This is a genomic window from Streptomyces tagetis (assembly GCF_018069565.1).
In the GTDB taxonomy this organism is placed as follows: domain Bacteria; phylum Actinomycetota; class Actinomycetes; order Streptomycetales; family Streptomycetaceae; genus Streptomyces; species Streptomyces tagetis.
The window spans coordinates 1-57,431 of the sequence record NZ_JAGPNL010000001.1; the positions used below are offsets into that span (position 1 = coordinate 1).

Annotated in this window: 47 protein-coding genes, 1 tRNA gene and 2 rRNA genes (1 of these 50 running past the window's edge); 33 read left to right on the forward strand and 17 right to left on the reverse strand. The window is 73.0% G+C overall.

Annotation, left to right across the window (positions count from 1 at the left end; all coding sequences use genetic code 11):
- The 4 genes from J5Y05_RS00005 to J5Y05_RS00020 form a co-directional block, all read left to right on the forward strand.
- A 23S ribosomal RNA gene (locus tag J5Y05_RS00005) occupies positions 1-101 on the forward strand; the annotation flags it as partial.
- A gap of 67 nt (positions 102-168) precedes the next feature.
- Positions 169-285: ribosomal RNA gene (gene rrf, locus J5Y05_RS00010) — 5S ribosomal RNA — on the forward strand.
- 99 nt (positions 286-384) lie between these two features.
- Positions 385-1,065: a DegT/DnrJ/EryC1/StrS family aminotransferase gene (locus J5Y05_RS00015; RefSeq protein WP_210867630.1), complete on the forward strand. Its 681-nt coding sequence runs from the start codon at positions 385-387 to the stop codon at positions 1,063-1,065.
- Between the two features lie 78 nt (positions 1,066-1,143).
- Positions 1,144-1,216: transfer RNA gene (locus J5Y05_RS00020), tRNA-Thr, on the forward strand.
- Positions 1,217-1,278: 62 nt separating this feature from the next.
- Here J5Y05_RS00020 and J5Y05_RS00025 read toward each other — a convergent pair.
- Positions 1,279-4,032 (reverse strand): SpoIIE family protein phosphatase, encoded by a 2,754-nt coding sequence (locus J5Y05_RS00025; protein WP_210867631.1) that lies wholly within the window; start codon positions 4,030-4,032, stop codon positions 1,279-1,281.
- A 398-nt stretch (positions 4,033-4,430) separates the two neighbouring features.
- Here J5Y05_RS00025 and J5Y05_RS00030 point away from each other — a divergent pair, with 398 nt between their 5' ends.
- The 9 genes from J5Y05_RS00030 (at position 4,431) to J5Y05_RS00070 (ending at position 19,468) form a co-directional block, all read left to right on the forward strand.
- Positions 4,431-9,911, forward strand: a complete 5,481-nt coding sequence (locus tag J5Y05_RS00030; RefSeq protein ID WP_210867632.1) for a HAMP domain-containing protein — start codon at positions 4,431-4,433, stop codon at positions 9,909-9,911.
- A gap of 455 nt (positions 9,912-10,366) precedes the next feature.
- Positions 10,367-11,041 carry a response regulator gene (locus J5Y05_RS00035; protein WP_210867633.1) on the forward strand — a complete coding sequence of 225 codons (675 nt, stop codon included), beginning with the start codon at positions 10,367-10,369 and terminating at the stop codon, positions 11,039-11,041.
- A 163-nt stretch (positions 11,042-11,204) separates the two neighbouring features.
- Complete coding sequence (locus J5Y05_RS00040) at positions 11,205-13,943, forward strand: DNA translocase FtsK (RefSeq protein WP_210867634.1); 2,739 nt, start codon at positions 11,205-11,207, stop codon at positions 13,941-13,943.
- Between the two features lie 261 nt (positions 13,944-14,204).
- Positions 14,205-15,038, forward strand: a complete 834-nt coding sequence (locus J5Y05_RS00045) for a helix-turn-helix domain-containing protein (RefSeq protein WP_210867635.1) — start codon at positions 14,205-14,207, stop codon at positions 15,036-15,038.
- Between the two features lie 227 nt (positions 15,039-15,265).
- Complete coding sequence (gene rimO, locus J5Y05_RS00050; protein WP_210867636.1) at positions 15,266-16,738, forward strand: 30S ribosomal protein S12 methylthiotransferase RimO; 1,473 nt, start codon at positions 15,266-15,268, stop codon at positions 16,736-16,738.
- Positions 16,735-17,703, forward strand: coding sequence for a CDP-diacylglycerol--glycerol-3-phosphate 3-phosphatidyltransferase (gene pgsA, locus J5Y05_RS00055; protein WP_210867637.1), 969 nt, complete (start codon positions 16,735-16,737; stop codon positions 17,701-17,703). Before rimO ends, pgsA begins: the two co-directional genes overlap by 4 nt.
- On the forward strand, positions 17,700-18,269 hold the full coding sequence (locus tag J5Y05_RS00060; RefSeq protein WP_210867638.1) for a CinA family protein: 570 nt from the start codon (positions 17,700-17,702) through the stop codon (positions 18,267-18,269). The genes pgsA and J5Y05_RS00060 overlap by 4 nt, the downstream gene beginning before the upstream one ends.
- Positions 18,270-18,378: 109 nt before the next feature.
- Complete coding sequence (locus J5Y05_RS00065; RefSeq protein ID WP_210867639.1) at positions 18,379-18,759, forward strand: helix-turn-helix domain-containing protein; 381 nt, start codon at positions 18,379-18,381, stop codon at positions 18,757-18,759.
- A gap of 238 nt (positions 18,760-18,997) precedes the next feature.
- Entirely contained in the window at positions 18,998-19,468 is a 471-nt protein-coding gene (locus tag J5Y05_RS00070) for a Dps family protein (protein ID WP_210867640.1), read from the forward strand.
- 443 nt (positions 19,469-19,911) lie between these two features.
- On the opposite strand, the gene J5Y05_RS00075 is transcribed toward J5Y05_RS00070, so the two are convergent.
- Both J5Y05_RS00075 and J5Y05_RS00080 read right to left on the reverse strand, forming a co-directional pair.
- Positions 19,912-20,808: a DNA-formamidopyrimidine glycosylase family protein gene (locus J5Y05_RS00075; RefSeq protein WP_210867641.1), complete on the reverse strand. Its 897-nt coding sequence runs from the start codon at positions 20,806-20,808 to the stop codon at positions 19,912-19,914.
- Positions 20,809-20,826: 18 nt separating this feature from the next.
- A complete protein-coding gene (locus J5Y05_RS00080) occupies positions 20,827-25,689 on the reverse strand; it encodes an ATP-dependent helicase (protein ID WP_210867642.1) in 4,863 nt (1,620 codons plus the stop codon).
- Between the two features lie 190 nt (positions 25,690-25,879).
- Here J5Y05_RS00080 and J5Y05_RS00085 point away from each other — a divergent pair, with 190 nt between their 5' ends.
- Genes J5Y05_RS00085 through J5Y05_RS00095 form a run of 3 tightly spaced genes read left to right on the forward strand, consistent with a single transcriptional unit; the run spans position 25,880 to position 27,788 of the window.
- Positions 25,880-26,746: an AraC family transcriptional regulator gene (locus tag J5Y05_RS00085; RefSeq protein WP_210867643.1), complete on the forward strand. Its 867-nt coding sequence runs from the start codon at positions 25,880-25,882 to the stop codon at positions 26,744-26,746.
- On the forward strand, positions 26,743-27,483 hold the full coding sequence (locus J5Y05_RS00090; protein ID WP_210867644.1) for an AzlC family ABC transporter permease: 741 nt from the start codon (positions 26,743-26,745) through the stop codon (positions 27,481-27,483). Before J5Y05_RS00085 ends, J5Y05_RS00090 begins: the two co-directional genes overlap by 4 nt.
- Positions 27,480-27,788 carry an AzlD domain-containing protein gene (locus J5Y05_RS00095; protein WP_210867645.1) on the forward strand — a complete coding sequence of 103 codons (309 nt, stop codon included), beginning with the start codon at positions 27,480-27,482 and terminating at the stop codon, positions 27,786-27,788. The genes J5Y05_RS00090 and J5Y05_RS00095 overlap by 4 nt, the downstream gene beginning before the upstream one ends.
- A 12-nt stretch (positions 27,789-27,800) precedes the next feature.
- Here J5Y05_RS00095 and J5Y05_RS00100 read toward each other — a convergent pair whose 3' ends face one another.
- Entirely contained in the window at positions 27,801-28,718 is a 918-nt protein-coding gene (locus J5Y05_RS00100) for a hypothetical protein (protein WP_210867646.1), read from the reverse strand.
- 82 nt (positions 28,719-28,800) lie between these two features.
- On the opposite strand from J5Y05_RS00100, the gene J5Y05_RS00105 reads away from it, so the two are divergent.
- The 5 genes from J5Y05_RS00105 (at position 28,801) to J5Y05_RS00125 (ending at position 34,032) form a co-directional block, all read left to right on the forward strand.
- A complete protein-coding gene (locus tag J5Y05_RS00105) occupies positions 28,801-28,995 on the forward strand; it encodes a DUF3046 domain-containing protein (protein ID WP_210867647.1) in 195 nt (64 codons plus the stop codon).
- Positions 28,996-29,160: 165 nt separating this feature from the next.
- Positions 29,161-30,324: an AI-2E family transporter gene (locus J5Y05_RS00110; RefSeq protein WP_247613974.1), complete on the forward strand. Its 1,164-nt coding sequence runs from the start codon at positions 29,161-29,163 to the stop codon at positions 30,322-30,324.
- A gap of 285 nt (positions 30,325-30,609) precedes the next feature.
- Positions 30,610-31,728 carry a recombinase RecA gene (gene recA / locus J5Y05_RS00115; protein ID WP_210867649.1) on the forward strand — a complete coding sequence of 373 codons (1,119 nt, stop codon included), beginning with the start codon at positions 30,610-30,612 and terminating at the stop codon, positions 31,726-31,728.
- A 3-nt stretch (positions 31,729-31,731) separates the two neighbouring features.
- On the forward strand, positions 31,732-32,592 hold the full coding sequence (gene recX, locus J5Y05_RS00120; protein ID WP_210867650.1) for a recombination regulator RecX: 861 nt from the start codon (positions 31,732-31,734) through the stop codon (positions 32,590-32,592).
- 477 nt (positions 32,593-33,069) lie between these two features.
- Positions 33,070-34,032 carry a sugar ABC transporter substrate-binding protein gene (locus J5Y05_RS00125; RefSeq protein ID WP_210867651.1) on the forward strand — a complete coding sequence of 321 codons (963 nt, stop codon included), beginning with the start codon at positions 33,070-33,072 and terminating at the stop codon, positions 34,030-34,032.
- A 99-nt stretch (positions 34,033-34,131) separates the two neighbouring features.
- Here the strand turns inward: J5Y05_RS00125 and J5Y05_RS00130 are convergent, their stop codons facing one another.
- From J5Y05_RS00130 to J5Y05_RS00160, 8 genes are all read right to left on the reverse strand, one after another.
- Positions 34,132-34,524, reverse strand: coding sequence for a rhodanese-like domain-containing protein (locus J5Y05_RS00130; RefSeq protein ID WP_210867652.1), 393 nt, complete (start codon positions 34,522-34,524; stop codon positions 34,132-34,134).
- A complete protein-coding gene (locus tag J5Y05_RS00135) occupies positions 34,521-35,069 on the reverse strand; it encodes a cupin domain-containing protein (protein WP_307853610.1) in 549 nt (182 codons plus the stop codon). The genes J5Y05_RS00130 and J5Y05_RS00135 overlap by 4 nt, the downstream gene beginning before the upstream one ends.
- A 76-nt stretch (positions 35,070-35,145) precedes the next feature.
- Entirely contained in the window at positions 35,146-35,232 is an 87-nt protein-coding gene (locus tag J5Y05_RS32525) for a putative leader peptide (RefSeq protein WP_311605579.1), read from the reverse strand.
- Between the two features lie 256 nt (positions 35,233-35,488).
- Positions 35,489-37,114: an FAD-dependent monooxygenase gene (locus J5Y05_RS00140; protein ID WP_210867654.1), complete on the reverse strand. Its 1,626-nt coding sequence runs from the start codon at positions 37,112-37,114 to the stop codon at positions 35,489-35,491.
- A 175-nt stretch (positions 37,115-37,289) separates the two neighbouring features.
- A complete protein-coding gene (locus tag J5Y05_RS00145) occupies positions 37,290-38,186 on the reverse strand; it encodes an amino acid ABC transporter permease (protein WP_210867655.1) in 897 nt (298 codons plus the stop codon).
- Positions 38,183-38,848 (reverse strand): amino acid ABC transporter permease, encoded by a 666-nt coding sequence (locus J5Y05_RS00150; protein WP_210867656.1) that lies wholly within the window; start codon positions 38,846-38,848, stop codon positions 38,183-38,185. The genes J5Y05_RS00145 and J5Y05_RS00150 overlap by 4 nt, the downstream gene beginning before the upstream one ends.
- Before the next feature lie 84 nt (positions 38,849-38,932).
- Positions 38,933-39,769, reverse strand: coding sequence for a glutamate ABC transporter substrate-binding protein (locus J5Y05_RS00155; protein ID WP_210867657.1), 837 nt, complete (start codon positions 39,767-39,769; stop codon positions 38,933-38,935).
- Between the two features lie 144 nt (positions 39,770-39,913).
- Entirely contained in the window at positions 39,914-40,690 is a 777-nt protein-coding gene (locus tag J5Y05_RS00160; RefSeq protein WP_210867658.1) for an amino acid ABC transporter ATP-binding protein, read from the reverse strand.
- Positions 40,691-40,978: 288 nt separating this feature from the next.
- On the opposite strand from J5Y05_RS00160, the gene J5Y05_RS00165 reads away from it, so the two are divergent.
- Both J5Y05_RS00165 and J5Y05_RS00170 read left to right on the forward strand, forming a co-directional pair.
- A complete protein-coding gene (locus tag J5Y05_RS00165) occupies positions 40,979-41,665 on the forward strand; it encodes a response regulator transcription factor (protein ID WP_210867659.1) in 687 nt (228 codons plus the stop codon).
- A gap of 10 nt (positions 41,666-41,675) precedes the next feature.
- The gene (locus J5Y05_RS00170; protein ID WP_210867660.1) at positions 41,676-43,124 is read left to right on the forward strand and encodes a sensor histidine kinase; all 1,449 of its coding nucleotides are present in this window, start codon (positions 41,676-41,678) and stop codon (positions 43,122-43,124) included.
- Here the strand turns inward: J5Y05_RS00170 and J5Y05_RS00175 are convergent.
- Positions 43,103-44,098, reverse strand: coding sequence for a TAXI family TRAP transporter solute-binding subunit (locus J5Y05_RS00175; RefSeq protein WP_210867661.1), 996 nt, complete (start codon positions 44,096-44,098; stop codon positions 43,103-43,105). The genes J5Y05_RS00170 and J5Y05_RS00175 overlap by 22 nt on opposite strands.
- 97 nt (positions 44,099-44,195) lie before the next feature.
- Between J5Y05_RS00175 and J5Y05_RS00180 the strand changes: the two genes are divergently transcribed.
- The gene (locus J5Y05_RS00180; RefSeq protein WP_210867662.1) at positions 44,196-44,615 is read left to right on the forward strand and encodes a pyrophosphohydrolase domain-containing protein; all 420 of its coding nucleotides are present in this window, start codon (positions 44,196-44,198) and stop codon (positions 44,613-44,615) included.
- A gap of 142 nt (positions 44,616-44,757) precedes the next feature.
- Here J5Y05_RS00180 and J5Y05_RS00185 read toward each other — a convergent pair whose 3' ends face one another.
- Together J5Y05_RS00185 and J5Y05_RS00190 are read right to left on the reverse strand one after the other, a co-directional pair.
- Entirely contained in the window at positions 44,758-45,996 is a 1,239-nt protein-coding gene (locus J5Y05_RS00185) for a cation:proton antiporter (protein WP_210867663.1), read from the reverse strand.
- A gap of 4 nt (positions 45,997-46,000) precedes the next feature.
- On the reverse strand, positions 46,001-46,486 hold the full coding sequence (locus J5Y05_RS00190; protein ID WP_210867664.1) for a cation:proton antiporter regulatory subunit: 486 nt from the start codon (positions 46,484-46,486) through the stop codon (positions 46,001-46,003).
- 123 nt (positions 46,487-46,609) lie between these two features.
- Here J5Y05_RS00190 and J5Y05_RS00195 point away from each other — a divergent pair, with 123 nt between their 5' ends.
- From J5Y05_RS00195 to J5Y05_RS00210, 4 genes are all read left to right on the forward strand, one after another.
- On the forward strand, positions 46,610-47,656 hold the full coding sequence (locus J5Y05_RS00195; RefSeq protein ID WP_210867665.1) for a HAMP domain-containing sensor histidine kinase: 1,047 nt from the start codon (positions 46,610-46,612) through the stop codon (positions 47,654-47,656).
- Positions 47,656-48,315, forward strand: a complete 660-nt coding sequence (locus J5Y05_RS00200) for a response regulator (RefSeq protein WP_210867666.1) — start codon at positions 47,656-47,658, stop codon at positions 48,313-48,315. Before J5Y05_RS00195 ends, J5Y05_RS00200 begins: the two co-directional genes overlap by 1 nt.
- Before the next feature lie 56 nt (positions 48,316-48,371).
- Positions 48,372-49,889, forward strand: a complete 1,518-nt coding sequence (gene miaB, locus J5Y05_RS00205) for a tRNA (N6-isopentenyl adenosine(37)-C2)-methylthiotransferase MiaB (protein ID WP_210867667.1) — start codon at positions 48,372-48,374, stop codon at positions 49,887-49,889.
- A 98-nt stretch (positions 49,890-49,987) separates the two neighbouring features.
- Entirely contained in the window at positions 49,988-50,701 is a 714-nt protein-coding gene (locus tag J5Y05_RS00210) for a class III extradiol dioxygenase subunit B-like domain-containing protein (protein WP_210867668.1), read from the forward strand.
- A 115-nt stretch (positions 50,702-50,816) separates the two neighbouring features.
- Here J5Y05_RS00210 and J5Y05_RS00215 read toward each other — a convergent pair whose 3' ends face one another.
- Both J5Y05_RS00215 and J5Y05_RS00220 read right to left on the reverse strand, forming a co-directional pair.
- Positions 50,817-51,098 carry an antitoxin gene (locus J5Y05_RS00215; RefSeq protein ID WP_210867669.1) on the reverse strand — a complete coding sequence of 94 codons (282 nt, stop codon included), beginning with the start codon at positions 51,096-51,098 and terminating at the stop codon, positions 50,817-50,819.
- Positions 51,099-51,122: 24 nt separating this feature from the next.
- The gene (locus J5Y05_RS00220) at positions 51,123-51,419 is read right to left on the reverse strand and encodes a hypothetical protein (RefSeq protein ID WP_210867670.1); all 297 of its coding nucleotides are present in this window, start codon (positions 51,417-51,419) and stop codon (positions 51,123-51,125) included.
- A 183-nt stretch (positions 51,420-51,602) separates the two neighbouring features.
- Here J5Y05_RS00220 and miaA point away from each other — a divergent pair, with 183 nt between their 5' ends.
- The 5 genes from miaA to J5Y05_RS00245 all read left to right on the forward strand — a co-directional run.
- On the forward strand, positions 51,603-52,541 hold the full coding sequence (gene miaA / locus J5Y05_RS00225; protein ID WP_210867671.1) for a tRNA (adenosine(37)-N6)-dimethylallyltransferase MiaA: 939 nt from the start codon (positions 51,603-51,605) through the stop codon (positions 52,539-52,541).
- A gap of 106 nt (positions 52,542-52,647) precedes the next feature.
- On the forward strand, positions 52,648-53,148 hold the full coding sequence (locus J5Y05_RS00230; protein ID WP_210869569.1) for a hypothetical protein: 501 nt from the start codon (positions 52,648-52,650) through the stop codon (positions 53,146-53,148).
- Positions 53,149-53,234: 86 nt separating this feature from the next.
- The gene (gene dapF / locus J5Y05_RS00235; protein WP_210867672.1) at positions 53,235-54,104 is read left to right on the forward strand and encodes a diaminopimelate epimerase; all 870 of its coding nucleotides are present in this window, start codon (positions 53,235-53,237) and stop codon (positions 54,102-54,104) included.
- A gap of 264 nt (positions 54,105-54,368) precedes the next feature.
- Positions 54,369-56,540: a RelA/SpoT family protein gene (locus tag J5Y05_RS00240; RefSeq protein WP_210869571.1), complete on the forward strand. Its 2,172-nt coding sequence runs from the start codon at positions 54,369-54,371 to the stop codon at positions 56,538-56,540.
- Between the two features lie 113 nt (positions 56,541-56,653).
- A protein-coding gene (locus J5Y05_RS00245; RefSeq protein ID WP_210867673.1) for a M1 family metallopeptidase crosses the window boundary here: on the forward strand, positions 56,654-57,431 show its 5' portion. Its footprint extends 755 nt past the window's final position; the window shows 778 of its 1,533 coding nt (coding positions 1-778); its start codon is at positions 56,654-56,656; the stop codon falls past the right edge of the window.

Consider the following 57,431-nt stretch of genomic DNA (forward strand, 5'->3'; position numbering starts at 1 on the left):
TGGGGTAAGGCTCCCAGTAGACGACTGGGTTGATAGGCCAGATATGGAAGCACCGTAAGGTGTGGAGTTGACTGGTACTAATAGGCCGAGGGCTTGTCCTCAGTTGCTCGCGTCCACTGTGTTGGTTCTGAAACCACGAACAGCCTTTGTCGGCTGGTTTCATAGTGTTTCGGTGGTTATAGCGTAGGGGAAACGCCCGGTTACATTCCGAACCCGGAAGCTAAGCTCTACAGCGCCGATGGTACTGCAGGGGGGACCCTGTGGGAGAGTAGGACGCCGCCGAACAATCATTGAAAAGGGTTGGGCCCCGAACTTCGGTTCCGGGTCCAACCCTTTTTCTTTTTACGTCACTTGACGTTCACATCGCGCGGACACCCTCCCAGCATGGGTACTGCTGCACTCCTCAGGGCCGCCGGCATAGGCACCGGCGACGAGGTCGTCGTCCCCGCCTTCGGCAACGTCGAGACGGCCGCCGCCGTGCGCGACACCGGCGCACGGCCCGTGTTCGCCGACATAGACCCCGACACGTACTGCATAGACGGCTCCGCCGTGGCGGCCGTGCTGACGGAGCGGACCGCGGCCGTCGTCGCCGTACACCGCTTCGGACGGCCCGCCGACATGGCCGGGCTGCACGCCCTCGGGCAGCGGCACGGCCTGCTCGTACTGGAACGGGCCGAACCCGCCATGCCGCCCCGCGACGAAGTCGCCCAGCGCCGGCAGCGAGCCGCGTACCTCGACGGCAAGTTGAAGGGCGTCCGCACCCCCGACGGCGCCGGCGGGCACACGTACCAGCAGTACGTGGTGCGCGTCCCCGGCAACGGGCGGCCCGACCGCGACGCCTTCGCACGGGCCGTACGCGAGCGGGGCGTCGCCTGCCACGTGCCCGTCAAGACACCCGTGCACCGCATGCCCGGCTTCCGCCACCACGTCTCCCTGCCCGAGACCGAGCGCGCCGCTGACGAGACCCTGGCACTGCCCGTGGACGCCTGGCTGACCAAGCGGGACATGCAGCGGATCGTCTCCGCGTGCAACACGCTCGGCGGGCTTCTCCAGGCCGCCCACTGACGCCCGTGGTTGGGAGCATCCGCCGGATCGGGGTATGATCTATTCCGTTGCCGCAGGGGGAAACCTCCCAGGTGACAGGCCCCCATAGCTCAGTCGGCAGAGCGTCTCCATGGTAAGGAGAAGGTCAACGGTTCGATTCCGTTTGGGGGCTCCGGCCCGAAGGCCCCACCCGATCGGGTGGGGCCTTTCGCATGCCCCGACATGCCCCGCGCGTCAGTCCGCGTGGGGCTCCGGCACCCGCATCGCCAGGATCGCCATGTCGTCCGACGGGGCGTCCGACGCGAAGCGCTCCACCGCGCGCATGATCCGCGCCGCCACCGCGCCCGCCGTCAGCCCCGTACACGTCGTCAGCACGTCCGCCAGGCCGTCGTCGCCCAACATGCGCGTGCCCTCCCGGCGTTCGGTGACGCCGTCCGTGACGCACAGCAGCACGTCGCCCGGGTCCAGGGTGACCGTCTGCTCGTACAGCTCCAGGTCCTCCAGGACGCCGAGGAGCGGCTGCGGCTCGGCGGCCGGCTCCACCGTGCCGTCCTGACGCAGCCGCAGCGGCAGCGGATGGCCCGCGCAGACCACCTTCAGCTCCGCGCTGCCGTCCTCCTGCGGGCGCATCTCCCCGTAGAGCAGCGTCAGGAAGCGGCTGCGGGCGCCCTCGTCCAGGATCGCCGAGTTGAGGCGCTCCAGGACCGCCGGGCCGCTCAGCCCCTCCCGTGCCAGCAGGCGCAGGGCGTGCCGGGCCAGGCCGGTCACGGCCGCCGCGTTCGGGCCGGTGCCGCACACGTCGCCGATGGCGAAGCCGTACGCGCCGTCGCTGATCGGGAAGAGGTCGTAGAAGTCGCCGCCGACCTCGTTGCCCTCACCGGCGGCGCGGTAGATGACCTCGACCTCGACGCCGTCGACGACGGGGAGTTCGGGCGGGAGCAGGCTGCGCTGGAGCGACTGGCTGATGGCCGTGCGCTCCGAGTACAGGCGGGCGTTGTCCAGGGCCAGGGCGGCGCGGCGGGAGAGGTCCTCGGCCAGCTCCAGGATCTCCTGGCGGAAGTGCTCGTCGGCCGGCTTGCCCAGCGTCAGCATGCCGATGACGCGGTTGCGGGCCACCAGCGGGAGCACCACCGTCTCCCCGCCGACCGCGGACGCCGTGGCCAGCGTCGGGCCGATCGCCGAACCGATCCGCTGCGTGGGGCCGCCGCTCAGGCCCAGCGAGCGCATGGAGGTGCGCAGCGCCGCCTGGTGGGCCACCTCGCCGGGCGCCGTCCACACCCGGGCGCCGGGCGTCGGCACGGGGTCGGGCGGGGCCACCTTCGACAGCAGCGACTTGATGCCGTCGATCAGTTCCTCGTCCTCGTGCAGCACGTACGACAGGTACGGGTCCGACGCCTGGTCGGCGATGGTGTACACGGCGCACCAGGTGGCCAGCGTCGGCACCGTCATCTGGGCCATCAGCGCGAGCGTCTGGTCGCGGTCCAGGGTGCCGGCGAGGAGGTCGGACGCCTCGACGAGGAAGCTGAGCGAGCCGCGGCGCAGGCGCTCCAGTTCGCCGAGCCGGGCGGACTCGACGGCGAGGGCGATGCGGTCCGCGGCGAACTGGAGGCGCAGCGCCTCCTCGTTGGAGTAGCGGCCCGGTCCCTCCGCGGCGACGCCGAGGGAGCCGGTGAGGCGGCCCTCGACCTTGAGCGGGACGGTGACGACGGAGCGCATGCCGGTGGCGTCGAGCAGCGGCACGGCGCCCGGGGCGGAGGTCAGGTCGTCGTGGACGGCGGGCATGCGGGCAGAGCCGTAGCGCCCCGGGCCGGCTTCGACGGGGACCCGGGCGAAGCGCTGGCGGGCGGAGGGCAGGCCGGTCGAGGCGCGCACCTCCAGCTCGGTCTCGTCGTCGGTGGCGAGGAGCAGGAAGGCGGCGTCGCCGTCGAGCATGTCGCGGGCCCGTTCGACGGTGCGCTGGAGCAGGCCGTCGAGGTCGTCCGGGGCGGGGGAGCCGATGAAGACCTCGAAGGGATCGGCGCTCTGGCCCTCGGAGGTGGCGGAGGTGTCCGCGGCCGGGCCGCGCGGCGGGGTCTGGAGGACGGCCCGCTCGTGGTCGCGCACCAGCAGGCACACGGTGGACGGCTCGCCGCCGGTGTCGCGGACCCGCAGGTGGGAGGCGTAGACGGGGGTGACGCGGCCGTCGGCGGCGCGGATGCCGTAGCTGCCCTCCCAGCGGGAGAGCCGCAGGGCCTCGGCGATGCCGGTGCCGGTGCCCGGGGTGTGCGGCCAGGCGGCGAGGTCGGTGAGCGGCTTGCCGGTGACCTGGTCGGCCGGGTAGCCGAAGAGGTCCTCGGCGTCCTCGTTCCAGGAGGCGATGGCGCCGGTGCGGTCGATCTGGACCACGGCGACGCGGACGCGTCCGTCCGCGAGCGGCAGCAGTTCGGTGGGGAGGCAGGGGCCGGCGGCGCGGGTGCCGACCGAGCGTTCGGGGAGGTCGAGCTGGAACCAGACGTTCTTGTGGGTGGGCGTGTACTCGACGCCCCAGCGGGTGGCGAGCGCGGCGCAGAGCTGGAGGCCGCGTCCGCCCTCGCGGTCGGGGCTGCCCATGGTGGCGGGCGAGCCCTGGACCGGGACCTCCCGTTCCGGATACCGGTCGGCCACCTCGATCCGTACGCCCTCGTCGCTGCGCAGGCACACCACGTCGGCGGCGGTGCCCGCGTGTACGACGGCGTTGGTGACCAGCTCGCTGGTGAGCACCACCGCGTCGTCGACGACGTCGGCGTGGCCCCAGCCCTGGAGGGTGTCCCGTACGAAGGAACGGGCGCTCGCCACCGATCGTCCGACCGGTTCGAAGCCGGCGGCCGCGCGCGCGGTGATCACAGAATTCCTCGACCCTCTCTCCCCGTTGCCGGGCTCGTCGACGGCCGTCTCGCGGCGCTGCCGCGGCAGGCCGTCCGTGGGCCCGGGGTCCGGGGGCTGCTCCCCCGGGATCAGTCCGGTGGTCATCTCTCCGGCCGCCCCTCCGCTGCCCGCTCGTCGTCCGTGGCGCCGCCCAGGCCGGACGGACCCCCGCACGGCTGGACAGCCGGATGCAAGGTTACTTACCTTCGCCGTCCGACCGGATGCCGGTCCGCGGTGTTTCCGCTCCGAGGGTGTGCGGACGGTGTGCGAAGCTGCCGAACTGTTATGGCCTGGTTCGGCCGGGGTGAAACACTGGGCAGGCTCCATGTGATGGTGGGGGCAGGCCGTACGACCGCCGAGCGCGCCGGGCAGCAGTCCGGGAGTGGCTCCGGCGGGGCCGGCCGGAGCATACGGAAACACACAGCACGTGGCGGAAACCGGTCCACCGAGCGCGGTGGTACCGGATACGGCAGTGACGGTCGAACACCTGCGGGAGGGACACAGTGGAGTCTGGCGCGGCGACGCGGACCACGAAGACGCGCGCGAAGGGCGGACAGTCCCCGAGCAAGCAGGGAAAGCCCCGAGGGGGCAGCACCACGACGGTGGACACCGCCTCGCTGAACCGGCTCCTGGCGGCGCTCGTGTCGATGCGGGAGGGGAACTTCCGCAAGCGCCTCACGGTCTCCGGCGACGGCGTGATGGCGGAGATCGCGGCGGTCTTCAACGAGGTGGCCGACCGCAATCTGCACCTGACCGGCGAGTTGTCGCGGGTGCGGCGTGTCGTCGGCCGGGAGGGCAAGCTCACCGAGCGGCTGGAGACGGGGTCCTGCGAGGGCTCCTGGGCCGCGGCGATCGACCACTCCAACGCGCTCGTCGACGACCTGGTGCGGCCGGTGTCCGAGGTGAGCCGGGTGCTGTCGGCGGTGGCGGACGGTGACCTCTCGCCCCGTATGGAGCTGCGGACGCAGCCGGCGGAGGGGACGGGGCACCCGCTGCGCGGGGAGTTCCTGAAGGTCGGGCGGACCGTGAACAACCTCGTCGACCAGTTGTCGACGTTCACGGACGAGGTCACGCGGGTGGCCAGCGAGGTCGGCACCGAGGGCAAGCTCGGCGGTCAGGCCCAGGTGCGCGGCATGTCGGGGTCCTGGAAGGACCTCACGGACTCCGTCAACACGATGGCCTACCGGCTGACGGCGCAGGTGCGGGACATCGCGCTGGTCACCACGGCGGTGGCCAAGGGTGATCTGTCCCGGAAGGTCACGGTGCACGTGGCCGGCGAGATGCTGGAGCTGAAGAACACCGTCAACACGATGGTCGACCAGCTCCTCGCCTTCTCCTCCGAGGTGACGCGCGTCGCCCGGGAGGTCGGCACCGAGGGCGAGCTGGGCGGACAGGCCCAGGTGTCCGGGGTGGCCGGGGTGTGGAAGGAGCTGACCGACTCCGTCAACACGATGGCGGGGAACCTCACCGCCCAGGTACGCGGGATCTCCGAGGTGACCACGGCGGTCGCCAACGGCGACCTGTCCCGGAAGGTGACCGTGCCCGCCCGGGGCGAGGTCGCGCAGCTCGCCGAGACCGTCAACCAGATGACGGAGACTCTGCGGATCTTCGCGGACGAGGTCACGCGCGTGGCCAACGAGGTCGGCGGCGAGGGGCAGCTCGGCGGGCAGGCGAACGTGCCGGGCGCGGCGGGGATCTGGAAGGACCTGACGGACTCGGTCAACACGGTCTTCCGCAACCTGACGACGCAGGTCAGGGACATCGCCGCGGTGACGACGGCGGTGGCCAACGGTGACCTGTCGCAGAAGGTCACGGTGGACGTGGCCGGGGAGATGCTGGAGCTGAAGAACACCGTCAACACGATGGTGGACCAGTTGTCCGCCTTCGGTGCCGAGGTCACGCGGGTGGCCCGGGAGGTCGGTGTCGAGGGTGAGCTGGGCGGGCAGGCGCAGGTGCCGGGCGCGGCGGGCACCTGGAAGGACCTGACCGATTCGGTCAACACGGCGTTCCGCAACCTCACCGGTCAGGTGCGCAACATCGCCCAGGTGACGACGGCGGTGGCCAACGGTGACCTGTCGCAGAAGGTCACGGTGGACGTCTCCGGCGAGATGCTCCAGCTCAAGAACACCGTGAACACCATGGTGGACCAGCTCTCCAGCTTCGCCGACCAGGTGACGCGGATGGCCCGGGACGTGGGCACGGAGGGCCGCCTCGGCGGTCAGGCCCGCGTGGACGGCGTGTCGGGCACCTGGAAGGAGCTGACGGACTCCGTCAACTTCATGGCGGGCAATCTCACCTCGCAGGTGCGGCAGATCGCCCAGGTGACGACGGCGGTGGCGCGCGGCGACCTGTCGCAGAAGATCGACGTGGACGCGCGCGGGGAGATCCTGGAGCTGAAGAACACCATCAACACGATGGTCGACCAGCTCTCCGCCTTCGCCGACCAGGTGACCCGGGTCGCCCGCGAGGTGGGTACGGAGGGCCGGCTCGGCGGTCAGGCGCAGGTGCCCGGGGTCGCCGGGGTGTGGCGGGACCTGACCGACTCGGTGAACGGCATGGCCGGCAATCTGACGGCGCAGGTGCGCAACATCGCGCAGGTCGCCACGGCGGTGGCGCGCGGTGACCTGTCCCAGAAGATCACCGTGGACGCGCGCGGGGAGATCCTGGAACTCAAGAACACGCTGAACACGATGGTGGACCAGCTCTCGTCGTTCGCCCAGGAGGTCACGCGGGTGGCGCGCGAGGTGGGCACCGAGGGCATCCTCGGCGGCCAGGCGGAGGTGCAGGGCGTCTCCGGCACCTGGAAGGACCTCACGCAGTCCGTGAACGGCATGGCCAACAACCTGACCATGCAGGTCCGCAACATCGCCGAGGTCACGACCGCCGTGGCCAAGGGCGACCTCTCGAAGAAGATCACGGTCGACGCCAAGGGCGAGATCCTCGAACTGGTCACCACGGTCAACACCATGGTCGACCAGCTCTCCTCGTTCGCCGAGCAGGTCACGCGGGTGGCGCGCGAGGTGGGCACGGAAGGCATCCTGGGCGGCCAGGCGCATGTGCCCGGCGTGGTCGGCATCTGGAAGGACCTGAGCGACAACGTCAACCTGATGGCGAAGAACCTCACCGTTCAGGTGCGGAACATCTCCCAGGTCGCCGCCGCGGTGGCCAACGGCGACCTGACGCGGACGGTGACGATCGAGGCGCGCGGCGAGGTGGCGCAGCTCGCGGAGACGTTCAACACCATGGTCAAGACGCTCAGCTCCTTCGCCGACCAGGTGACCAAGGTGGCCCGCGAGGTGGGCACGGACGGCATCCTGGGCGGGCAGGCGCACGTGCCGGGCGTGTCGGGCACCTGGAAGGACCTCACCGAGTCGGTGAACCAGATGGCGTCCAACCTGACCGGTCAGGTCCGCAACATCGCCATGGTCACGACGGCGATCGCCAAGGGCGACCTGACCAAGAAGATCGACATCGACGCGCGCGGCGAGATCCTGGAGCTGAAGACCACGATCAACACGATGGTCGACCAGCTCTCCTCGTTCGCGGAGGAGGTCACCCGGGTCGCCCGCGAGGTGGGCACGGAGGGCCAGCTCGGCGGCCAGGCCCGGGTGCGGGACGTGGACGGGACCTGGCGGGACCTGACCGAGTCGGTGAACGAGATGGCCGGGAACCTGACCCGGCAGGTGCGCGCCATCGCGCGGGTGGCGACCGCGGTGACCCGCGGCGACCTGAACCTCAAGATCGACGTGGATGCCTCCGGGGAGATCCAGGAGCTCCAGGACTACATCAACAAGATGATCGCCAACCTGCGCGACACCACGATCGCCAACGAGGAGCAGGACTGGCTCAAGGGCAATCTGGCCCGGATCTCCGCGCTGATGCAGGGCCGCCGCGACCTCCAGGACGTCGCCTCGCTGATCATGAGCGAGCTGACGCCGGTGGTGGCCGCGCAGCACGGGGCGTTCTTCCTGGCCATGCCGCCGGCGGAGGGCCCGGAGCCGGCCGGTGGGCACGAGGACGCGTACGAGCTGCGGATGCTCGGGTCGTACGGCTACTCGATGGGGTCGATGCCGACGTCCTTCCGGCCGGGGGAGGCGCTGGTGGGGACGGCGGCCCAGGAGAAGCGCACGATCCTGGTGGAGGACGCGCCGAGCGGCTACCTGAAGATCTCCTCGGGGCTGGGGGAGGCCCCGCCCGCCCAGGTGATCGTCCTTCCGGTGCTCTTCGAGGGGAAGGTGCTCGGCGTGATCGAGCTGGCCTCCTTCACGGAGTTCACGCAGATCCGCAAGGACTTCCTCAACCAGATCGCCGAGATGATCGCCACCAGCGTCAACACGATCTCCGTCAACACCAAGACGGAGCTGCTGCTGAAGCAGTCGCAGGAGCTGACCGAGCAACTGCGGGACCGCTCGGAGGAGTTGGAGCAGCGGCAGAAGGCGTTGCAGTCGTCCAACGCCGAACTGGAGGAGAAGGCCGAGCTGCTGGCGCGGCAGAACCGCGACATCGAGGTCAAGAACACCGAGATCGAGGAGGCGCGGCAGGTGCTGGAGGAGCGGGCCGAGCAACTCGCGGTCTCCATGCGCTACAAGAGCGAGTTCCTCGCCAACATGTCGCACGAGCTGCGTACGCCGCTCAACTCGCTGCTGATCCTGGCGAAGCTGCTCGCCGACAACGCGGACGCCAACCTCACCCCGAAGCAGGTCGAGTTCGCGGAGACGATCCACGGGGCCGGTTCCGACCTGCTCCAGCTCATCAACGACATCCTCGACCTGTCGAAGGTCGAGGCGGGCAAGATGGACGTGTCGCCGACGCGGATCGCGCTGGTCCAGCTCGTGGACTACGTGGAGGCCACCTTCCGCCCGCTGACGGCGGAGAAGGGGCTCGACCTGTCGGTGCGGGTCTCGCCGGAGCTGCCGGCCACGCTCCACACCGACGAGCAGCGGCTGCTCCAGGTGCTGCGCAACCTGCTGTCCAACGCGGTGAAGTTCACCGATTCGGGCGCGGTCGAGCTGGTGATCCGCCCGGCCCGCGACGATGTGCCGCAGGCGATCCGGGAGCAGTTGCTGGAGGCCGGTTCGATGACCGACCCGGACACCGAGCTGATCGCGTTCTCCGTGAGCGACACCGGCATCGGGATCGCGGCGAGCAAGATGCGGGTGATCTTCGAGGCGTTCAAGCAGGCCGACGGCACGACCAGCCGCAAGTACGGTGGTACGGGCCTCGGGCTCTCCATCTCGCGGGAGATCGCGCAGCTTCTGGGCGGCGAGATCCACGCGCAGAGCGAGCCGGGCCGCGGTTCGACGTTCACCCTGTACCTGCCGCTGCACCCCGGTGAGCTGCCGGCCCACGGCTACCAGTCGCCCATGCCGCCGTCGGTGACGGGCGAGCTGGTGGCGTCCGCGGGCGCCGTGGCGGAGTTGCCCGAGGCGGACGCCGGGTCCGGCACGCCGGTCGAGACGCTCTCGTACCGCGAACCGCAGCCCGGGGCGGCGCTGTTCCGGCACCGCCGGACGCTGCGCGAGGAGGCGGCGGAGCGGTCGGCGGCGCCGGAGTCGTGGCCGGCCGGCGACCCGGAGGCGGAGCCGCGTCCGCGGCGGTCCATCCGGTTCGGCGGCGAGAAGGTGCTGATCGTCGACGACGACATCCGCAATGTGTTCGCGCTCACCAGCGTCCTGGAACAGCACGGGCTGACCGTGCTCTACGCGGAGAACGGCCGCGAGGGCATCGAGGTGCTGGAGCAGTACGAGGACGTGGCCGTGGTGCTGATGGACATCATGATGCCGGAGATGGACGGGTACGCGACGACCACGGCGATCCGGCGGATGCCGCAGTTCGCCGGGCTGCCGATCGTGGCGCTGACCGCCAAGGCGATGAAGGGCGACCGGGAGAAGGCCCTTGAGTCGGGAGCCTCCGACTACGTGACCAAACCGGTCGACCCGGATCACCTGCTGACGGTGATGGAGCAGTGGATGCGCCGGGGCTGAGCCGGGAGCCGGGAGCCGGGAGCCGGGAACGAGACAGGGCTGAGCCACGGGTGAGCGAGGGGTGAGCGAGGACTGAGCCAGGAGTGAGCCCGGGGCTGAGCCGGGGGCGGACGGGCGGCGCGCGGGTGCCGCCCGTCCGCTCGTGGGAAGGGTGTGCGACGGTGGTGGCGGGAGCGTGACGGGAACCGGCGGGACGTGTGCGGGTCGGCGCGCGGATGTGCGCGAAGCCGTGTAATGACACGGGTTCCGGGGAACCTTCTCGTCTCCGGCCGCGTTCTGGCTGTGTGCACGGTGACATCGCGGTGACAGGGTGTGGCGACGGGCGGGGTGCGGCTACGATGACCGGCACGAGGACGGGCGGCGCAAGGGAGCCGTCCCCCGGGGCGGCACCCGCAGGTGCTGCCCCGAGTCCTGCGGACTGGGGAGGCCCCACGCCGGGGCGAGGAGGGCGGGCCATGGTGCAGAAGGCCAAGATCCTCCTGGTCGATGACCGGCCGGAGAATCTGCTGGCGCTGGAGGCGATCCTCTCGGCGCTCGATCAGACGCTGGTGCGGGCATCGTCCGGGGAGGAAGCGCTCAAAGCGCTGCTCACGGACGACTTCGCGGTGATCCTGCTGGATGTGCAGATGCCGGGCATGGACGGTTTCGAGACCGCCGCCCACATCAAGCGCCGGGAGCGGACCCGGGACATCCCGATCATCTTCCTCACCGCGATCAACCACGGACCCCACCACACCTTCCGCGGGTACGCGGCGGGCGCGGTGGACTACATCTCCAAGCCGTTCGACCCGTGGGTGCTGCGCGCGAAGGTCTCCGTCTTCGTCGAGCTGTACATGAAGAACTGCCAGTTGCGGGAGCAGGCGGCCCTGCTCCGCCTCCAGTTGGAGGGCAGCGGCAGGTCCGCGGGCGGCGAGTCCAAGGAGCCGGCGGGTCTGATCGCCGAGCTGTCGGCGCGGCTGGCGGCCGTCGAGGAGCAGGCCGAGGCGCTGTCCAAGCAGCTCGGTGACGAGTCGACGGACGCGGCGGCGGTGGCGACCGCGGCCCATCTGGAGCGCAAGCTCACCGGGTTGCGGCGGGCCCTGGACGCCCTGGAGCCGGGTTCCTCCGACGGCCACAACGGGATGAACTGACCCCGGTCCGAGGGTGCGCCGGACCGCCCGGCGTGGCGGCCCGTGAGCCCCTGTCAACCCCCGTACCGGAGCTGTCACTTCCGCGGCTCTGGCGGGACGACACGATCGGGTGAAGCGGTAGGCACACGTGTCGACCGCCGTCTCCCCCGGTAACCTCACACCCATGGCCTCACGTCCCTCCGCAGCCAAGAAGCAGCCCGCCAGGAAGGCGGCGGCTCCCTCGAAGGCTCCGGCGAAGAAGGCCGCCGCGAAGAAGGCTCCCGCCAAGAAGGCACCGGCCAGGCGGGCGCCCGCGAAGAAGGCCGCGCCCAAGCCGGCGCCCAGCCCGACCGGGGGCGTCTACAGGCTGGTGCGCGCCCTCTGGCTGGGTCTCGCGCACGCCGTCGGCGCCGTCTTCCGTGGCATAGGACAGGGCGCCCGCAACCTCGACCCGGCCCACCGCAAGGACGGCGTCGCCCTGCTGCTGCTCGGCCTCACCCTCATCGTCGCGGCCGGCACCTGGGCCGACCTCAAGGGCCCGGTCGGCGATCTCGTCGAGATCCTCGTGACCGGCGCCTTCGGCCGGCTCGACCTGCTGGTGCCGCTGCTGCTGGGCGGCATGGCCGTGCGCCTCATCCGCCATCCCGAGCGGCCCGAGGCCAACGGCCGGATCGTGATCGGCCTGTCCGCGCTGGTCGTCGGCGTGCTCGGCCAGGTGCACATCGCCTGCGGCTCGCCGGCCCGCGGCGCCGGGATGCAGGCGATAAGGGACGCCGGCGGCCTCATCGGCTGGGGCGCGGCGACCCCGCTGTCGTTCATGATGACCGACGTCCTCGCGGTGCCGCTGCTCGTGCTGCTCACCGTCTTCGGCCTGCTCGTCGTCACCGCCACCCCGGTCAACGCCGTCCCGCAGCGGTTGCGGGCGCTCGGCGTGCGCCTCGGTCTGCTCCACGACCCGGAGGCGGAGGCCGGCGCGTTCACCGACGACGACGAACGGTACGAGGAGCAGTGGCGCGAGGCGCTGCCCGAGCGGCCCCGCCGGCGCGGTCCGGGCGCCGGGCCGCGCGACCCCGACTCCGCCGAGCAGGAGGCCCTCGACCGTCGCCGGGGCCGGTCCCGGCGGTCCGCCGCGCCGCAGCCCGACCCCGCCCGGCCGCTGGACGCCGTGGACGTCGCCGCCGCCGCTGCCGCCGCGCTGGACGGCGCCGTCCTGCACGGGATGCCGCCCTCGCCGCTCGTCGCCGACCTCACCCAGGGCGTCAGCCCCGGCGACCGCGAGCCGACCACGCCGACCCCGGTGCCGGCCGCCCGCCCCCAGCCGGGCAAGCTCCGGCAGGACCCGTCCCGCCAGGAGTCGGGCCGGACCCCCGTCCCCGACCTCACCAAGAGCCCGCGTCCGCAGGAGCGGGAGCTTCCGCCGCGCGCCGAGCAACTCCAGCTCTCCGGCGACATCACCTACGCGCTGCCCTCCCTCGACCTGCTCACGCGCGGCGGGCCCGGCAAGGCGCGCAGTGCCGCCAACGACGCCGTCGTCGACTCGCTCACCACCGTCTTCACCGAGTTCAAGGTCGACGCCCGGGTCACCGGCTTCACCCGAGGCCCGACCGTCACGCGCTACGAGGTCGAACTCGGCCCCGCTGTGAAGGTCGAGCGGATCACCGCCCTGACCAAGAACATCGCGTACGCGGTCGCCAGCCCGGACGTGCGGATCATCAGCCCGATCCCGGGCAAGTCCGCGGTCGGCATCGAGATCCCCAACACCGACCGGGAGATGGTCAACCTCGGCGACGTGCTGCGGCTCGCCGAGTCCGCCGAGGACGACGACCCGATGCTGGTCGCCTTCGGCAAGGACGTCGAGGGCGGCTACGTCATGCACTCGCTGGCGAAGATGCCGCACATGCTGGTCGCCGGCGCCACCGGCTCCGGCAAGTCGTCCTGCATCAACTGCCTGATCACGTCGGTGATGATGCGGGCGACCCCCGAGGACGTCCGGATGATCCTCGTCGACCCCAAGCGCGTCGAGCTGACCGCGTACGAGGGCATCCCGCACCTGATCACGCCGATCATCACCAACCCCAAGCGGGCCGCCGAGGCCCTCCAGTGGGTCGTGCGCGAGATGGACCTGCGCTACGACGACCTCGCCGCCTACGGCTACCGGCACATCGACGACTTCAACCGCGCCGTGCGCGAGGGCAAGGTCACGCCGCCCGAGGGCAGCGAGCGCGAACTCCAGCCGTACCCGTACCTGCTGGTGATCGTGGACGAGCTGGCCGACCTGATGATGGTCGCCCCCCGGGACGTCGAGGACGCCATCGTGCGCATCACGCAGCTCGCGCGCGCCGCCGGCATCCACCTGGTGCTCGCCACCCAGCGGCCCTCCGTCGACGTCGTCACCGGCCTGATCAAGGCGAACGTGCCCTCCCGGCTCGCGTTCGCCACCTCCTCCCTCGCCGACTCGCGGGTCATCCTCGACCAGGCCGGCGCCGAGAAACTGATCGGCAAGGGCGACGGGCTCTTCCTGCCGATGGGCGCGAACAAGCCGACCCGCATGCAGGGCGCCTTCGTGACCGAGGAGGAGGTCGCGGCCGTCGTCCAGCACTGCAAGGACCAGATGACGCCCGTCTTCCGGGACGACGTGGTGGTCGGCACCAAGCAGAAGAAGGAGATCGACGAGGACATCGGCGACGACCTCGACCTGCTCTGCCAGGCCGCCGAACTGGTCGTCTCCACCCAGTTCGGCTCGACCTCCATGCTCCAGCGCAAGCTGCGCGTCGGCTTCGCCAAGGCGGGGCGGCTGATGGACCTCATGGAGTCGCGGAGCATCGTGGGACCGAGCGAGGGGTCCAAGGCCCGTGACGTTCTGGTGAAGCCCGACGAACTGGAGGGCGTGCTCGCCGTGATCCGGGGGGAGTCTGAAGGGTAGGCACGGTACGTCAGGGTCCGCCGTCCGGCGGCCCCGGGCGGCCGTCCGGCCGATCGTGACTCACCCGTTAGCGATCATTGAGCAACCGTTTCCCCATGACATACGTCAACGTGAGGGAAGCCACAAGGAGACAAGCGACCATCGGGGTGCGGGGCCCATTCCGATGGCGTACGCAGTGCACCGCCCGGTTGCCCCACCCGTTTGCACCCCCCCTAGACTGAATCCCCAGCACAGGCGGCTATACGCTCGAAAGGCGCCCCCGTGTCCAACGGCAACTCCCCTGAAAACGAGCGTCCCTTCGAAGACGTTTCCGGCGAAGACCGCCCCTCCGTCGGCAGTGCCCTGCGACGGGCGCGCATCGACGCCGGGATGACCGTCGACGACGTCAGCACCGCCACCCGTGTCCGCATCGCCATCGTGCACGCCATCGAGGCCGACGACTTCGCGCCCTGCGGCGGGGACGTCTACGCACGCGGCCACATCAGGACGCTGGCCAAGGCCGTCGGGCTGGACCCGGCCGGTCTGGTCGCGCGGTTCGACGCCGACCACGGCGGACGCCCGGCCCCGACCCCCGCCGCGCCCCTCTTCGAGGCGGAACGCATCCGTCCCGAGCGGCGCGGCCCCAACTGGACCGCGGCCATGGTCGCCGCCATCGTCGCCGTGGTCGGCTTCGTCGGCTTCACCGTCGTCAAGGGCGGCGACGACGGCGGCTCCGAGGCGAGCGTCGCCGAGGGCGCCCAGCCGAGCGCCGAGTCCGCCTCGCCCTCCCCGACGGCCAAGCCCGCCGAACCCCGCCCCGAGCCGAGCGACAGCGCCATCGCCGCGGCCCCCCACGACAAGGTGACCGTCCAGGTCAGCGCCGCCGAGGGCCGTAGCTGGATCTCGGCCAAGGACCACAACGGCCGGCTGCTCTTCGACGGGCTCCTCCAGAAGGGCGACTCCAAGACCTTCCAGGACAACGAGAAGGTCGACCTCGTCCTCGGCGACGCCGGCGCGATCCAGCTCTACGTCAACGGCAAGAAGATCGACGACGACTTCCAGCCGGGCGCCGTGGAGCGGCTGACGTACACCAAGGGCGACCCGCAGGTCGGCTGAGTCCCCTTCACGACCCGGCCACGCCGGCCGGCGGACTCCGCCGGCCGGCGTGGCGGGGGCGCGTGCCCCGGGCGTCCGCGCGGGCGGGGCACGAGCGGGGCCCGCGTGAGCCGCGAACGGTGCGGGGGCCGGGACGGCGTGAGCCGCGGAGGGCGCACGGGTGGGCCACGGGTGGGCCACGCCCCCGTCGACATGGGGCGTCGGCCGGACGAAGTAGTCTTGAGCCCATGCCTGAAAGCCGTACCGTCGCACTCGTCACCCTTGGCTGCGCCCGTAACGAGGTGGACTCGGAGGAGCTGGCAGGCCGTCTGGAGGCGGACGGCTGGAAGCTCGTCGAGGACGCCGAGGAAGCGGACGTCGCCGTCGTGAACACGTGCGGCTTCGTCGAGGCCGCCAAGAAGGACTCCGTCGACGCCCTCCTGGAGGCCAACGACCTCAAGAGCCACGGCAGGACCCAGGCCGTGGTGGCCGTGGGCTGCATGGCCGAGCGCTACGGCAAGGAACTGGCCGAGGCCCTCCCCGAAGCGGACGGCGTGCTCGGCTTCGACGACTACGCCGACATCTCCGACCGGCTGCGGACCATCCTGGGCGGCGGCATCCACGCCGCCCACACCCCGCGCGACCGCCGCAAGCTGCTCCCCATCAGCCCCGCCGAACGGCAGGAGGCCGGTGCCGCGGTCGCCCTGCCCGGCCACGCCCCCACCGACCTCCCCGACGGCCTCGCCCCCGCCTCCGGTCCCCGCGCGCCCCTGCGCCGCCGGCTCGACGGTGCCCCGGTCGCCTCGGTGAAGCTCGCCTCCGGCTGCGACCGGCGCTGCTCCTTCTGCGCCATCCCGTCCTTCCGCGGCTCCTTCATCTCCCGCCGCCCCAGCGACGTGCTCAACGAGACCCGCTGGCTGGCCGAAGGGGGCGTCAGGGAGATCATGCTGGTCTCCGAGAACAACACCTCCTACGGCAAGGACCTCGGCGACATCCGCCTGCTGGAGTCCCTGCTGCCCGAACTGGCCGAGGTCGACGGCATCGAGCGGGTGCGCGTCAGCTACCTCCAGCCCGCCGAGATGCGCCCCGGCCTCATCGACGTGCTGACCTCCACCCCCAAGGTCGCGCCCTACTTCGACCTGTCCTTCCAGCACTCCGCGCCCGGAGTGCTGCGGGCGATGCGCCGCTTCGGCGACACCGACCGCTTCCTGGAACTGCTCGACACCATCCGGAGCAAGGCCCCCGAGGCCGGCGTGCGCTCCAACTTCATCGTCGGCTTCCCCGGCGAGTCCGCCGACGACCTCGCCGAGCTGGAGCGGTTCCTCGACCACGCGCGGCTCGACGCCATCGGCGTCTTCGGCTACTCCGACGAGGAGGGCACGGAGGCGGCCACCTACGACGACAAGCTCGACGCCGACGTCGTCGCCGAACGGCTCGACCGGGTCTCCCGGCTGGCCGAGGAACTCGTCTCGCAGCGCGCCGAGGAGCGCGTCGGGGAGACCGTCCGCGTACTCGTGGAATCCGTCGACGAGGAGGAGGGTGTGTACGGCCGCGCCGCCCACCAGGCCCCCGAGACGGACGGCCAGGTGCTCCTCACGAGCGGCGAGGGCCTGCGGGCCGGCCGTATGGTCGACGCGAAGGTGGTCGGCACGGAGGGTGTCGACCTGGTGGCCGAGCCGCTGCACGGTTCATCCGGGCGGAGCGAGGAGGCGGGCAGATGACCGGAGTGCCGGCGTCCGCGGCGGGGGGTTCCCCCGGGGCGCGCGGGACCGGTCCGCGCGCGGTGGCGGGCGCGGCCGAGGGTACTGCCGCGGCGCACACCCCTGGCGGCGGCCCGGGGCGCGGCTCGCCCGAGCACGGGCCCGTGGAACGTGGTCCCGTCGAACGCGGGGCGGTGGAACGCGGCGCGGTGGAACGGGGTGCGAGCGAGGGCGGTGCGGCCGGGCGTGGCGCGAGCCGGCGTCGTACGGCTGGGCGCGGTGCGACCGAGGGCGGTGTCGCGGGGCCCGGCGTGTCCGAGGACGGCGGGGCCGGGCGGGGGTCGACCGAGGGCGGTGCCGCCGGGCGCGGTGCGAAGATCACGGCCGCCGCGGTCAACCAGGCCAGCGTCTGGAACATCGCCAACTTCCTGACCATGCTCCGGCTGGTCCTCGTACCGGCCTTCGTCGCGCTCATGCTCGGCAACGGCGGCTTCGACCCGGCCTGGCGCTCGTTCGCCTGGGCGGCCTTCGCCGTCGCCATGATCACCGACCTGTTCGACGGGCACCTGGCGCGCACCTACAACCTCGTCACCGACTTCGGGAAGATCGCCGACCCCATCGCCGACAAGGCGATCATGGGCGCGGCGCTGATCTGCCTCTCCGCCCTCGGCGATCTGCCGTGGTGGGTGACGGCGGTCATCCTCGGCCGGGAACTCGGGATCACGCTCCTGCGTTTCCTCGTCATCCGGTACGGCGTCATCCCGGCGAGCCGGGGCGGCAAGCTGAAGACCCTCACCCAGGGCGTGGCCGTCGGCATGTACGTGCTGGCGCTCACGGGGCCGTTGGCCACCCTGCGGTTCTGGGTGATGGCCGCGGCCGTGGTGCTCACGGTGGCGACCGGACTGGACTACGTGCGGCAGGCAGTCCTGCTGCGCCGACGGGGAATCGCCGAGCGGAGGGCGGCGTTGAGGGAGACGGACGGGTGACTTCACCGGCCGCGGAGGTGGTGCGGCTGCTCACGGCGCAGGGCCGGACCCTCGCGGTCGCGGAGTCGCTCACGGGCGGTCTGGTGGCGGCACGGATCACGGACGTGCCGGGCGCCTCCCGGGTCTTCCGGGGGTCGGTCACCCCTTACGCGACGGAGCTGAAGCGGGACCTGCTCGGCGTCGACGCCGCACTCCTCGCCGAGCGGGGAGCCGTGGACCCGCGGGTCGCCGCCCAGATGGCGGCAGGCGTCCGCCGGGTGCTCGGTGCCGACTGGGGTATCGCCACGACCGGCGTCGCCGGCCCGGACCCCCAGGACGGACAACCGGTCGGGACGGTCTACGTGGCCGTCGAAGGACCGGCACAGGGACCGGGACAGGGACCATTCGGGACGAATGAGGGTTCCGCCTCTGGCGGAAAAGTTGAGGAGCTGCGGTTGAACGGCAACCGCGCGGAAATTCGTATGGAGAGCGTACGGAGCGTGCTCGCCCTCCTTCTCGCGGAGCTGGCGAGCGAACATCCCGGGAACGAGCGGGCACAGGATACGGAACGGAACGGGGGGTTTTGATGTTTGCAGCCCAGAGTGAACACGACATCGCTCCCCGCACGGCCGCAGCGCGAGGCGGTACGGTGGGGCGAGAAGGATGCGGTTACGCGGCCCGAGGAGGGAGCCACCGATGATTCTGCTCCGTCGCCTGCTGGGTGACGTGCTGCGTCGGCAGCGCCAGCGTCAGGGCCGTACCCTGCGTGAAGTCTCCTCGTCCGCCCGGGTCTCGCTCGGCTACCTCTCCGAGGTGGAGCGGGGGCAGAAGGAGGCTTCCTCCGAACTGCTCTCCGCCATCTGCGACGCGCTGGACGTGCGGATGTCCGAGCTGATGCGCGAGGTGAGCGACGAACTCGCCCTCGCCGAGCTGGCCCAGTCCGCCGCCGCCACGTCCAGTGACACCGTGCCCGCCCCGGTGCGTCCGATGCTGGGCCCCGTGTCGGTGACCGGCGTGCCACCGGAACGGGTGACCATCAAGGCGCCCGCCGAGGCCGTGGACGTCGTCGCCGCCTGATCGTCGAGCGCGTGTACGTGCGCGCGGGACGGCCCCGCCGTCCGTCCAGCACGTGTGAGGCCCCGGCCGGGGTTCTCCGGGAGGACCGGAGAGGTGCGGTCGGGGTTTTTGCGTACCCGCGCCCTCTCGGCCCTCTCGGCGCCCTCTCCCCGCTCCGGGCGCCGGTTGCCGGTCCCCGGCGCTGCGGTCATCGTGGAGGGACAAGGTGGTCGGGGGGCGAACCGGCGGAGGTGCACGCATGTACGTCGTGAAGAGCCCGTTGTCCGACGCGAACCTGAAGACCGTGTCCGAGGCCCTGCAAGGGGCCCTCGTCGACCTGGTGGACCTGGCCCTGGTGGCGAAGCAGATCCACTGGAACGTGGTCGGGCAGCGGTTCCGCTCCGTACACCTCCAGCTCGACGAGGTCGTCGCCACCGCCCGTACCTACTCCGACACCGTCGCGGAACGCGCCTCCGCCCTCGGCGTCTCGCCCGACGGCCGGGCCGCCACCGTGGCCGTCGGCAGCGGTATCGGGGTCACCCCGGAGGGCTGGGTCGACGACACCGCCGCGGTCGGGACCATCGTGGAGGCGCTGGGCGCGGTCATCGACCGGATGCGCGAGCGGATCGCCGCGACCGGGGAGCCCGACCCGGTGAGCCAGGACATCTTCATCCAGGTCACGGCGGATCTCGAGAAGCAGCATTGGATGTTCCAAGCCGCGAACGGATGACCCTCACGCGGGGCCTGCGCGGTGCCGCCGCGCTGACCGGCGGCGCCCTGTGGTGGTGGGCGGTGCTGCGCCTGACGTTCGCCTCCGACGCGGGGGTGCTGGAAGGGGCGGTCGCGGCCGGCGGATGGGGGCTGAGCGTGCTGCCCGTCCACTGCGTGCCGAAGGCGCAGGCGGTGGGCGCGCTCGCCACGGGGCGGTGGCGGCAGGCTCTGCGGTCGGGGTCGGGGTCGGGGCCGGGGCCGGGAGCGGGTACGGCGTTGGGCTCGGGGTCGGTGGCAGGTTCGGGATCGGCTTCGGCTTCGGGCTGGGGCCGTGGGGGCGGTGGGGCAGTGCCGGGAGGTGGTGCGGTGCCTGGGGAGGGTGAGGTGGAGGGATGAGACGTGTGAGGCGGGTGGGGTGGGGCCGGGGGCTGAGGCGGGGGTTCGGGGGTTGTGTGCGGCGGGTCAGGTGCCTCGTGGGGTGCCGGGGCCCGTGCCGGTGCTGCGGGTGCCGGTGCCGGTGCCCGTTCCGGTGCGGGTGCCGTGGCGGGGGTGGCGGGCGCGGGGTGGCGGGGCGGGGCCCTTCTGGCAGACCGGGCACCAGTACGTGGGGCGCTCCCGGGAGCCGTCGCCCTGGTCGGCCACCCGGACGGACGTGCCACAGCGCGCGCAGGGCCGGGGTGCGCGGCCGTAGACGAACAGGTCCTGGCCGCGCAGCGGCGTGGTGCGGCGTACCGGGCGGTCGCGGTTGGCCTCCAGCAGCCGGTGCGCGATCAGGGGCAGCTTCCCGGCGAGGCCGGCGGGCAGGTCGCCGACGGGCAGCCAGGGCGTGACGCCGAGCAGGAAGCACAGCTCGCTCTTGTAGACGTTGCCGACGCCCGCCAGATTGCGCTGGTCGAGCAGGGCCTCCCCGAGGGCGCGGGCCGGCTCGGCGCGCAGGTTGGCGAGGGCCTGCTCGGGGTCCCAGTCGGGGCCGAGCAGGTCGGGGCCGAGGTGGCCGACGACCCGGTCCTCGTCGGCGGTGCGCAGCAGCTCCAGCACGGGCAGGCGGTAGCCGACGGCGGTGTGGTCCCGGGTGCCGAGGATGGCGCGGATCTGGTGCGCCGGGCCACCGCTCCAGCGCCGTCCGGGCGCGTACACCTTCCAGGCGCCGTCCATCCCGAGGTGCGAGTGCAGGGTCAGGCCGCCCTCGATCCGGGTGAGCAGGTGCTTGCCGCGCGGGGTGACGTCCAGGACCCGGCGCCCGGTGAGGTCGGCCGTGGCGTACCGGGGCACGCGCAGGTCGCCGTGGATCAGTACGCCGCCCGCCAGTGCCTCGTGCAGGCGCCGGGCGGCTTGCCAGACCGTGTCTCCTTCGGGCATGTCCCCAGGGTGGCAGGCTCACGCCCGGATGCGCAGACCGCGCGGGGTGGCGATGAAACCGGCCTCCTCCAGCAGGGTGCCGAAGGGCGAGGTCAGGGACGCGGCGCCGTTGATCCGCTCGACGGTGACCGTGCCGAGGGAGCCCGCACGGGCGGCCTCGGACAGGGCCTCCGTGGCCGCCCACAGCCGGGCGTCACCGGCCGGTGGGGCCTCCGGGTCGGTGGGCCAGAGCAGCAGGGTCTTGCCGCCCCGCTCCATGTAGAGGGTCAGCTCGCCGTCGACGAGCACCACCAGTGAGCCCGCCTTGCGGCCCGGCTTGTGCGTGGCGCCGGGCGGGGGATCGGGCCAGGTGAGGGCGGCGCCGTAGGCGTTGGCGGGATCGGCGGCGGCCAGGACGACGGCCCGGGGGCCGGGGCTGGAGCGGCCCCGGCGGCGGAAGCCGTCGCCGCGGCCGGTGTCGTACCCGGTCTCGTGACCGCCGGTGTCGCCGTACCCGTAGCCGCCGCGGGGGCCGCCCGCGCCCGGTTCGGCGTAGCCGTGGGCCGAGGCGAAGTCGCCGGGCGGGAACGCGTCGAGGGACCACGCCTCGGCGCCGAGGCCGTCCGTGCCGGCCGACGGCGCAGCGGGCGGGCCGTCGCCACGCTCGCGGGCGTTGGCGACCGCGCGCAGCCGGTCCACGGCGCCCTCCATGGCGAACTGGGCCGCGCCCAGCCCCTCCACGACATAGCCGCGCCGGGCCTGACCGCTCTCCTCGAAGACGGCCAGCACCCGGTACACCGCCGAGAAGCCGCCCTCGACGCCCTCCGCGCCGACCGCGCCCCGCGTCACCACACCGTGCCGGTCCAGCAGCGTGCGGGCCAGGGCGTGCGCGCGCACGGTCGTGTCGCCCTCCCGCTCGGGCAGCAGCGACCAGCGGCCCGCCACCGTCGGCGGCCCGGTACGGGAGGTGCTGCGGGCGGCTGCGGTCAGCGAGCCGTACCGCCCGCGTGGCACCGCGCGCTTCGCCCGGTGGGCGGTGGAGCCGGCGGTGCGGCCCGAGCCGAGCAGGGAGCGCAGCGGCGCCAGGGTGTCGTTGGTCAGCCGTCCGGACCAGGCCAGGTCCCACAGGGCGTCGGCGAGCTGCGGATCGGTGGCGTCCGGGTGGGTGGTGGCACGGACCTGGTCGGCGATCTGCCGGAAGAAGAGCCCGTAGCCGCCGGAGAGGGCGTCCAGGACGGACTGGTGCAGGGCGGTCGGCTCCAGGGGCTGTGGGGGCGGCAGCAGCAGCGGCGCCGCGTCCGCCAGGTAGAGCGAGACCCAGCCGTCCTTGCCCGGCAGGGAGCCCGCCCCGGCCCACACCACCTCACCCGAGGCGGTCAGCTCGTCCAGCATCGCCGGGGTGTAGCCGGCCACCCGGGACGGCAGGACCAGCTTCTCCAGGGCGGAGGCGGGCACGGAGGCGCCCTGCAACTGCTCGACGGCCCGCACCAGCCCGTCCACACCGCGCAGGGTGTGTCCCGGTCCGATGTGCTGCCACTGGGGCAGGAACTGGCCCAGCGCGGCCGGCGGGGCCGGTTCCAGCTCTTGGCGGAGCGCGGCCAGCGACCTCCGGCGCAGCCTGCGCAACACCGTCGCGTCGCACCACTCCTGGCCGATGCCCGCCGGATGGAACTCGCCCTGCACCACCCGTCCGGCCGCCCCCAGCCGTTGCAGGGCACCCTCGGTGACCGCCACGCCCAGGCCGAAGCGGGCCGCCGCCGTCACCGACGTGAACGGGCCGTGCGTACGGGCGTGGCGGGCGAGGAGGTCCCCCAGGGGGTCCTTCACCGGCTCGGTGAACGCCTCCGGCACGCCGACCGGCAGCGCCGTGCCCAGCGCGTCGCGCAGCCGGCCGGCGTCCTCGATCGCCGCCCAGTGGCCGGCTCCCGCGATGCGCACCGGGATCACCCGCCGGGCGGCGGCCAGCTCCCGTACCCACCCCGGCTCGGCGCCGCGCCGGGCCAGCTCGGCGTCGGTGAGCGGGCCGAGCAGCCGCAGCACGTCCGCGACACCCTCCGGGTCCTTCACCCGGCGGTCCTCGGTGAGCCACTGCAACTCGCGCTCCAGCTCGGTGAGCACGTCCGCGTCGAGCAGCTCGCGCAGCTCCGCCTGGCCCAGCAGCTCGGCCAGCAGCCGCGAGTCCAGGGAGAGCGCCGCCGCACGGCGCTCGGCGAGCGGCGAGTCGCCCTCGTAGAGGAACTGGGCGACGTACCCGAACAGGAGCGAGCGCGCGAAGGGCGACGCCTCCGGGGTGGTGACCTCGACCAGGCGCACCCGGCGGGACTCCAGGTCGCCCATCAGCTCGGCGAGCCCCGGCACGTCGAAGACGTCCTGGAGGCATTCGCGGACCGCCTCCAGCACGATCGGGAACGAGCCGTACTCGCTCGCCACCTCCAGCAACTGGGCGGCGCGCTGGCGCTGCTGCCACAGCGGGGTGCGCCGGCCCGGACTGCGGCGCGGCAGCAGCAGGGCGCGGGCCGCGCACTCGCGGAACCGGGACGCGAACAGGGCCGAGCCGCCCACCTGGTCGGTGACGACCCGGTCGACCTCGCCCTTGTCGAAGACGACGTCGGCCGCGCCGACCGGCGCCTGCTCGGCGTCGTACTCCGTGCCCGGCCGCGCCGGGTCCTGGTCGAGCAGGTCCAGGCCCATCAGGTCGGCGTCGGGCAGGCGCAGCACGATGCCGTCGTCGGCGTGCATGACCTGCGCGTCCATGCCGTACCGCTCGGAGAGGCGGGCGCCGAGCGCGAGCGCCCAGGGGGCGTGGACCTGGGCGCCGAAGGGGGAGTGGACCACGACCCGCCAGTCGCCCAGCTCGTCCCGGAAGCGCTCCACGACGATCGTGCGGTCGTCGGGGATGTGCCCGCATGCCTCGCGCTGTTCGTCGAGGTAGGCCAGTACGTTGTCGGCGGCCCACGCGTCGAGTCCGGCGGTGAGCAGGCGCAGCCGGGCGTCCTCCCGGTCGAGGGCGGAGACCTCGCGCAGGAACGCGCCGAGCGCGCGGCCCAGCTCCAGGGGGCGGCCCAACTGGTCGCCCTTCCAGAAGGGCAGCCTGCCCGGCACGCCCGGGGCGGGGGAGACCAGCACGCGGTCGCGGGTGATGTCCTCGATGCGCCAGGAGCTGGTGCCGAGCGTGAAGACGTCTCCGACCCGGGACTCGTAGACCATCTCCTCGTCCAGCTCGCCGACCCGGCCGCCGCCCTTCTTCGGGTCGGCCCCGGCGAGGAAGACCCCGAAGAGGCCCCGGTCCGGGATGGTGCCGCCGGAGGTGACGGCGAGCCGCTGGGCGCCGGGACGGCCCGTGACCGTACCCGCGACCCGGTCCCAGACCACGCGCGGGCGCAGCTCGGCGAAGGCGTCGGAGGGATAGCGGCCCGCGAGCATGTCCAGGACGGCGGTGAAGGCCGACTCCGGGAGCGAGGCGAAGGGGGCGGCCCGGCGGACCACGGTGAGCAGGTCGTCGGCCTGCCAGGTGTCCAGGGCGGTCATCGCGACGAGCTGCTGGGCGAGGACGTCCAGCGGGTTGGCGGGGATGCGCAGGGACTCGATGGCGCCGGTGCGCATCCGCTCGGTGACCACCGCGGCCTGCACCAGGTCGCCGCGGTACTTCGGGAAGACCACGCCCGTGGAGACGGCGCCGACCTGGTGCCCGGCGCGGCCGACGCGCTGGAGCCCGGAGGCGACGGAGGGCGGGGACTCGACCTGGACGACCAGGTCGACGGCGCCCATGTCGATGCCCAGCTCCAGGCTGGAGGTGGCCACCACCGCGGGCAGGCGGCCCGCCTTGAGATCCTCCTCGACGAGCGAGCGCTGCTCCTTGGAGACCGAGCCGTGGTGGGCGCGGGCGAGCACGGGCGGGGCGCCCTGCGCGGCTCCCGAGCCGCCCATCAGCTCGGCCGGGGAGTGGTGCTCGGCCGGCGGCTCGCCGGTGGCCCGCTCGTACGCGATCTCGTTGAGCCGGTTGCACAGGCGCTCGGCGAGGCGCCGGGAGTTGGCGAAGACGATCGTGGAGCGGTGTGCCTGCACGAGGTCGGCGATGCGCTCCTCGACGTGCGGCCAGATCGACGGCCGCTCGGCGTTCGCGTCCGCGTCGCCGGCCGGGGAGCCGCCCAGCTCGCCCATGTCCTCGACCGGGACGACGACGGAGAGGTCGAACTCCTTGCCCGAGTCGGGCTGGACGATCTCGACCTTGCGCTGCGGCGACAGGAACCGGGCGACCTCGTCCACCGGGCGGACCGTCGCCGACAGGCCGATGCGCCGGGCCGGCCTCGGCAGCAGCTCGTCCAGCCGCTCCAGGGAGAGCGTGAGGTGGGCGCCGCGCTTGGTGCCGGCCACCGCGTGCACCTCGTCCAGGATCACGGTCTCCACGCCGGTCAGCGCGTCCCGCGTGGCCGAGGTCAGCATGAGGAACAGGGACTCCGGTGTGGTGATCAGGATGTCCGGCGGGCGGGTGGCGAGCGCGCGGCGCTCGGCGGGCGGGGTGTCGCCGGAGCGGATGCCGACCTTGATCTCCGGCTCGGGCAGGCCGAGCCGCACGGACTCCTGCCGGATGCCGGTCAGCGGGCTGCGCAGATTGCGCTCGACGTCGACCGCGAGGGCCTTGAGCGGGGAGATGTACAGCACACGGCAGCGCTTCCTGGAATCGGCGGGCGGCGGTACCGACGCGAGGCGGTCCAGGGCGGCGAGGAAGGCGGCCAGCGTCTTTCCCGAGCCGGTGGGGGCGACCACCAGCACGTCCGAGCCCTGGCCGATGGCCTGCCACGCGCCCGCCTGGGCGGCGGTGGGCGCGGAGAAGGCCCCCGTGAACCAGCCGCGGGTCGCGGGGGAGAAGCCGTCGAGGGCTCGGTGTGCGGAGCTGACCATGGCTCCATCCTGCACCCGGCCACTGACAATCGCCCTGAGCTGGGTGAATACGGATGACAGGGCGTAATCGGGCGGGTGGCGACGGCGGCCGGGCGGGCGGTGCGGTCGTGGCGCCGGGCCGACGGCGTACAGTCCCGGCGCCCCGTGGACGGCCCGGCAGCCGCCGCTCCCCATGGCGGAGAATGACGGCATGGCGGGAACGGACGAGCGGGCGCGGCACTGGCGGTACGACGAGCTGCCCGGCGTCGACCTGCTCCGCGCCCGGTACATACGCAAGAGCTTCGTCCGCCACACCCACGAGCACTTCGTCATCGCCGCCATCACCTCCGGCGTCGAGGTCTTCCACCACGGCGGCGGCGACCAGTACGCGGGCGCCGGGACCCTGGCCCTCGTCAACCCCGACACCCCGCACACCGGCCGCGCCGGCGTGCCCGAGGGATGGCGGTACGGGGCCGTGTACCCCTCGCCCGACGTGGTCGCCGCCATCGCCGCCGAGACCACCACGCTGCGCGGCACCCCGGGCTTCGTGCGGCCCGTGCTCGACGACCCCTACACCGTCGAACTCGTCCACAAGGTGCTGCGGGCCACCGACGAGGGCAACGCCCTGGCCGCCGACACCCTGCTGAGGGTGGCGGTGACCCGGCTGCTGCGCCGCAACGGGGGGCCGCTGCCCCGGCGGGACGTGCGCAGCGCGGGCGCGCGCACGGCCGCACGCGCGCGTGCCCTGCTGGAGGAGCGGCTCGCCGGCCCGCCCAGCCTGGAGGAACTCGCCGGGGAACTCGGCAGCAGCCCCTTCGCCCTGCTGCGCGCCTTCCGGGACGCCTACGGCATGCCGCCCCACGCCTGGCTCACCGATGCCCGGGTGCGCCGGGCGCGGCGCCTGCTGGACGCCGGGACCACACCGTCCGAGGCGGCGGCCGTCGTCGGCTTCACCGACCAGCCCCACCTGAACCGCCACTTCACCCGGATCGTGGGCGTGCCTCCCGGCGCCTACCAGCGGGAGCGCAAGAACGTACAAGACACGTGCCGGGGTTTTCTCCTACCGTCTCGGGCGTGAGAGAACAGACAGCAGTCCCGGACACGGGCGCCGGAGACAAGCCGGACGCCGCCGTCGTACGGGACGCACTCGGGGTCGGGGTCGCCGTCGGCCTGTCCGGGTTCGCCTTCGGGGTGACCTCGGCGGGCAGCGGACTGACGCTCCTGCAGACCTGCGCGCTGAGCCTCCTGGTGTTCACCGGGGCCTCCCAGTTCGCGCTCGTGGGCGCGCTCGCGGCCGGCGGGAACCCGCTCACGGCCGCCGCGGGCGCCTTCTTCCTGGGCGTGCGCAACGCCTTCTACGGGCTGCGGCTGTCGCAGTTGCTGGCCCTCCCGCGCGCGGTGCGGCCGTTCGCGGCCCAGTGGGTCATCGACGAGACGACCGCCGTGGCCCTCGCCCAGCCCACCCGGCGCGGCGTCCGGATCGGGTTCGCCGTCACCGGGGTCACCCTGTACGTGCTGTGGAACCTGACCACGCTGCTCGGCGCGCTGGGCGCGGAGGCCCTCGGCGACACCGACGCCTGGGGGCTGGACGCGGCCGGACCCGCGGTCTTCCTCGCGCTGCTCGCGCCGATGCTGAAGACCACGACCGAGCGCGCGACCGCCGCCCTGGCCGTCCTGCTCGGCCTCGGCCTGCTGCCCGTACTGCCCGCCGGGGTGCCGGTCCTGGTGGCCGCGCTCGCGGCACCGGCCGTCCTGTGGGCGCGGGGCCGCCGTTCCGGTGGCACCTCCGGCACCCCGGGGGAGGAGCCGCGGTGAACATCTGGATCGCCATCGGCGTGACCGCCGTCGGCTGCTACGCCGTCAAGCTGCTCGGACTGCTCGTCCCGGCGGGCGCCCTGGAACGCCCCCTGGTCAAGCGGCTGGCCGCCCTGCTGCCGGTCGCCCTGCTCGCCGCGCTCACCGCCCAGCAGACCTTCGCCGACGGGCACGCGCTCGTCGTGGACGCGCGGGTCGCCGGAGTGGCCGCCGCCGCGGTGGCGCTGGTGCTGCGCGCCCCGTTCCTGGTCGTCGTCGCTGCGGCCGTGGTGGTGACCGCGGGGGTGCGGGCCCTGGGCGGCTGAGGCGGTCCACGGTCAGCCGACGAGGCGGCCGTGGGCCCGCAGGGTGAGCAGCGCGTCGAGTGTCGCCGCGGGGCGGGCCTCCCGGTCGGCGGAGGCGGTCCCCAGGGGGTCGGTGAGGGGCCAGCCGCCGTCCTCCTGCTGGGCCGCCACGAGGGCGTCCAGGGAGCGGGCCATCTCGGCGTCCGTGAACCAGGCGCGCGCCAGGGAGCGCGGTGTGCGCGCGTAGTCGTGCGGGAGACGGCGACCGGCCGGGACCCGGCCCGGCAGGGCCCGGCGGGTGTGTCGGCCGTCCGGTTCCAGCACGGCGAGTCGCCGTACCCGCACCAGGCGGCCCAGCCGGTCCGCTGCGGCCCGCGCGCGCGGGCGGTCGGGCGCGGAGTCCAGGAAGGCGAGCGCGGCCTCCACCTCGCGGGGGTGCGTGGCCTCCGTCGACTCGACCGCCTCCCAGCAGAAGTCGGTGGCACGGAACAGCCAGGCGTGCCACACCTCGTTGCGGTGCAGCAGTCCGACGACCGGCGCGGTGGCGAGCAGGTCGCCGAGCGAGCCGGGCGCGACACGGCCCGTGTGCTCGCCCGCCGGCAGCGCCCCGTCGGCGGTGGAGACGGAGGTGAGGTAGCGGCACACACGCTCGACACGCTGGCCGCCGCACCGCCCGACGGCGTCCAGCACGGCGAGGGCCCGCGCGGCGTGCCGCGGCCGGCTCGCCGGACCGCGCAGACCGGGCTCCAGCGCGTGGCCGTACCCGCCGTCCTCGTTGCGGTAGGCGTCCAGGGCGGTCTCCACCGGGTCGGCTCCCTGGCCGCGGAAGTGGTGGGCGAACAGGCGCTGCTCCAGTACGCGCGCGGTGAGCCAGACGAAGTGCTCCGCGCGCGCGAGCGGGGAGCGCGCCGGGGAGGCCGGGGGGAGGGGGGAAGCATCCGTTGCTGCCATGCGACAGACCGTAGGGCGGAAAGCGGTCTCGGCACCCGGTCCCGGCCGCGGGCCCACTCGCACGGGGCGCGATACTGGACGCATGCGGTTGACGGTCTTCTGGCAGCGGATGACGGATCACTTCGGTCCGGGACACGCCGACACCTTCGCGCGCGATCACGTGATGACGGAGCTGGGCGGGCGTACCGTGCACGAGGCCCTGGACGCCGGCTGGGACGCGAAAGAGGTGTGGCGGGTCGTCTGCACGGTGATGCACGTGCCCCCGGAACGGCGCTGACCGGACCCGAAGACCGCCGGACGGGTCCTGGCCGTCCTCCACGTGGGTGACACTTGGTCCGTGGCACCGAATGACCAGAGCGGGCAGGACGCCCGGCACGCATCCCCGCCCGGCTCGACGCCACCCGGCCCGCCCCCGGCGGGTCCCCCGGGGACGGGTTCCGGCATGCCGCGCTGGCTGCCGCGCGCCATGGTGCTGGCGCTCGCGCTCGTCGCCGCCTTCCAGTTGGGCAGTTGGGCGTTCCACCAGCTCACGGGCTTGTTGGCCAACGCCCTCATCGCGTTCTTCCTGGCACTCGCCGTGGAGCCCGCGGTGAGCTGGATGGCCGCCCGCGGGATGCGGCGCGGGCTCGCCACGTTCCTGGTCTTCCTCGCGGTGCTGATCGCCGCAGCCGGTTTCGTCACGCTGCTCGGCTCGATGCTCGCCGGGCAGATCGTCAAAATGGTGGAGGACTTCCCGGAGTACCTCGACTCCGTCATCAACTGGGTCAACAGCCACTTCCACACCGAGCTGCGACGGGTGGACATCCAGGAGGGCCTGCTCCGCTCCGACTGGCTGCGCAACTACGTGCAGAACAGCGCCAGCGGCGTCCTGGACGTGTCCGCGCAGGTCCTCGGGGGCCTCTTCCGGCTGCTGACCGTAGCGCTCTTCTCGTTCTACTTCGCCGCGGACGGGCCCCGGCTGCGCCGCGCGCTCTGCTCCGTCCTGCCGCCCGCCCGGCAGGCCGAGGTGCTGCGCGCGTGGGAGATCGCCGTGGACAAGACCGGCGGCTACCTCTACTCGCGCGGGCTGATGGCGCTGATCTCCGGCATCGCCCACTACGTGGTCCTCCAGGTCCTGGAGGTGCCCTACGCGCCCGCCCTCGCCGTGTGGGTGGGCCTGGTGTCGCAGTTCATCCCCACCATCGGCACGTACCTCGCGGGCGCGCTGCCCATGCTGATCGCCTTCACGGTCGACCCCTGGTACGCGCTGTGGGTGCTGGCCTTCGTGGTGATCTACCAGCAGTTCGAGAACTACGTCCTCCAGCCCAAGCTGACCTCGAAGACGGTGGACATCCACCCCGCGGTCGCCTTCGGCTCGGTCATCGCCGGCACCGCCCTGCTGGGCGCGATCGGGGCGCTCATCGCGATCCCGGCCGTCGCCACGCTCCAGGCGTTCCTCGGCGCCTACGTCAAGCGGTACGACGTCACCGACGACCCGCGGGTCCACGGCCGCCGGAGCCGGGGAGAGGGGCCGGGGGCGCCGGCGCGGACGCGGCGGCTGTGGAGCCGGCGGCCGGTGCCGGAGCCGTCCGAGGCGGGCGGCGCCGGGGGCGACTCCGCGTCCTGAGGGCCCCCGTCCGGGTCCCGCCGCCGGTGCCGCCCCGTTCTCCCACCGGGGTTCGCCTCCCGCTCTCCTCCCCGCGAAGGGGGTGCGTGGCGCGCTTGACACGAAAATCGAACATCTATTCTCATGGAAGTTCCGGCACGGCCCGCGACGGGTGCGGCGGCCGGGGCCGAGGGGAGAGATGCCCGAGTTATCCACAGGCCGGACCGGCATCGGGGCGCATTGTCAGTGGCAGGCGTTAGCGTCTGAGACGTGAAGCGATCGAATCAAGCAAACCGGGTGGAACCCATGGTAGGAACCGACCGAGAGAAGGCCCTGGACGCCGCTCTCGCACAGATTGAACGGCAATTCGGCAAGGGCGCGGTCATGCGCATGGGCGACCGCACGATGGAGCCCATCGAGGTCATCTCGACCGGCTCCACCGCGCTCGACGTGGCCCTCGGCGTCGGCGGCCTTCCCCGCGGCCGGGTCGTGGAGATCTACGGCCCCGAGTCCTCCGGCAAGACGACCCTGACCCTGCACGCGGTGGCGAACGCGCAGAAGGCCGGCGGCCAGGTCGCCTTCGTGGACGCGGAGCACGCCCTCGACCCCGAGTACGCGAAGAAGCTCGGCGTCGACATCGACAACCTGATCCTCTCCCAGCCGGACAACGGCGAGCAGGCCCTGGAGATCGTGGACATGCTGGTCCGCTCCGGCGCCCTCGACCTCATCGTCATCGACTCCGTCGCCGCGCTCGTGCCGCGTGCGGAGATCGAGGGCGAGATGGGCGACAGCCACGTCGGCCTCCAGGCCCGGCTGATGAGCCAGGCCCTGCGGAAGATCACCAGCGCGCTCAACCAGTCCAAGACCACCGCGATCTTCATCAACCAGCTCCGCGAGAAGATCGGAGTGATGTTCGGCTCCCCCGAGACCACGACCGGCGGCCGGGCCCTGAAGTTCTACGCCTCGGTGCGCATCGACATCCGCCGCATCGAGACCCTCAAGGACGGCACGGAGGCGGTCGGCAACCGCACCCGCTGCAAGGTCGTCAAGAACAAGGTCGCGCCCCCCTTCAAGCAGGCCGAGTTCGACATCCTCTACGGCCAGGGCATCAGCCGCGAGGGCGGCCTGATCGACATGGGCGTGGAGCACGGCTTCGTCCGCAAGGCCGGCGCCTGGTACACGTACGAGGGCGACCAGCTCGGCCAGGGCAAGGAGAACGCGCGCAACTTCCTCAAGGACAACCCCGACCTGGCCAACGAGATCGAGAAGAAGATCAAGGAGAAGCTGGGCGTCGGCGTACGTCCCGAGGAGAAGGCGGCGGCCGAGCCGGCCGCGGACGCCGCCACCGAGGCCGCGGCTCCGGCGGTCCCCGCCCCCGCGGCGGCCAAGACCGCCAAGTCCAAGACCGCGGCGGCCAAGAGCTGATCCGTGACACGACGAACCGACTGGTCCGAGTACGCCCGCCAGGACGCCGCCCCGTCCGAGCGCGAGCGCACCAGACCGGGCGGCCGGAGCACCGCCGGCCCGGAGGGCGACGGGCACGGCGGGTACCCCGCCGGGACGGGTGACGGCCCGTACGGGACGGACACGTTCGCCGACGGCGCGGACGTCCCGTATCCGGCGTACGGCGACGCCGAGCCGTACGGCACGGGTGCCGCCGGGGGAGCGCGGCGGGCCGGGGGGCGGACCCGGGCCGGCGCCGGGGGGCGGGGGCGGCGCGGGTCCGCCGGACCGCGCACCGAGGACGGAGGCGACGCTTCCTCGTCGAGGGCCGAGAAGGAGGAGCCTCCGCGGGACCCGGTCGAGCAGGCACGGGCGATCTGCCTGCGCCTGCTCACCGGGACCCCGCGCACCCGCAGCCAGCTCGCCGACGCCCTGCGCAAACGGGAGATCCCCGAGGAAGCCGCCGAGGAGGTGCTGTCCCGCTTCGAGGAGGTCGGCCTGATCGACGACGGTGCCTTCGCACGGGCCTGGGTGGAGTCCCGTCACCACGGCCGCGGACTGGCCCGGCGCGCGCTCGCCCGGGAGCTGCGGACCAAGGGCGTCGACTCCGCCGCCATCGACGAGGCCGTCGCCCGGGTGGACTCCGAGCAGGAGGAGGAGACCGCCCGCGACCTCGTCGCCCGGAAGCTGCGCGCCACCCGCGGCCTCGACCGGGACAAGCGGCTGCGCCGCCTCGCGGGAATGCTGGCCCGCAAGGGCTATCCGGAGGGCATGGCCCTGCGGGTGGTCCGCCAGGCACTGGAAGAGGAGGGGGAGGACACGGAGCACCTCGACGAGGGTTACTGAGGGCGCCGCCGCCGGGGAGGAGCATCTGGCAGCCATCGCGGGCCGGGCCGCGGACGAGTTCAGGCGGCCCCCGCCCTGGACCGCCCCCCGCCCCGGACCGGCCGCGGTCCAGGACCGTCCCCCTGCCCAGGACCGCCCGCCATCCGGGACCGTCCGCCGTACAGGACCGGCCGCGGTCCAGGGCCGGCCCCGCGCTCAGGACCGCCCCACGGCCGGGTTCCCGCCGCCGGACAGGTGCCCGGCACCGGTGCCTCGCCGCGCCACACTGCCACCGCGACGCCCCTGCCGTCTCCCTTCCGAGAGGTGAAGACCACGCACGATTACCTTGCGCTCCCGGGAGGGTGACGCCGCCTTGGACGGCTGTACCGTCTGCGCCGTCGTGCGGCTGCCCGAGCCGCGCTCCGTGCGCGGACGACGTCCCCTGGACTCCGGCCGACGCGCGGGCCCCGGAAGGTATGTGCAGAAAGGCGGCCCCTCATGTCCCTCCCCGTGCGTCCCCGAAGAGCGGCGCAGGCGCTGATACTCGGCATCGGCCTGGTGCTGTGTGGCTGCGGAGCAGACACCGCCGGTTCCGGTTCGGGGAAGAGCGGGCCCCTCACCCTGGGCTTCGTGAACGGGGGCGCCAGCCAGTTCCACACCTGTCTGCAACGCTCCGTGGAGCTGACCGCCAAGAACAACTTCGCCAAGCTCGTCTCCGCCAACTCCGAACAGGACGCGGCGAAGGAACTCGCCAACATCGAGGACATGATCGAGCGCAAGGTCGACGCGATCATCCTTCAGACCGTCAGCACGGACGCCCTCAAGAAGGACATCGAGAAGGCCAAGGACGCGGGCATCCCCGTCTTCCTGACCTCCGTCAGCGCCGACCCCGACGACATCCTCGGCGCGGTCGTCGTCGACCTCGAACAGGTCGGGCGGCTCGACGCGCAGTGGATCGCCGACGACGCCGCGGGCCGCCGGGCAGAGGTCGGCATCGTCGCGGGGGCGCCGGGCGCCGCCTCCGACCTGCTCGTCGGGGGCTTCACCAAGGCCCTGCCCGCCAACGCCGAGGTGGTCGCCCACCAGCCCGGCATGTTCGACGCCGCCAAGGCCGCGAAGGTCGCCGCGGCCATGGCCACCGCCCACCCCGGCCTGGACTACGCCTTCGTCGCCAACGAGCAGATGGCCTTCGCGGCCCGTGAGGCATTCGACGCGGCCGGAGCGGACAAGGTGAAGATCGTGACCGTCAACGGCACCGACGAGGCCCTCGCCGCGCTCAAGGACGGCCGCTTCTCCGCGACGGTCTCCAACTCGGCCGGAAACACCGGTGAACTGGCCGTCCAGAACGCGATCGCCCTGCTGCGCGGCAGGAAGGCCGCGAAGATCGACCACACGCCGATCCGGCTCGTCACCAAGGGCAACGCGGACATGGCACCGCTCTACTGCCCCAACGGCCTCTGACCCCGCCCGCCGCGCCCGGCACCGCGCCGGCCGGCACCGGGAGCAGCCCGACACCACGCCCCGCCCGGCACCGGGAGCCGCGCGTCCCGAGCCCCGGTGCTACGCCGCCGTGACCGGCAGGCCCGCCGCCCGCCACGCCTGGAAGCCGCCGATCAGGTCGGTCGCCCGGTAGAGGCCGAGACGGTGCAGGGACTCCGCCGCGAGGCTGGAGGCGTAGCCCTCGTCGCACACCACGACGACCCGCAGGTCGTGGCGCGTGGCCTCGGGAACGCGGTGGCTGCCCGATGGGTCGAGGCGCCACTCCAGTTCGTTGCGCTCGATCACCAGCGCCCCCGGGATCACGCCGTCCCGCTCCCGCAGGGCGGCGTATCGGATGTCCACGAGCAGGGCCTCGCCGGCGGAGGCGGCCTCGTAGGCGGTGCGCGCGTCGATCCGCCGGTAGCCGCGGCGTACGCGTTCCAGGAGGGCGTCGATCCCGGCCGGGCGGTTCACTGCCAGTCCTGCGGGCGCTCGACCTGCTCCAGACGGAGCGTCTGCCCGCTGCGGCTGTAGCGGCGGATGCGCGGCAGGGGCGGGTAGTAGGCGTGGACGGAGACGGCGTGCCGGTCGGGGGAGTCGTTGAGCACCTCGTGGACGTGGTGCCGGCCGAAGGCGCGGCCGGTCCCGGCGGGGAGGAGCCGTTCCCGGTCCACGCCGTCGGTGAGTTCGAGGGTCCTCCAGCCGTCGGTGGGCAGGCGGGCGGCGAGGGCGTGCTCGCGGAGTTCGCCCGCCGCCGTGACGAAGGCGCCCCGCGAGTCGGCGTGGTCGTGCCAGCCGGTGCCGGTGCCGGGCGGCCAGCCGATCAGCCATGCCTCACTGCCGCCGGGGCCGTCCAGCCGCAGCCAGGTGCGAGCGTCGGGGGAGAGGGGGAGCGAGGCGATGAGCGGGGCGTCGGCGGCGGCCCGCCGGGCGAAGTCGAGGAGTTGTGCCTCGGTGGGCGCGGAGGCGTCCGCGGCGGACCGGGCGGGGGAGGACAGGGCAGGGGAGGGGGCAGACACGGGTGACCGTCCTGAGGGTTCGCACGGGGCGCGCGGCGGCACACGGCGGCGGCGCGCGCGGGGAGGGGAGGCGATGTCAGCAGGACGGGCGACACACGCAGCCCGCATAGCGGACGAGGTCCATATGGACCCTCCGCCACAGGCGCACATCGGTGTCGGTCACGGTCGGGAGTACACCACGGCCGGGGAAGAGGGTCAACTCGCTGTCACCCAGTGGACGGCAGCGTTCCGCGCGGTGCGCTCACCGGCCCGGCGAGGCCCCCGGCGCCGCCCCCACGCCCCCTCACGCGGCCCGACGAGAACGTCCGTACGGCGGCGGCCCCAAGCCCCGGCCGCATCGCCCCACCGGCCGCACCCAAACCCACCCAGCCCAGACCAGCCCGCCTTCGCACGCCCCGCCCCTCCAACCCCGCCCCCGTTCACCGTGACCCCGCCGTCGCCCCCGCCTCCGCTCCGGTCTCGGTCGAGGGCGCCGTCCTCGGCGGTCCGCCGAGCGCGGTCTCGGCCGCCGCGTACAGGTCGGCCGGGCGCACCCCGCTCAGCGCCGTCACCAGGTGTCCGTCGGGCCGGACCAGCAGGACGGTGTGGGCGCCGGCGCCCGGGTACTCCTCCGCGACCAGCAGTTCGGCGCGGCACGGCAGCGCGGTCACCGCCGCCGCCAGCCGGGGCATGATCCCGGCGCTCACCCAGTGCTTGCGGTCCCAGACCCCCGTACCCGGCGCCACCAGCACCACCAGCAGCGCCCCGCGACCGAGCCGGTCCCGCAGCGGGACGAAGGTGCCGTCCTCCGCGGTGACCCGCACATCGGCGACGGGCGTACCCGGCGGTGTGTCCACCGACGCCTGCCCCTCGTGGTCCGCGGGCGTGAGCGGCGAGTCGGCGTACGTCCCCGGGGCGCCCAGCATCCCGCGCCCGAGGTGGGCGTCGGCGAGCATCGTGTCGTGGCCGCGGGCCGAGCCGGGCACGTAGGCGCGCAGGCCCCCGCCGCCGCGCAGCAGCGGAAGCACCTGGTCGGCGGCGCGCAGCCGGGCGGCGACGGCGGTGCGCCGCTCCCGCTGGTAGCTGTCGAGCAGCGCCTTGTGCGGCCCGTGGTGCCAGGCGAGGGCCAGTTTCCAGGCGAGGTTGTCGGCGTCGCGCAACCCCTCGTCGAGCCCCTGGGTGCCGAGGGCGCCGAGCAGGTGCGCCGCGTCCCCGGCGAGGAAGACGCGGCCGACGCGCCAGCGGCGGGCGAGCCGGTGGTGGACGACGTGGACGCCGGTGTCGAGGAGTTCGTAGGGCGGGGTCGTGCCGTCGCACCAGCCGGCCAGGGTCTCGCGGACCCGGTTCACCAGGAGTTCGGGGGTGACCAGGTCCTTGCCCTGCGGGAGCAGCCAGTCCAGGCGCCACACGCCGTCCGGCAGCGGGCGGCCGACGACCTCGGCGGCCGGGGGGCCGGACTGCCGCCACGGCGGTGTGCGGTGCAGGATCGCCTCGTCCTCCCAGGGGAGTTCGGCGCGCAGCGCGGCGACGGCGTATCGTTCCACCGCCGTGCGGCCGGGGAAGCGGATGTCCTGGAGCTTGCGGACGGTGGAGCGGGGGCCGTCGCAGCCGACCAGGAAACTGCCGCGCCACCAGGTGCCGCGCGGGCCGCGGGTGTGGGCGGTGACGCCGGACCGCTCCTGTTCGACGCCGTCGAGGCGGCTCTCCACGGCGACCTTGACGAGTCGGTGGCGGACGGCGGCGGCGCGCAGGGCGCCGTTCAACGCGTGCTGGGCGAGGTGGAGCGGGGCGGGGGTGCCGGCGTCGAAGGCGACCTCGCGCGTGACCTGTTTGCGCCGCATCGAGCGCCATCCGGCCCAGTGCACTCCGGCCGGGGCGAGCGGGGTGCCGGTCAGCCGTTCCGCGAGGGCGACGGTGTCCTCGCGCAGGACGACGGTGCGCGCGGGGCGCTGGTCGTCCCGGCCCGGTCCGTCGTCGAGGACGACCGAGGGCACCTCCAGACGCGCCAGTGCCAAGGCGAGCGTGAGCCCGACGGGCCCCGCTCCGGCGATGATCACCGGGTCCACGGAGACGTGCCCCCTGTCCGCGGAAGCGTCCCGGGGGACACGGGTGAACACGAAGTTGGCGCAGGGTGCACGATCACAGAACGTATGCAACCCATTGCCACCGCTTGCGTCAAGCGACGGCGGCAGTGGCGTGATCGCCACTGCCGCCATAAGGGTCAAACGAGCTGATCGAGCGTCAGATCGAGCCTCCGGTGCCGGTGCCCGCCGCACCCGCGATCTGCGAGTCGTCCGCCTTCAGCACCGCGCCGCTCGACTTCTTGGCGCGGCGCAGGCGGCGCTCCAGCCAGCTCGCGAAGCTGGTGAGGGCGAAGTTGATGGCGATGAAGATGGCGGCGACGACGGTGAAGCTGGCGATGGTGTTGGCGCCGTAGTAGCTGCTCATGGTGTTGGCCGCGGAGAGCAGTTCGGAGAAGGTGAGGACGGCGCCGCCGAGCGCGGTGTCCTTCACGATCACGACGAGCTGGCTGACGATGGCCGGCAGCATGGTGGTGACCGCCTGCGGCAGCAGGATCAGCCGCATCACCTGGCCCTTGCGCAGGCCGATCGCCATCGCGCCCTCGGCCTGGCCCTTGGGCAGCGCGAGGATGCCGGCCCGGACGATCTCCGCGAGGACGGAGGCGTTGTACAGGACGAGGCCGGTGACGACCGCGTACAGGGGACGGTCGTCCGAGCTGACGTTGCTGTACTCGGAGAAGAGCGCCAGACCGAAGATCATCAGGACCAGCACGGGGATGGACCGGAAGAACTCGACCACGACACCGACCGGGACGCGCACCCAGGCGTGGTCGGAGAGGCGCGCGATGCCGAGCACCGCGCCGAGCGGCAGCGCGATCACCACGGAGAGGGCGGCGGCCAGCAGGGTGTTCTGCAGTCCGGGCCAGATGTACGTCGTCCAGGCTTCGGTGCCGGTGAAGAACGGCTCCCACTTCACCCAGTCGAGCTGGCCCTTCTCGTCGAGGGCGCTGAAGACCCACCACAGCACGGCGGCGAGGGCGACGAGGAAGAGGACGTTGAACAGGATGTTGCGCCGCTTGGCGCGGGGGCCCTGGGCGTCGTAGAGAACGGAGCTCATCGCTTCACCGCCACCTTCTTGCCCACCCAGCCGAGGATCAGGCCGGTCGGCAGCGTCAGAACCACGAAACCGAAGGCGATGACGCCGGCGATCAGCAGGAGCTGCGCCTCGTTCTCGATCATCTCCTTCATCACCAGCGCCGCCTCGGCCACACCGATGGCGGCGGCCACGGTGGTGTTCTTGGTGAGGGCGATCAGCACGTTGGCCAGGGGCACCACGGAGGAGCGGAAGGCCTGCGGCAGCACGACCAGGCGGAGCACCTGGCTGAAGCTGAGGCCGATCGCGCGGGCGGCCTCGGCCTGGCCGACCGGCACCGTGTTGATGCCGGAGCGCAGCGCCTCGCAGACGAAGGCGGCGGTGTAGAGGATCAGACCGAGGACGGCGAGCCGGAAGTTGATCGTCTCGAAGTCCTTGGCGCCCATCGTGATGTTCAGCGTCTGGTTGAGCCCCAGCGACGTGAACAGGATGATGACGGTCAGGGGGATGTTGCGCACGATGTTCACGTACGCGGTCCCGAAGCCGCGCATCAGCGGCACCGGGCCGACGCGCATGGCCGCCAGCATGGTGCCCCAGATCAGGGAGCCGACGGCCGAGAGCACAGTCAACTGCACCGTCGTCCAGAAGGCTCCCAGCAGGTCGTAATCCTGAAGAAAGTCGAACACGATCTCCCGCGCTTCCGCGTGTAGGGATGCCCGTGCCGGTGCGCCGCCCCTTCCGGAGGGCGGCGCACCGGATCAGGCGGGGCCTCAGCTCTTGACGTCGCCGACCTTCGGCGCCGGCTCGTTCTTGTAGTTGGCCGGACCGAAGTTGGCGTCCACGGCCTTCTGCCAGGAACCGTCGGCGACCATGGCCTCCAGCGCCTCGTTGATCTTGGCCTTGAGGTCGCTGCCCTTCTTGACGCCGATGCCGTAGTTCTCGTTGGTCATCTTGAAGCCGGCCAGCTTGAACTTGCCCTTGAACTGCGACTGGGAGGCGTACCCGGCGAGGATCGAGTCGTCCGTGGTCAGCGCGTCGATGGCGCCGTTCTGCAGGCCGTTGAGACAGGCCGAGTACGTCGGGTACTTCTGGAGGTTGGCCTTGGGCGCCAGGTCGTTCTTGACGTTCTGGGCGGAGGTGGAGCCGGTGACCGAGCAGAGGTTCTTGCTGTTCAGGTCCTCCGGCGACTTGATGGAGTCGTCGTCGGCGCGGACCAGCACGTCCTGGTGGGCGAGCAGGTAGGGGCCGGCGAAGTCGACCTTCTCCTCGCGCTGCGGGGTGATCGAGTACGTGGCGGCGATGAACTCGACGTCACCACGCTGGAGCATGGTCTCGCGGTCGGCGCTCTTCGACTCCTTCCACTCGATCTGGTTCTCGTCGTAGCCGAGCTTCTTGGCGACGTAGGTGGCGATGTCCACGTCGAAGCCGCTGTAGCCGTTCGGGGTCTTCTGGCCGAGGCCGGGCTGGTCGAACTTGATCCCGATGGTGATCTTCTTGCTGCCGCCGGACGAGCCGCCGTCGTCGTTCTTGTCGCCGCCGCAGGCGGTGGCGGTCAGGGCGAGGGCGAACACGGTGGCCGAGACGGCGGTGACCTTGCGAAGCTTCATGGTGAACATCCTTTGACTGTGATCAGGCTGCGATCGGACGATCGGGTGATCAGTTGCGGGCCGTCGGCGGATGACGCGATCGTTCGGAGCCGTAAGTCGTCGGAACCGGGGAGAGTGCGTCGGCGTGGGGGACCGCCGGGTGCGTCAGTGGTGCAGGATCTTGGACAGGAAGTCCTTGGCCCGGTCACTGCGCGGGTTGCTGAAGAACTGCTCCGGAGCCGCCTCTTCGACGATCCGGCCGTCGGCCATGAAGACCACGCGGTTGGCGGCCGACCGGGCGAAGCCCATCTCGTGGGTGACGACGATCATGGTCATGCCGTCCCGGGCGAGCTGCTGCATGACCTCCAGCACCTCGTTGATCATCTCCGGGTCGAGCGCCGAGGTGGGCTCGTCGAAGAGCATGACCTTCGGTCCCATGGCGAGCGCCCGCGCGATGGCGACGCGCTGCTGCTGACCGCCGGAGAGCTGGGCGGGGTACTTGTCCGCCTGGGCGCCCACACCGACCCGGTCGAGCAGGGCGCGTGCCTTCTCCTCGGCCTGCCGGGCGTCCACCTTGCGGACCTTGACCTGGCCCAGGGTGACGTTCTCCAGCACGGTCTTGTGCGCGAAGAGGTTGAAGGACTGGAAGACCATACCGACGTCGGCGCGCAGCTTCGCAAGCTGCCGGCCCTCGGCGGGCAGCGGGTTGCCGTCGATCGTGATGCTGCCGGAGTCGATGGTCTCCAGGCGGTTGATGGTGCGGCACAGGGTGGACTTACCGGACCCCGACGGCCCGATGACCACGACGACCTCGCCGCGGGTGATCGTCAGATCGATGTCCTGGAGTACATGCAACGCGCCGAAGTGCTTGTTGACGTTCTTCAGGACGACCAGTTCGCCGGTCGCGGCCACTTCTTCCTTGGCCACCGATACTTCGGTCATCGCACTCGGGCTCCGTCCTCCTCGGTTTCGGAGGACAGTAGTGACCCCACCCGACCTGCGTCTCTACATCTGAGGGGAATCTGAGCATCACGATCCGATAGCAATCGGACACGTGTCGTCGCACTTGTGAGCTGGGCGCATATCGTCCGGATAACTTCGGGCGGCCACAACCGGAACACCCTTGACGCCGTCCCTCTCCATCGGCGTCACTGCACAGGGCGCACCCGCGCGCATGCACCCGTTTGTACCCATCCAGCGCGTACGGCCGATGAACCGAAGGGGGACCGGATGAGACTGCTGCTCGTCGAGGACGACAACCACGTCGCCGCCGCCCTGTCGGCGGTCCTGGCGCGGCACGGCTTCGACGTCACCCACGCGCGCAACGGCGAGGAGGCCCTCCAGGCCCTCGTCCCCGAGGGCGAGCCCTACGGTGTCGTCCTGCTCGACCTGGGCCTGCCCGACCAGGACGGATACGAGGTCTGCGGCAAGATCCGCAAACGCACGGCCACCCCGGTCATCATGGTGACCGCCCGTTCCGACGTGCGCTCCCGCATCCACGGCCTCAACCTCGGCGCCGACGACTACGTGGTCAAGCCGTACGACACCGGTGAGCTGCTCGCCCGTATCCACGCCGTGAGCCGGCGCACCGCCCACGAGGACGCCCCGGCCGCCGGCGAGTCCTCGCTGCGCCTGGGCACCGTGCGCATCGAACTGCCGACCCGCCAGGTCAGCGTCGACGGCACCGTCGTCCAGCTCACCCGCAAGGAGTTCGACCTCCTCGCCCTGCTGGCCCAGCGCCCCGGCGTGGTCTTCCGCCGGGAACAGATCATCAGCGAGGTCTGGCGCACGAGCTGGGAGGGGACCGGGCGCACCCTGGAGGTGCACGTCGCCTCCCTGCGTTCCAAGCTGCGGATGCCGGCCCTGATCGAGACCGTGCGTGGCGTCGGCTACCGGCTCGTCGCCCCCGCCGCGTAAGCGGGTCCGGGTGCGCACACGCCTGCTCCCCCTGCTCATCGTCCTGATGGCGGCCGTCCTGCTCGCCCTCGGCGTGCCCCTCGCGGTCAGCGTCGCGCGCGCCGAACAGCAGCGGGTGGTCGTCGACCGCATCGACGACACGGCGCGCTTCGCGGCGCTCGCCCAGTTCGTCACCGAGTCCGCCCCGGACGGGTCCCGCCGCACGGCGACCGGCGAGCGCCTGGAGACCCTCCAGGCGGAGCTGACCAGCTATCACGAGGTCTACGGCATCCGCGCGGGCGTCTACTACCGCAACCACGTGCCCATGGCGAACGCGCCCACCACGTGGTTCCTGCCCCGTGAGGGCGAGGGCGAGGTGCGCCCCGCCTTCGACGAGGCGCTGCTCAGCCGCCGCAGCCACGACCCGCAGCAGGTGTGGCCCTGGCAGAGCGGCCGGCTGGTGGTCGCCTCACCGGTCATCCGGGACGGGGACGTGGTCGCCGTCGTCGTCACCGACTCGCCCACCGACGCGATGCGCGCGCGCACCCTGCGCGGCTGGCTGGTCATCGCGGCCGGCGAGAGCGCCGCCATGCTGCTCGCCGTCGGCGCCGCCCTGCGGCTCACCGGCTGGGTGCTGCGGCCCGTACGGGTCCTGGACGCCACCACCCACGACATCGCCACCGGACGGCTCAAGTCCCGGGTCGCCCCCTCCGGCGGACCGCCCGAGCTGCGCCGGCTGGCCCGCTCCTTCAACGAGATGGCCGACCACGTCGAGGACGTCCTCGAACAGCAGCGCGCCTTCGTCGCCGACGCCTCCCACCAGCTCCGCAACCCCCTCGCCGCCCTGCTGCTGCGCATCGAGCTGCTCGCCCTGGAACTGCCCGAGGGCAACGAGGAGATCGCCTCGGTACAGACCGAGGGCAAGCGCCTGGCCCACGTCCTGGACGGCCTGCTCGGCCTCGCGCTCGCCGAGCACAGCGAAGCGGACCTGCGGATCACCGACATCGGCGCCCTCACCGCCGAACGCCTCGCCGCCTGGTCGCCCACCGCCGACGCCAAGGGCGTACGACTGACCGGCCACTCCCCGCCGACCACCGGCTGGGCCGACCCGGTGAGCCTGTCCAGCGCCCTGGACGCCGTCATCGACAACGCGCTGAAGTTCACGCCCCCGCGGGGCGAGGTCCGGGTCACGGTCGGCCGCGACGGCGACACCGCGACCGTCCGCGTCGCCGACAGCGGCCCCGGCCTCACCGACGAGGAACTGGCCCGGGTCGGCGACCGCTTCTGGCGCAGCGGACGCCACCAGAACGTCGACGGCTCCGGCCTCGGCCTCTCCATCAGTCGGGCGCTGCTCGAAGCCGGCGGCGGCTCGATCGCCTTCGGCCACCGGAACCCGCACGGACTGCTGGTGACCGTCACCGTGCCGAGGAGCGCGCCGCGCGGCGCCCCGGAGGTGTCCTACGGTTTCACCGAGCGGTAGTAGCGCCGGGCGCCCGCGTGCAGCTCCAGCGGGTCGGTGTAGATCGCGGTGCGCAGGTCCACCAGTTGCGCGGAGTGGACGTGCGCCCCGATGCCGTCCCGGCTGTCCAGCACGGCCCGGGTCAGCCACTCGGTGATCCGCGGGTCCATGTCCGACCGGGTCATCAGCAGGTTGGACACCGCCATCGTCGGTACGACGGAGCCGTTCTGGACGCTGGGATAGGCCGACTCCGGGATGCTCGTCGCCCGGTAGTACCGGGTCGCGCCGCCGGACTCGTGCAGTTTGCCGACGAGGTCCTCGCCGATCGGCACGAACCGGAAGGCCGAGTTCTCCGCGATCTTCTTGAGCCCGTCGGTCGGCAGCCCGCCCGACCAGAAGAAGGCGTCGATCTCCTTGCCCAGCCGTCCCGGACCGGTGTCGATGCCGTCCGCCCGGGGCACGATGTCATGCTCCGGATCGATGCCCACCGCCTTCAGCAGCCGGGTCGCGATCAGCCGGACCCCGGAGTCCGGCAGCCCGATCGCCACCCGCTTGCCGCGCAGGTCGGCCACGGTGCGCACGGCCGAGTCTGAGGGGACCACGAGCTGTACGTAGTCGTCGTAGAGGCGGGCCACCCCGCGCAGCCGGTCGGCGCCCGGGTGCCCGGCGAGCCGGAACGTCTCCACCGCGTCGGCCGCCGCGACCGTGAAGTCGGCCTTGCCGGACGCGACCCGCTCGACGTTCTCCTGGGAGCCCGCGCTGGTCAGCAGCCGCACGTCCAGGTGGGGCATGTCCTTGCGCAGCTCGGCGCGGAGCAGTTCGCCGTACTTCTGGTACACCCCGGCGCGGGTGCCGGTGCTGAACGTGATCGTCCCGCTCGGCGGCTTCTCGCCCAGCGGGCGCAGCCACCACAGCAGCAGACCGAGGACGACGAGGCCCGCGCCGGTGCCGACGAGGGCGGCGCGCGCGCCGGGGCGGAGGGACTTCCGGGACATGCGGGCGATCCTGCCAGCCCGCACCCGAGCTGACCAGTGTCGCCCGGATCACGGACGCCGGTCCGCCGGGCCGGCCGCCCTCGCTAGAGTCGGCGCCATGAGCACCTCGCCCGCCGACCTGGTCCGTGCCTTCCACCGCGCCTGCGGGATCGACGCCCGCGACACGCCGACGGAGGTCGCGCCCGACCTCGCGGCCCACCGCGGTGAACTGCTCGCCGAGGAGGCCGCCGAGGTGGCGGAGGTGTCGGTGACGGGGCCGCTGGACCGGCTCGCCCACGAGCTGGCCGACGTGGTGTACGTCGCGTACGGCACGGCCCTGGTGCACGGGATCGACCTGGACGCGGTGATCGCCGAGATCCACCGGTCCAACATGACCAAGCGGGGCCCCGACGGCCGGGTCAGCCGCCGGGCCGACGGCAAGGTGCTCAAGGGCGAGCACTACGAGGCCCCCGACGTGAGCGGCGTCCTGCGCCGCCAGGGATGGACACCGGGGGACCGGGTGCCGGCCGAGGGGTGAGCCCGGGGGAGGCGCCACCCCGGGGGCCGGGGCGGGCCACCGGCGTGACCCCGCCAGCTCGGCCACCGCCGTGACCTGCCAGTTCGGTCCACCGCCGTGATCCGCCAGTCCCGGCCACCACCGTGCCCTGCCGGTCACGGCCTCAGTCGCCCACCGACGCCTCCGCGCCCGCGGCGCGGGCCGTGCTGCCCTCCGGCAGCGGGCCCCCGGCACGGTCCGGATTGCCCCGGCTCGCGAACAGCCGGGTCGCGATGGGCTCCGTGAACCGCGCGGTGAGCGGACCGAGCACGACCAGGATCAGGACGTACGCCGTGGCCAGCGGGCCGAGGGACGGTTCTATCCCGGCCGAGACCGCGAGACCCGCGATCACGATGGAGAACTCGCCGCGCGCCACCAGCGCCCCGCCCGCGCGCCAGCGGCCCTTGACCGAGATCCCGGCCCGGCGGGCCGCCCAGTACCCCGTGGCGATCTTCGACACGGCGGTGAGCAGGGCCAGCGCCAGCGCCGGCATCAGCACCGGCGGGATGCTCGCCGGGTCGGTGTGCAGACCGAAGAAGACGAAGAACACCGCGGCGAACAGGTCGCGCAGCGGGCTCAGCAGCGTGTGCGCGCCCTCCGCGACCTCCCCGGACAGCGCGATGCCCACCAGGAAGGCGCCCACCGCGGCCGACACCTGGAGCTGCTGCGCGACCCCGGCGACCAGGATCGTCAGCCCCAGCACCACCAGCAGCAGCTTCTCCGGGTCGTCACTGGAGACGAACCGCGAGATCAGCCGCCCGTAACGCACCGCCACGAAGAGGACCAGCCCGGCCGCGGCGAGCGCCACGGCGAGCGTGATGCTCCCCGTCATCAGCCCGGCCCCGGCCACCAGCGCGGTGACGATCGGCAGGTACACCGCCATCGCCAGGTCCTCCAGGACCAGCACGCTCAGGATCACCGGAGTCTCGCGGTTGCCGACCCGGCCGAGATCGCCGAGCACCTTGGCGATCACACCGGACGACGAGATCCACGTCACGCCGGCCAGCACCACCGCGGCCACCGGGCCCCAGCCCAGCAGCAGCGCGGCCACCGCGCCCGGCACCGCGTTGAACGCGCAGTCGACGAGCCCCGCCGGATAGTGCGACTTCAGGTTGGTGACCAGGTCACCGGCCGTGTACTCCAGCCCCAGCATCAGCAGCAGGAGGATGACGCCGATCTCGGCGCCGGTCGCCACGAACTCCTCGCTGGCCCCGAGCGGCAGCAGACCGCCCTCGCCGAAGGCCAGCCCGGCCAGCAGGTACAAGGGGATGGGCGAGAGGCGGTACCGTCCGGCGAACCGGCCGAGCAGCCCGAGCCCGAGGATGATGGAACCGAACTCGATCAGGAGAACCGCTGAGTGCACGCGCTCACTCCTGCCCGAGTATCGTCGCGGCGCTGTCGACGCCCTCACGGGTGCCGATGACGATCAGGATGTCACCACCCGCGAGGCGGAAATCCGGGGCGGGCGACGGAATCGCCTCGGCCCGGCGCAGTACGGCCACGATCGACGCACCCGTCTCGGTGCGCATCCGCGTGTCGCCCAGCAGCCGCCCGTTCCAGCGGGAGGTGGCGGCCACCTCGATCCGCTCGGCGACCAGACCCAGGTCGGTCGTGTAGAGCAGGCTCGCGCTCTGGTGGGAGGGCTTCAGCGTGTCGATCAGCGCCCCGGCCTCCGGGCCGGTCAGCCGCAGCGAGTGGGCGCACGAGTCGGGGTCCTCGCTCCCGTACACGTTCACCGTGCGGGCGCCGTCGCGGTGGGCCACCACCGACAGATGCCGGTGTTCGCGGGTCACGAGGTCGTACTGGACCCCTATGCCCGGCAGCGGCGTCGCCCTCAGACGTGGAGCGGACACGAGTTTCTTCCCCTCGTTCGTGGTGCAGGTCTTGCGTTCGTGGCGCATGTCTTGACCGCATTCGCCCGCCTGCGGGCGCGTGCGTACCGTCGACATGCTGTCATCCGCGCGTACGGTGACGATATGGGTGTCGCGACGGATATACGCAACCCGTCGCGAGCGGCGAAACTTGCCCAGGCGCTGTTGTGGGTGGAATCCGGGAGGAGCGGGAAGCGGACCGTGTCGCTCTTCTGGCGGATCTTCTCCCTCAACGCCGCGTGCCTCATCGTGGCGACCGCTCTGCTGCTCGGACCGGTCACCGTCTCCACGCCCGTCCTGCTGGGCGAGGCCCTGCTCGTCATCGCCGGACTCGGCGCGCTGCTGGTCGGCAACGCCGTCGTGCTGCGCATCGGCCTCGGCCCGCTGCACCGGCTGGGCCGCGCGATGGGCACCGCCGACCTGATGGTCGCGGGGGACCGGCCGGAGGTCACGGGGCCGCCCGAGACGGCCGAGCTGATCGCCACGTACAACGACATGCTGGACCGGCTCCAGGCCGAACGCGCCGCCGGGGCCGGACGTGCCCTGAACGCGCAGGAGGGCGAGCGCCAGCGCATCGCCCGTGAACTGCACGACGAGGTCGGCCAGACCCTCACCGCCGTCCTGCTCCAGCTCAAGCGCGTCGCCGACCGGGTCCCCGGGGACCTGCGCGCCGACGTGACCCTCGCCCAGGAGGCGACCCGGGCCGGGCTCGACGAGATCCGCCGCATCGCCCGCCGGCTGCGCCCCGGCGTCCTGGAGGAACTCGGCCTCGCCAGCGCCCTGCGCTCCCTCGCGGCCGAGTTCACCCACCACGGGCTCACCGTCCGCCACCACGTCACCGCCGACCTGCCGCCGCTCAGCCCCGAATCGGAACTCGTGATCTACCGCGTCGCCCAGGAGGGGCTGACCAACACCGCCCGCCACGCCGCCGCCGACCGCGCCGAACTGGGCCTGCGCTCGCTGCCCGACGGGGTCGAACTCCTCGTGCGCGACAACGGCGCCGGCCTCGGCGCCGCCCCCGAGGGCGCCGGCATCCACGGCATGCGCGAACGCGCGCTGCTGGTCGGAGCCGACCTGAGCATCGAGTCCGCCCCCGGACACGGCACCGACGTACGCCTGCACATCCCCGTTCCCACCGGAGACCGCCCCTGATGCCCGCACGGCCCCCGATCCGCGTCCTGCTCGCCGACGACCACACCCTCGTACGCCGGGGAGTGCGCCTCATCCTGGACGGGGAACCGGACCTGACGGTCGTCGCCGAGGCGGGGGACGGGGCCGAGGCGGTCGCGGCGGCACGGGCCCACCGGGTCGACCTCGCCGTGCTGGACGTCGCCATGCCCCGCATGACCGGCCTCCAGGCGGCCCGCGAACTCTCCAGGCGCCTGCCCGAGCTGCGCATCCTCATCCTGACCATGTACGACAACGAGCAGTACTTCTTCGAGGCACTGAAGGCCGGGGCCTGCGGGTACGTGCTCAAGTCCGTCGCCGACCGGGACCTGGTGGAGGCGTGCCGGGCCGCCGTGCGCGACGAGCCGTTCATCTACCCGGGCGCCGAGCGCACCCTCGTCCGCTCCTACCTGGACCGGGTGCAGCGCGGCGGGGACCTGCCCGAGCGGCCCATCACGGAGCGCGAGGAGGAGATCCTCAAGCTGGTCGCCGAGGGGCACACCTCCAAGGAGATCGGCGAGATGCTCTTCATCAGCGCCAAGACCGTCGAGCGGCACCGCGCCAACCTGCTCCAGAAGCTCGGCGTCCGCGACCGCCTGGAACTCACCCGCTACGCGATCCGGGCCGGCCTGATCGAGCCCTGAACGAGGTTGTCCACAGGGGCCGGGGCCATCCCCGCGGACCGCCTACTCTTGTCGTCATGAGCAGCATCGACCGGAGCCAGTCAGTGGGCGGCACACGCACGTACGAGGTACGCACCTACGGGTGCCAGATGAACGTCCACGACTCCGAGCGATTGTCCGGCCTGCTGGAGGACGCGGGGTACGTGCGCGCCCCCGAGGGCTCCGACGGCGACGCGGACGTCGTCGTCTTCAACACCTGCGCCGTCCGGGAGAACGCGGACAACAAGCTGTACGGCAACCTCGGCCACCTCGCCCCCCACAAGGCCCGCCGCCCCGGCATGCAGATCGCGGTCGGCGGCTGCCTGGCGCAGAAGGACCGCGACACCATCGTGAAGCGGGCCCCCTGGGTCGACGTCGTCTTCGGCACGCACAACATCGGCAAGCTGCCCGTCCTGCTGGAGCGCGCCCGCGTCCAGGAGGAGGCACAGGTCGAGATCGCCGAATCGCTGGAGGCGTTCCCGTCCACGCTGCCCACCCGGCGCGAGAGCGCCTACGCGGCCTGGGTCTCCATCTCCGTCGGCTGCAACAACACCTGTACCTTCTGCATTGTCCCGGCGCTGCGCGGCAAGGAGAAGGACCGCCGTCCCGGCGACATCCTCGCCGAGGTCGAGGCCCTGGTCGCCGAGGGCGTCACCGAGATCACCCTGCTCGGGCAGAACGTCAACGCGTACGGCTCCGACATCGGCGACCGCGAGGCGTTCGGCAAGCTGCTGCGGGCCTGCGGGCGGATCGAGGGCCTGGAGCGCGTCCGCTTCACCTCCCCGCACCCGCGCGACTTCACCGACGACGTCATCGCCGCCATGGCCGAGACGGAGAACGTGATGCCGCAGTTGCACATGCCGCTCCAGTCCGGGTCCGACCCGGTGCTGAAGGCGATGCGCCGCTCGTACCGGCAGGAGCGCTACCTCGGCATCATCGAGCGGGTGCGTGCCGCGATCCCGCACGCGGCGATCACCACCGACATCATCGTGGGCTTCCCCGGGGAGACCGAGGAGGACTTCGAGCAGACCCTGCACGTGGTCCGCGAGGCCCGGTTCGCGCAGGCGTTCACCTTCCAGTACAGCAAGCGGCCCGGCACCCCGGCGGCCGAGATGGACGGCCAGATCCCCAAGGCCGTCGTCCAGGAGCGGTACGAGCGGCTGGTCGCCCTCCAGGAGGAGATCTCCTGGGAGGAGAACAGGAAGCAGGTCGGCCGCACCCTCGACCTGATGGTCGCCGAGGGCGAGGGCCGCAAGGACGACGCCACCCGCCGCCTGTCCGGCCGCGCCCCCGACAACCGGCTGGTCCACTTCGACAGGCCCGAGCAGGAGGTCCGCCCCGGCGACGTGGTCACCGTGCGGATCACCTACGCTGCCCCGCACCACCTCCTCGCCGAGGGCCCGGTGCTGGGGGTGCGCCGCACCCGCGCGGGCGACGCCTGGGAGAAGCGGACCACGGCGGGAGCGGCCAAGCCCGCCGGGGTGATGCTGGGCCTGCCCACGATCGGCGTGCCCGAGCCCCAGCCGGTCGCGGCGAGCGGCTGCGGCCTCGGCTGAGGCCGGGCGGGCCGGCTGAGCGGCGGGCGGCCGGTGCGCGCGGCCCGCTGGAGGGAGCCCCCCGGCCGTTTCCGCGACGCCGGGGTTACGCTCCGGTCATGCTTGTCGCCGCCGCCGTCTGCCCCTGCCCGCCCCTCCTCGTCCCCGAGGTCGCCGCGGGCGCCGCACCCGAGCTGGACGCCGCGCGCACCGCGTGCGTGGACGCGCTGGGCGTGCCCGCCGCCGCCCGGCCCGACCTCCTCGTCGTCGTCGGCCCGGCACCCGGCGCCGGGTCCGGGACGCACCCCGCGGGCACCCGGGGCTCCTTCCGGGGCTTCGGCGTGGACACGCGGGTGCGCCTCGGAGCGGAGGGCGCGGGCGACGCCGGACGGGAGCTGCCGTACGGGCTCGCCGTGGGCGCCTGGCTCCTGGAGCGCACCGGGTGGGCCGGTGCCCCGGTCGAGGGCATCGGGATCGGCGAGGACGCGCCGCCCGGGACCTGCGCGCGGATCGGGCGGGAACTGGCCGCGCGGGCGGGCCGGGTGGCCCTGCTGGTGCTCGGCGACGGCAGTGCCCGCCGCACCCTCAAGGCGCCCGGGTACCTCGACGAGCGGGCGGTGCCCTTCGACGCGGAGGTCACGCGCGCGCTCGGCGCCGCGGACGGGCCCGCGCTGGCGGCGCTGGACGCGGGGCTCGCCCGCGAGCTGATGGTCTCCGGCCGCGCCCCCTGGCAGGTCCTCGCGGGCGCCGCCGAGGCGAGTGACCTCACCGGGGCGCTGCTGTACGAGGACGCGCCCTACGGGGTCGGCTACACGGTGGCCACCTGGTCCTGACACCGGGCCCGCCGGGCCGGAGCCGGCCCGCCGAAGCCCCGCCGCACCCGAGGGCACGGCTCAGGGGTGACCGGCACGGGATCGTGCCGGTCACCCCCTTCGGGCGCGGCTTCGGTCAGGAAGCGGGCGGCGGCGCGGACGGCGGCGTACCGCCCGGCGCGTTCCCGCCGCCTTCCTTCCCCTCGTCCTCCTTGTGCGCGAGGCGTTCCATGGCGTCCTTGGCCTTGCCCCGGCCGGTCTGGATGCGGTCGCTGTACTTGCCCTTGGTCCGCTCGTCGACCGTTTTCGCCATCTTGTCGAGACCTCGGTCGATCTTGTCCCCGTGCTGCTGCGCGAGGTCCGAGACCTTGCCCTTGGCCGGTTCGAGTCTGGCCTTCAAGTTGTCCATGAGACCCATGGTTCGCCTTCCCTCGCGGAGCGGTCAGGTACGGGCGCTCTTGTCGGCCGCCTCGGTGGCGGCGTCCCCGGCGGACTGCTGCTTGGGGATCTCGACGCTCTCCGAGCCGGCGTCCGCGGTGGATCGCGCCGCCCGCTCCGCCGTCTCACCGGTCCCGGCGTCCGCCGGGTCCGTCGTCGTCGCGGTCCCCTCCGCCACGGACTCCACCGTCACGGACTCCGCCGCCGTGGGGTCCGCCGCCGGGGTGTCGGCCCGCGTCTCGCCGGCCGACGCCTCCTCCGTGGTCGTCGACCTCCGAAAAAGCCGCGCAAAAACGCCCATGTCAACTCCATACGTTACTCGTGCGAGCGATGTCCCGCGGTGTCCGGTACGTCCGTCCGTGTGGACGAGGGCGGGCGGTCCGGCGATCCGGGGGCTGGAACCTCGCAACGGGCAACGACCCCGGAAACCCGCCGTCACGTAACTCATTCGAGTCCACGCTCGGAGGTTTGGGAGACTGGGGCGGTGAGCACCGCACCTTCCGCCCCCCGTGTCATCGCCGTCGTCGGGCCCACCGCGGCCGGTAAGTCCGATCTGGGCGTCTTCCTCGCCCAGCGGCTGGGCGGTGAGGTCGTCAACGCCGACTCCATGCAGCTCTACCGGGGGATGGACATCGGCACCGCCAAGCTGACGCCCGAGGAGCGCGGCGGCGTCCCCCATCACCTGCTCGACATCTGGGACGTGACCGTCACCGCCTCCGTCGCCGAGTACCAGCGGATGGCGCGGCGGCGGATCGACGCGCTGCTCGCCGAGGGCCGCTGGCCGGTCCTGGTCGGCGGCTCCGGCCTCTATGTCCGCGGGGCCGTGGACAACCTGGAGTTCCCCGGCACCGACCCCGCCGTGCGGGCCCGCCTGGAGGAGGAACTGGAGCTGCGCGGCTCGGGGGCGCTGCACGCCCGGCTCGCCGCCGCCGACCCGGACGCCGCGCGGGCGATCCTGCCGGGCAACGGGCGCCGCATCGTCCGGGCCCTGGAGGTGATCGAGATCACCGGCAAGCCCTTCACCGCCAACCTCCCCGGCCACGACTCCTTCTACGACACCGTGCAGATCGGCGTCGACGTGGCCCGCCCCGAACTGGACGAGCGCATCGCGCGCCGCGTCGACCGGATGTGGGAGGCGGGGCTCGTCGAGGAGGTGAGCGCACTCCAGGCGCAGGGGTTGCGCGAGGGGCGTACGGCGTCGCGCGCGCTGGGCTACCAGCAGGTGCTCGCGGCACTGGCCGGCGCGTGCACGATGGACGAGGCACGGGCCGAGACCGTCCGTGCGACCAAACGCTTCGCGCGCCGTCAGGATTCGTGGTTCAGGCGCGACCCGCGGGTGCATTGGTTGAGTGGGGCGGTCGCCGACCGGGCGGAACTTCCGGGCCTGGCCCTGTCGTTGGTCGAACGACCGGTTACAGCCTGATCACGTGATGGCATCGGGACGCTCCGGCCGTCATCGCGGCCTTCGACACCGTGCCATCATCGAGCTTCGATCGACCAGTGATTCCTAGTGGGGAGGGCGCGTGGCGATGGAGGCCGGCCCTCACAACACCGCTCCGGGCACCGGGCACGGCACCGCCGACCGCGGCGGGTCTGAGCCGCCCGGGGGGCGTCTGAGCCCCGACGGACCCGACGAGACGCCGGACGGCGTGGCCGCCGACGGCCCCGGGCCCGACGCGATGTACGGGGACGAGGTCGAGGTCGAGCTGCGCCCCCAGCGGCGGCTGCGGATCTGGCAGCTCGCCCCCATCGTGGGACTGGCGGCGCTCGGCTCGCTGATGTTCGCCTTCCCGCTCGCCTTCGACTTCGGCGACAGCGGTGCCGTGATCGCCATGCTCGGGCTGCTGATCTGCTCGTGCGCGGCCGGCTGGGGCATGATGGCCGCCCTGCGGGTCGGCCACACCTGGCCGGGGCTGCCCCAGCGGGGCTCGGGCCGCCGCGCCGACTGGCGGGTGATCCTCGCGTACACGCTGACGGTGGGCGCGGTCGTCGTCCTCGCCGTGTGGCGGGTGGCCCGCCTGCGCGGCTGACGCGCTCCCGCCGCTTCCGGGGCCGGTCCGCCGGGTCCGTCCACAGCCCCGCGCGGGGTGTCGCACCCACCCCGTACGATCGAGGAATGAGCACGCGGATCGCCTTCCTCAAGGGCCACGGCACCGAGAACGACTTCGTGATCGTGCCGGACCCGGACAACGCCCTGGACCTGCCCGCCGCCACGGTCGCCGCCCTGTGCGACCGCCGCGCGGGTCTCGGGGGCGACGGAGTGCTGCACGTGGTGCGCTCCGCGGCCCACCCCGAGGCCCGGGAGATGGCCGCCGAGGCGGAGTGGTTCATGGACTACCGCAACAGCGACGGCTCGATCGCCGAGATGTGCGGCAACGGGGTCCGCGTCTTCGCCCGCTACCTCCAGCACGCCGGACTTGTGACCGAGGGCGACCTCACCGTGGCCACCCGTGGCGGGGTGAAGCGGGTGCACCTCGCCAAGGACGGCGACATCACCGTCGGCATGGGCCGCGCCCTGCTGCCCGAGGGCGAGGTCGAGGTGAGCGTCGGCGAGCGCACCTGGCCCGCCCGCCACGTCGACATGGGCAATCCGCACGCCGTCGCCTTCGTGGCCGACCTCGACCACGCCGGAGACCTGCTCTCCCCGCCGCCCTTCCGCCCGGCAGCCGCCTACCCGCACGGGGTCAACGTCGAGTTCGTGGCCGACCGGGGCCCGCGGCACGTGGCGATGCGCGTCCACGAGCGCGGCTCGGGGGAGACCCGCTCGTGCGGCACCGGCGCCTGCGCCGTCGCCGTCGCCGCCGCCCGCCGGGACGGGGCCGACCCCGCGCTCACCGGCCTCCCGGCGACGTACACCGTCGAGGTGCCCGGCGGCACCCTGGTGATCACCGAGCGGCCCGACGGCGAGATCGAGATGACCGGCCCCGCCGTGATCGTGGCCGAGGGCGAGCTGGACCCGGAGTGGCTGGAGGGGGTGGGCGACTGACCCGGAACCGGGCGGATACCGCCCCCTGACCCCCACACGCCCCACCCGGCCCGGAACCGGACTCATACACTCCGGGAGGAAACGTCAAGCACCTCACCTTCGCTCGAATGGGTGATCCGTTTCACGCTCGGCGAGAGGCGGTCTGCCGCACGTGGTGGGCTCGATAGCATCAAGCACCGGTCCGGACGGGGGACCGACGCCATCCCCTGAGCCGTGTCCGCCCTGGGATTCCCCGTCCACCGGTCCGTGCAGCCGGAGGTGCCCATGAACGCGGAGGCCGCGAAACCCGCGACCCCAGGCCCAGCGATGCCCACGACGGCCGGCGGCGTCACCCCGGCCGCCTCCCGCCGCAAGGCCCGCCCCCGCATCGACCTGCGCCGCCTGGGCCGCGCCGCACTGCTCGGCTCCGCCACCCGCGGCCGGCTGCCCGCCGCCATCGGCCACGTCGTCGAGGCGCACCGCGCCCACCACCCCGACGCCGACGTCGAACCGCTGCGCCACGCCTACCTGCTGGCCGAGTCCTCGCACCGCGGCCAGATGCGCAAGAGCGGCGAGCCGTACATCACCCACCCCCTCGCCGTCACCCTCATCCTCGCCGAACTCGGCGCGGAGACCACGACGCTCACCGCCTCCCTCCTCCACGACACCGTCGAGGACACCGAGGTGACGCTCGACCAGGTGGGCAAGGAGTTCGGCGCCGAGGTCCGGTACCTCGTCGACGGCGTCACCAAACTGGAGAAGGTCGACTACGGCGCCGCCGCCGAGCCCGAGACCTTCCGCAAGATGCTCCTCGCCACCGGCAACGACGTCCGCGTGATGTCGATCAAACTCGCCGACCGGCTGCACAACATGCGCACCCTCGGCGTCATGCGCCGCGAGAAGCAGGAACGCATCGCCAGGGTGACCCGGGACGTGCTCATCCCCCTCGCCGAACGGCTCGGCGTCCAGGCGCTCAAGTCCGAACTGGAGGACCTGGTCTTCGCGGTCCTGCACCCCGAGGAGTACGCGCGCACCCGGGAGTTGGTCGACGAGAACGGCGCCCGTCCCGAGGACCCCCTCGCCACCGCCGCCGACGAGGTGCGCACGGTGCTGCGCGAGGCCGACATCAGCGCCGAAGTCCTCATCCGGCCCCGGCACTTCGTCTCCGTGCACCGCGTCTCCCGCAGCCGGGCCCCGCTCGGCGGCGCCGACTTCGGCCGGCTCCTCGTCCTCGTCCAGGAGGACGCCGACTGCTACGCGGTCCTCGGCGAGCTGCACACCTGCATGACGCCCGTCGTCTCGGAGTTCAAGGACTTCATCGCCGTCCCCAAGTTCAACCTGTACCAGTCGCTGCACACGGCCGTGACCCGGGCCGGCGACGGCCAGGTCGTCGAAGTCCTCATCCGCACCCACCAGATGCACAAGGTCGCCGAGGCCGGGGTCGTCGCCCTCGGCAACCCCTACGCCCCTCCCTCGGAGGAGCAGAGCGAGGACGGGGAGCGCGCCGACCCCACCCGGCCCGGCTGGCTCTCCCGGCTGCTCGACTGGCAGCGGGGCGCCCCCGACGCGGACACCTTCTGGTCCACCCTGCGCGAGGACCTCGCCCAGGACCGCGAGATCACCGTCTTCCGCCCCGACGGCGGCAGCCTCGGCCTCCCCGAGGGCGCGACCTGTGTCGACGCCGCCTACGCCCAGTACGGGGAGGACGCGCACGCGTGTATCGGCGCCCGTGTCAACGGGCGCCTCGCCAGGCTCAGCACCGTGCTCCGGGACGGCGACTCGGTCCAGCTCCTGATGGGCCAGGACCCGGCCTCCGAGCCCTCCGAGGAGTGGCTGGAGCACGCCCACACCCCCACCGCGCGCATCGCCATCCAACGCCGGCTCGCCGCCCGCCCGCAGCCCCCCGCCCCCGACCCGCAGCGCACCGGCACGGCCGCCCGGGACACCGCCGCCGAGGCGTCCGTCCCCCGCCCCCCGGCCGCCGGCCCCGCCCCGCGGCCCGCCCCCGACGACGTGATCGCCGACCTCCCCGGCGCCACCGTACGGCTGGCCGGCTGCTGCACCCCCGTACCGCCCGACGAGGTGACCGGCTTCGCCGTCCGCGGGGGAGTCGTCACCGTGCACCGCGTCGGCTGCGGCGCGGTCGCCCGCATGCGCGGCACCGGACGCACGGAGGTCGGCGTGCACTGGGGCGAGACCGCCGGATGCCGGGTCACGCTGCTCGCCGAATCGTTCGGCCGCCCCCACCTGCTCGCCGACCTCACCGAGGCCATGGCCCAGGAGGGCGCCCAGATCGTCTCCGCGACCGTCGAGCCGCCCGACCGGCAGCGGGTGCGGCACACGTACACCGTGCTGCTCCCGGACGCGGCCCGCCTGCCCGTCCTGATGCGCGCGATGCGCAATGTGGCCGGCGTGTACGACGTGAGCCGCGCCCAGCCCCAGACGACGGGGGTCTGACGGGGCCGGACGGCCGGAGAGGCTGACGGCGGCGGGGCGGGTCCGGTACCCGTTCGGGTGCCCCGGGCGCGCGCCGTCGCCGTGGCGCGCGCCCGCGCTGATAGCCGTGGGGGATGCCGCACACCCCCCGCCCCGCCGCCCCCCGCCGCGCCCGCCGCCGGCTCCGGGCGGTCGCGCTGCTCGCCCCGGCCGTCACCGTCTGCCTGGTCGCCGCCGACACCCCGCCGGTCCCGCTCGGCATCGGCGACCCCCTCTTCCCGCACCTGGGGAACCCCGGCTACGACGTGATGGCCTACGACCTCTCCTTCACCTACTCCGGCAAGAACACCGAGCCGCTCAAGGCCGTCACCGTCATCGACGCCCGCACCACGGCCGACCTGGACCGGATCAACCTCGACTTCGCCCACGGCACGGTCGGCTCCGTCGAGGTCGACGGCGAACCGGCGCGCTTCGCCACGGCCGGCGAAGACCTCGTGATCACGCCGGAGAAGTCCCTGGAGAAGGGCGACCGGACACGGATCACCGTGCGCCACACCAGCGACCCCGTCTCCCCCGAGGACCGCCAGGGCGGCTGGGTGCGCACCGCCGACGGGCTCGCCATGGCCAACCAGGCCGACGTCGCCCACCTGGTCTTCCCCTGCAACGACCACCCCTCGGACAAGGCCCGCTTCACCTTCCGCGTCACCGTCCCCGACGGGCTCACCGCCGTCGCCAACGGGCTGCCGGACGGCGTGCGGCGGGCCGGCACCTCGGCCACCTGGACCTACCGCTCCGCGCACCCGATGGCCACCGAACTCGCCCAGGTCTCCATCGGCCGCTCCACCGTGCTGCACCGCCCCGGCCCGCACGGACTGCCCGTCCGCGACGTCGTGCCCGAGGGCCAGGAAGCGG

Excerpts from the sequence above, each read along its gene's own strand:
- J5Y05_RS00180 (WP_210867662.1), top strand. The coding sequence starts at position 44,196 with ATGAGCACCTCGCCCGCCGACCTGGTCCGTGCCTTCCACCGCGCCTGC.
- J5Y05_RS00165 (WP_210867659.1), top strand. The coding sequence starts at position 40,979 with ATGAGACTGCTGCTCGTCGAGGACGACAACCACGTCGCCGCCGCCCTG.
- J5Y05_RS00230 (WP_210869569.1), top strand. The coding sequence starts at position 52,648 with ATGGAGGCCGGCCCTCACAACACCGCTCCGGGCACCGGGCACGGCACC.
- J5Y05_RS00085 (WP_210867643.1), top strand. The coding sequence starts at position 25,880 with ATGGCGGGAACGGACGAGCGGGCGCGGCACTGGCGGTACGACGAGCTG.
- J5Y05_RS00210 (WP_210867668.1), top strand. The coding sequence starts at position 49,988 with ATGCTTGTCGCCGCCGCCGTCTGCCCCTGCCCGCCCCTCCTCGTCCCC.
- J5Y05_RS00035 (WP_210867633.1), top strand. The coding sequence starts at position 10,367 with ATGGTGCAGAAGGCCAAGATCCTCCTGGTCGATGACCGGCCGGAGAAT.
- J5Y05_RS00070 (WP_210867640.1), top strand. The coding sequence starts at position 18,998 with ATGTACGTCGTGAAGAGCCCGTTGTCCGACGCGAACCTGAAGACCGTG.
- dapF (WP_210867672.1), top strand. The coding sequence starts at position 53,235 with ATGAGCACGCGGATCGCCTTCCTCAAGGGCCACGGCACCGAGAACGAC.
- J5Y05_RS00145 (WP_210867655.1), bottom strand. The coding sequence starts at position 38,186 with ATGAGCTCCGTTCTCTACGACGCCCAGGGCCCCCGCGCCAAGCGGCGC.
- miaB (WP_210867667.1), top strand. The coding sequence starts at position 48,372 with ATGAGCAGCATCGACCGGAGCCAGTCAGTGGGCGGCACACGCACGTAC.
- J5Y05_RS00160 (WP_210867658.1), bottom strand. The coding sequence starts at position 40,690 with ATGACCGAAGTATCGGTGGCCAAGGAAGAAGTGGCCGCGACCGGCGAA.
- J5Y05_RS00200 (WP_210867666.1), top strand. The coding sequence starts at position 47,656 with ATGCCCGCACGGCCCCCGATCCGCGTCCTGCTCGCCGACGACCACACC.
- pgsA (WP_210867637.1), top strand. The coding sequence starts at position 16,735 with ATGACCGGAGTGCCGGCGTCCGCGGCGGGGGGTTCCCCCGGGGCGCGC.
- J5Y05_RS00080 (WP_210867642.1), bottom strand. The coding sequence starts at position 25,689 with ATGGTCAGCTCCGCACACCGAGCCCTCGACGGCTTCTCCCCCGCGACC.
- recA (WP_210867649.1), top strand. The coding sequence starts at position 30,610 with ATGGTAGGAACCGACCGAGAGAAGGCCCTGGACGCCGCTCTCGCACAG.
- J5Y05_RS00025 (WP_210867631.1), bottom strand. The coding sequence starts at position 4,032 with ATGACCACCGGACTGATCCCGGGGGAGCAGCCCCCGGACCCCGGGCCC.
- J5Y05_RS00215 (WP_210867669.1), bottom strand. The coding sequence starts at position 51,098 with ATGGGTCTCATGGACAACTTGAAGGCCAGACTCGAACCGGCCAAGGGC.
- J5Y05_RS00195 (WP_210867665.1), top strand. The coding sequence starts at position 46,610 with ATGGGTGTCGCGACGGATATACGCAACCCGTCGCGAGCGGCGAAACTT.
- J5Y05_RS00075 (WP_210867641.1), bottom strand. The coding sequence starts at position 20,808 with ATGCCCGAAGGAGACACGGTCTGGCAAGCCGCCCGGCGCCTGCACGAG.
- J5Y05_RS00155 (WP_210867657.1), bottom strand. The coding sequence starts at position 39,769 with ATGAAGCTTCGCAAGGTCACCGCCGTCTCGGCCACCGTGTTCGCCCTC.
- J5Y05_RS00240 (WP_210869571.1), top strand. The coding sequence starts at position 54,369 with ATGAACGCGGAGGCCGCGAAACCCGCGACCCCAGGCCCAGCGATGCCC.
- J5Y05_RS00065 (WP_210867639.1), top strand. The coding sequence starts at position 18,379 with ATGATTCTGCTCCGTCGCCTGCTGGGTGACGTGCTGCGTCGGCAGCGC.
- J5Y05_RS00220 (WP_210867670.1), bottom strand. The coding sequence starts at position 51,419 with ATGGGCGTTTTTGCGCGGCTTTTTCGGAGGTCGACGACCACGGAGGAG.
- J5Y05_RS00110 (WP_247613974.1), top strand. The coding sequence starts at position 29,161 with ATGCCGCGCTGGCTGCCGCGCGCCATGGTGCTGGCGCTCGCGCTCGTC.
- J5Y05_RS00105 (WP_210867647.1), top strand. The coding sequence starts at position 28,801 with ATGCGGTTGACGGTCTTCTGGCAGCGGATGACGGATCACTTCGGTCCG.
- J5Y05_RS00015 (WP_210867630.1), top strand. The coding sequence starts at position 385 with ATGGGTACTGCTGCACTCCTCAGGGCCGCCGGCATAGGCACCGGCGAC.
- J5Y05_RS00040 (WP_210867634.1), top strand. The coding sequence starts at position 11,205 with ATGGCCTCACGTCCCTCCGCAGCCAAGAAGCAGCCCGCCAGGAAGGCG.
- rimO (WP_210867636.1), top strand. The coding sequence starts at position 15,266 with ATGCCTGAAAGCCGTACCGTCGCACTCGTCACCCTTGGCTGCGCCCGT.
- J5Y05_RS00125 (WP_210867651.1), top strand. The coding sequence starts at position 33,070 with ATGTCCCTCCCCGTGCGTCCCCGAAGAGCGGCGCAGGCGCTGATACTC.
- J5Y05_RS00175 (WP_210867661.1), bottom strand. The coding sequence starts at position 44,098 with ATGTCCCGGAAGTCCCTCCGCCCCGGCGCGCGCGCCGCCCTCGTCGGC.
- J5Y05_RS00100 (WP_210867646.1), bottom strand. The coding sequence starts at position 28,718 with ATGGCAGCAACGGATGCTTCCCCCCTCCCCCCGGCCTCCCCGGCGCGC.